The organism is Pseudomonas sp. X10 (genome assembly GCF_054889225.1).
The window spans coordinates 2795452-2853122 of the sequence record NZ_CM142677.1 but is presented as its reverse complement, the minus strand read 5'-3'; the positions used below and the strand labels follow the sequence as shown (position 1 = coordinate 2853122).

General features: G+C 59.6%; 35 protein-coding genes, 1 pseudogene and 1 riboswitch (1 of these 37 running past the window's edge). Of the genes and pseudogenes, 22 read left to right on the top strand and 14 right to left on the bottom strand.

The window, feature by feature from the left end:
* From ACYU03_RS13025 to ACYU03_RS12990, 8 genes are all read right to left on the bottom strand, one after another.
* Positions 1–283: the 5' portion of a DUF4150 domain-containing protein gene (locus ACYU03_RS13025; protein ID WP_461891330.1), read on the bottom strand. The gene continues 629 nt to the left of window position 1, outside the view; only the first 283 of its 912 coding nucleotides appear in the window; its start codon is at positions 281–283; the stop codon falls past the left edge of the window.
* Entirely contained in the window at positions 280–1344 is a 1065-nt protein-coding gene (locus tag ACYU03_RS13020) for a beta-ketoacyl synthase N-terminal-like domain-containing protein (RefSeq protein WP_461891328.1), read from the bottom strand. The genes ACYU03_RS13025 and ACYU03_RS13020 overlap by 4 nt, the downstream gene beginning before the upstream one ends.
* Positions 1341–2483 (bottom strand): DUF2169 family type VI secretion system accessory protein, encoded by a 1143-nt coding sequence (locus ACYU03_RS13015; protein WP_461891326.1) that lies wholly within the window; start codon positions 2481–2483, stop codon positions 1341–1343. Before ACYU03_RS13015 ends, ACYU03_RS13020 begins: the two co-directional genes overlap by 4 nt.
* Before the next feature lie 12 nt (positions 2484–2495).
* Complete coding sequence (locus ACYU03_RS13010) at positions 2496–2948, bottom strand: DUF6484 domain-containing protein (RefSeq protein WP_461891324.1); 453 nt, start codon at positions 2946–2948, stop codon at positions 2496–2498.
* A 16-nt stretch (positions 2949–2964) separates the two neighbouring features.
* Positions 2965–5166, bottom strand: coding sequence for a type VI secretion system Vgr family protein (locus ACYU03_RS13005; RefSeq protein WP_461891322.1), 2202 nt, complete (start codon positions 5164–5166; stop codon positions 2965–2967).
* A gap of 587 nt (positions 5167–5753) precedes the next feature.
* On the bottom strand, positions 5754–7154 hold the full coding sequence (locus ACYU03_RS13000; protein ID WP_019437132.1) for a hypothetical protein: 1401 nt from the start codon (positions 7152–7154) through the stop codon (positions 5754–5756).
* 448 nt (positions 7155–7602) lie between these two features.
* Entirely contained in the window at positions 7603–10569 is a 2967-nt protein-coding gene (locus ACYU03_RS12995; protein WP_247323648.1) for a DEAD/DEAH box helicase, read from the bottom strand.
* Positions 10570–10891: 322 nt separating this feature from the next.
* Positions 10892–14857, bottom strand: a complete 3966-nt coding sequence (locus ACYU03_RS12990; protein ID WP_461891319.1) for a DUF4365 domain-containing protein — start codon at positions 14855–14857, stop codon at positions 10892–10894.
* Positions 14858–15120: 263 nt separating this feature from the next.
* Here ACYU03_RS12990 and ACYU03_RS12985 point away from each other — a divergent pair, with 263 nt between their 5' ends.
* The gene (locus tag ACYU03_RS12985; RefSeq protein WP_461891317.1) at positions 15121–17997 is read left to right on the top strand and encodes an AAA family ATPase; all 2877 of its coding nucleotides are present in this window, start codon (positions 15121–15123) and stop codon (positions 17995–17997) included.
* An 856-nt stretch (positions 17998–18853) separates the two neighbouring features.
* Here ACYU03_RS12985 and ACYU03_RS12980 read toward each other — a convergent pair.
* The 4 genes from ACYU03_RS12980 to ACYU03_RS12965 all read right to left on the bottom strand — a co-directional run bounded on the left by ACYU03_RS12980 (position 18854) and on the right by ACYU03_RS12965 (position 25552).
* Positions 18854–20968, bottom strand: coding sequence for a hypothetical protein (locus ACYU03_RS12980; protein ID WP_186664800.1), 2115 nt, complete (start codon positions 20966–20968; stop codon positions 18854–18856).
* Positions 20955–22475, bottom strand: coding sequence for a site-specific integrase (locus ACYU03_RS12975; protein WP_186664803.1), 1521 nt, complete (start codon positions 22473–22475; stop codon positions 20955–20957). Before ACYU03_RS12975 ends, ACYU03_RS12980 begins: the two co-directional genes overlap by 14 nt.
* A gap of 11 nt (positions 22476–22486) precedes the next feature.
* The gene (locus ACYU03_RS12970; protein ID WP_186664806.1) at positions 22487–23740 is read right to left on the bottom strand and encodes a tyrosine-type recombinase/integrase; all 1254 of its coding nucleotides are present in this window, start codon (positions 23738–23740) and stop codon (positions 22487–22489) included.
* Between the two features lie 906 nt (positions 23741–24646).
* A complete protein-coding gene (locus ACYU03_RS12965) occupies positions 24647–25552 on the bottom strand; it encodes a LysR family transcriptional regulator (protein ID WP_461891314.1) in 906 nt (301 codons plus the stop codon).
* A gap of 141 nt (positions 25553–25693) precedes the next feature.
* Here ACYU03_RS12965 and ACYU03_RS12960 point away from each other — a divergent pair, with 141 nt between their 5' ends.
* Complete coding sequence (locus ACYU03_RS12960; protein ID WP_461891457.1) at positions 25694–27031, top strand: MFS transporter; 1338 nt, start codon at positions 25694–25696, stop codon at positions 27029–27031.
* 18 nt (positions 27032–27049) lie between these two features.
* Positions 27050–28324 (top strand): glucarate dehydratase family protein, encoded by a 1275-nt coding sequence (locus ACYU03_RS12955; protein ID WP_461891312.1) that lies wholly within the window; start codon positions 27050–27052, stop codon positions 28322–28324.
* Positions 28325–28387: 63 nt separating this feature from the next.
* Here the strand turns inward: ACYU03_RS12955 and ACYU03_RS12950 are convergent, their stop codons facing one another.
* Positions 28388–29590 carry a PAS domain-containing sensor histidine kinase gene (locus ACYU03_RS12950; protein ID WP_461891310.1) on the bottom strand — a complete coding sequence of 401 codons (1203 nt, stop codon included), beginning with the start codon at positions 29588–29590 and terminating at the stop codon, positions 28388–28390.
* 140 nt (positions 29591–29730) lie between these two features.
* Between ACYU03_RS12950 and ACYU03_RS12945 the strand changes: the two are divergent.
* Positions 29731–38396 (top strand): annotated as a pseudogene (locus tag ACYU03_RS12945) (GH36-type glycosyl hydrolase domain-containing protein).
* Between the two features lie 47 nt (positions 38397–38443).
* Here ACYU03_RS12945 and ACYU03_RS12940 read toward each other — a convergent pair.
* Entirely contained in the window at positions 38444–38683 is a 240-nt protein-coding gene (locus ACYU03_RS12940; protein ID WP_461891308.1) for a hypothetical protein, read from the bottom strand.
* A gap of 327 nt (positions 38684–39010) precedes the next feature.
* On the opposite strand from ACYU03_RS12940, the gene ACYU03_RS12935 reads away from it, so the two are divergent.
* The 18 genes from ACYU03_RS12935 (at position 39011) to ACYU03_RS12850 (ending at position 57434) form a co-directional block, all read left to right on the top strand.
* Entirely contained in the window at positions 39011–39760 is a 750-nt protein-coding gene (locus tag ACYU03_RS12935; protein WP_461891306.1) for a Crp/Fnr family transcriptional regulator, read from the top strand.
* Positions 39761–39823: 63 nt separating this feature from the next.
* Entirely contained in the window at positions 39824–40339 is a 516-nt protein-coding gene (locus tag ACYU03_RS12930) for a sigma-70 family RNA polymerase sigma factor (protein ID WP_461891304.1), read from the top strand.
* Positions 40339–41283 carry a DUF4880 domain-containing protein gene (locus ACYU03_RS12925; RefSeq protein WP_461891303.1) on the top strand — a complete coding sequence of 315 codons (945 nt, stop codon included), beginning with the start codon at positions 40339–40341 and terminating at the stop codon, positions 41281–41283. The genes ACYU03_RS12930 and ACYU03_RS12925 overlap by 1 nt, the downstream gene beginning before the upstream one ends.
* 126 nt (positions 41284–41409) lie before the next feature.
* A complete protein-coding gene (locus ACYU03_RS12920; protein WP_461891301.1) occupies positions 41410–43836 on the top strand; it encodes a TonB-dependent siderophore receptor in 2427 nt (808 codons plus the stop codon).
* 295 nt (positions 43837–44131) lie between these two features.
* Positions 44132–45364 carry an EAL domain-containing protein gene (locus tag ACYU03_RS12915; protein WP_461891300.1) on the top strand — a complete coding sequence of 411 codons (1233 nt, stop codon included), beginning with the start codon at positions 44132–44134 and terminating at the stop codon, positions 45362–45364.
* Between the two features lie 138 nt (positions 45365–45502).
* Positions 45503–46399 (top strand): helix-turn-helix domain-containing protein, encoded by an 897-nt coding sequence (locus ACYU03_RS12910; protein ID WP_461891298.1) that lies wholly within the window; start codon positions 45503–45505, stop codon positions 46397–46399.
* Between the two features lie 152 nt (positions 46400–46551).
* Positions 46552–47130 carry a Csu type fimbrial protein gene (locus ACYU03_RS12905; RefSeq protein WP_461891296.1) on the top strand — a complete coding sequence of 193 codons (579 nt, stop codon included), beginning with the start codon at positions 46552–46554 and terminating at the stop codon, positions 47128–47130.
* Between the two features lie 66 nt (positions 47131–47196).
* Complete coding sequence (locus tag ACYU03_RS12900) at positions 47197–47730, top strand: Csu type fimbrial protein (RefSeq protein WP_461891294.1); 534 nt, start codon at positions 47197–47199, stop codon at positions 47728–47730.
* A 71-nt stretch (positions 47731–47801) separates the two neighbouring features.
* Positions 47802–48356 carry a Csu type fimbrial protein gene (locus ACYU03_RS12895; RefSeq protein WP_461891292.1) on the top strand — a complete coding sequence of 185 codons (555 nt, stop codon included), beginning with the start codon at positions 47802–47804 and terminating at the stop codon, positions 48354–48356.
* Between the two features lie 18 nt (positions 48357–48374).
* On the top strand, positions 48375–48902 hold the full coding sequence (locus tag ACYU03_RS12890; protein WP_461891290.1) for a Csu type fimbrial protein: 528 nt from the start codon (positions 48375–48377) through the stop codon (positions 48900–48902).
* A gap of 17 nt (positions 48903–48919) precedes the next feature.
* Positions 48920–49705 (top strand): fimbrial biogenesis chaperone, encoded by a 786-nt coding sequence (locus tag ACYU03_RS12885; protein WP_461891288.1) that lies wholly within the window; start codon positions 48920–48922, stop codon positions 49703–49705.
* A 33-nt stretch (positions 49706–49738) separates the two neighbouring features.
* Positions 49739–52096 carry a fimbria/pilus outer membrane usher protein gene (locus ACYU03_RS12880; protein ID WP_461891286.1) on the top strand — a complete coding sequence of 786 codons (2358 nt, stop codon included), beginning with the start codon at positions 49739–49741 and terminating at the stop codon, positions 52094–52096.
* Positions 52097–52127: 31 nt separating this feature from the next.
* Positions 52128–53171 carry a Csu type fimbrial protein gene (locus ACYU03_RS12875; protein WP_461891284.1) on the top strand — a complete coding sequence of 348 codons (1044 nt, stop codon included), beginning with the start codon at positions 52128–52130 and terminating at the stop codon, positions 53169–53171.
* Between the two features lie 44 nt (positions 53172–53215).
* Positions 53216–53423, top strand: a riboswitch (cobalamin riboswitch).
* Between the two features lie 109 nt (positions 53424–53532).
* Positions 53533–54309 (top strand): ABC transporter ATP-binding protein, encoded by a 777-nt coding sequence (locus ACYU03_RS12870; protein ID WP_461891282.1) that lies wholly within the window; start codon positions 53533–53535, stop codon positions 54307–54309.
* Entirely contained in the window at positions 54306–55274 is a 969-nt protein-coding gene (locus ACYU03_RS12865) for an ABC transporter substrate-binding protein (RefSeq protein ID WP_461891280.1), read from the top strand. The genes ACYU03_RS12870 and ACYU03_RS12865 overlap by 4 nt, the downstream gene beginning before the upstream one ends.
* The gene (locus tag ACYU03_RS12860) at positions 55271–56296 is read left to right on the top strand and encodes a FecCD family ABC transporter permease (protein ID WP_461891279.1); all 1026 of its coding nucleotides are present in this window, start codon (positions 55271–55273) and stop codon (positions 56294–56296) included. Before ACYU03_RS12865 ends, ACYU03_RS12860 begins: the two co-directional genes overlap by 4 nt.
* A gap of 1 nt (position 56297) precedes the next feature.
* Complete coding sequence (locus ACYU03_RS12855; protein ID WP_461891278.1) at positions 56298–57026, top strand: (2Fe-2S) ferredoxin domain-containing protein; 729 nt, start codon at positions 56298–56300, stop codon at positions 57024–57026.
* 237 nt (positions 57027–57263) lie between these two features.
* Positions 57264–57434: a hypothetical protein gene (locus ACYU03_RS12850; RefSeq protein ID WP_461891276.1), complete on the top strand. Its 171-nt coding sequence runs from the start codon at positions 57264–57266 to the stop codon at positions 57432–57434.
* The last annotated feature ends 237 nt before the right edge of the window (positions 57435–57671 follow it).

Genomic DNA, 57671 nt, shown 5'->3' with positions numbered 1-57671 from the left:
TGATGACACCGGCGCCTTGGCTCCTGGTTGCCGCTTCATCCCCCAAAGGCGAGGTTTTATAAAATGAGCGATTCTTTAACATCACCTCCTTGTTTTTGATTTTTACTGTCTTGCTGCCTTTCTTCATGTCCTTGGAAAATGAGGTGTCGGGATAAGGTACCGGGATTGGACCTGCTGGCGGAGGTGGTGGCGTTAAACAGACGTCCGGGAAAGCGGCTATTACCTTGCCGGCGCCCGCTTTGCATGCAATTTCATCCCCATTTGCGTAGACCTCGCAACTCATATGATACCTCCGGAATTATTGAGGTCGCGCACGACTGCAACTGCTCGCGCGCCTCCCAAGGCGCTTGTTAAACAGATCGCGGTGCTTCCTGGCGCATAGCCTTTCCGGAAAGCCTGATCCGCGAGTATCAACTGGGCGATTCCGGCAATTGCCCCGGTGTCACCAATGGCTTCTGCCCAATGCCAAAGTGGTTGATCCTCTTTTCTCACTGTCCGCAAAAGCCGGGCTTCCATTAGCGGAATTTCCTTAAACCCGTATTGTTCTCCTGTTACATCGGACAGACGCAGATCAATCTCGTGGAAGCCCAGTTTTGACTCCGCAAGCGCCGTGCGAACGGCTGTTGTCAGTCCGCCTGCGCGCAGCGGCTTGCAAGATAAAAGGGGGGCATCCTCTTGGCCAAAGCCAAGGCCTGATATTTCCAGGCATGTGTCATGCTGCCGCTTTGCCCGAACCAGAACGGCTGCGGCCCCTTCGCCAGGAAATAGACCGTCGTGGCTGGTTGTGGTCTTCAACCGGCGCTGGCTATCCAGCCACTGAAGTGTCAACGCATTGAGTAGCGAGTCAACCCCACCCACCAGACAGGCGGGGACATGTTCTTCCCAGATTAATCGACGGGCTTCATGAAGGGCATGCATGCCTGCGACATGTCCGGCAGGGATGATCCTGGAGTGGGTTGGATGGAAGTGTATTCCCAGACGGGAAGAGGCCTCATTTATTATAGTCCGGGCTAACTCTTTGATATCGACTCCGGGGCGTTCTGGTTCAGCCAGGCACAAGAGAAAAGGAACTTCTTTCCAGTCTAATTTCTCTGCATCGTGCATTAGCTCGGCCAGTGCATGGATCATGAGACCAGTCAGGCGCAATGGTGCCGGGATAGCCAGGTCAATAGTGGGAACCGCCGCGCCTATGATGGGTTCGGAAGCATTGTCAAAAAATGGAAGTTCCTGAAGTGCTGAAAGTCCGGCTCGCTTGGCAGCGCATGCGCTAGGAGCGCATAGGCCAACGGGGCAAGTCATGCCCACTTTGGTAATGAACAGGGAATGACCATGCAGGGGCTTCATATCTCCTCCTCAGAGGAAGGGGACGCGCCTTTTGTCCACTTTATTAGTAGATCCAATGACGCGAAGTGTTGCTTTCCTTGCATGCGTTTTTCGCGAGCTTTGCTCTTTTCGAGCTGATCGGTTTTTTGTCCGACGATTACGCTGGCTACTTCCTTGATATTGCGCCCGAGAGGCGAAGAGGCCCGCCATGTTAGCATCATCCGATTAGCGTCAGGCTCAAGAACAACAGTGTCGACAACGGCTGCCGCTTCCCTTGTACTGTCATCGTGAAAGACAATGAGCACCGCTAATTGCAGGTTTGCCGGAAGCCTGAACGCCGACCTGCCTTTATCGTTGAGGTTGAGGAGCACGACCTCTTCACCACCTTGAGGGTAGTCGATCTGCTGATCGTCTGGCGCACACTGGAAGTAGCGCAAGTCAAAATCCTCTGGAAGAAATGGGAACTGATGATCAAGCCACGCCTGATCATAAGTGCCAGCCCAGCGGATACGCTGTCGCCATGCTCGGCCAATCGGGCCAAATGCCATCGGTCTGTAATTCCCGCTGGGCGTAGTGACGGGGCTGTCCAGCTCTTCGGTATTCGGCAGCGGTAAACAATTTATCTCTGTACTATTTGCACCAGGATGAAATCCGACCCCTACAGGGTTCCAGGGGTAACTCTTATGTTTTGTGACGTCTGTAGATGTCCGGTCCACACCTCCAAAAGCCTGTGCGTAGGTAACGGGTATTCTCGTGAACGGAATGGGTTTGCTTATCGAGCATGAAAAGGCGCCAGTCATATAGATCCTTGGTCCAACGACTTTGAATGCTTTTACAAGACTCCCTATCTTCAGCGCTACACTCACTTCTGTGGCGGGCTCTCCATTGGGTGCGTAGCAATGCCCATTGAGCAGAACGTCGCAGCGTGGCTTGTGGAGTGCAAATTCATTTTCGTATAACGCGGCTGATTCTCCAGGCTCACCAGGGAATACATCGGTCATGATCAGCGGTGCCTGCTGTTCGAGCAGCCGAGGTTCATGTCCAGGGTGATCAGGAATTCCGTAGGTTCCCTTCGCTACCACGACTAGCCACTCCCGGCCAGTCTTATCGGTTGAGGTCGTATAGCCACCGATGAGGCGGGTCTTGTTAATCAATTCCATGGCATTACTGCCTCAGTTGATCTGTACCGAACCACCTTTGATGCGATTCACTCCGGATGATCGACTCGATAGGTAGGCGCCTCGGACCAGCACCTTGCCTTCGCGCGTGAGGGTGATGCTGGCCTTGCCGCAGCGCAGGACGATTTCCCGCTCTGCGGTGAATGCCAAGCGCTCGCCGTCCAGGCTGGCAACGGTCGGCGTCGTGGTTTCGGGCAGGCGCTGGATGCGACCGATCACCAGTGGCCGGGTCGGATCGCCAGCTTCGAACATCAGAGCGACCTGGGCACCGATGTCCTCGCGGTTGAGCGGTGTAGTGGTGCGCGCGGCGAGGCCCGAGTCACCGGGGCAGCCGGGGAAGGCCACGATTGGGGCGTCCGCCTTGGGCACATCCAGCAGCACACCAATCACGACGCCCTCCACACGCGCTGGCGTGGAGGAGGGGGGACGGTGGTATTCGACGGTCATAGCGCACACTCCATGGCTAGTTCTGCAGAATCTTCTGACCTTTGACTACAACGTTCCTGTTGGCCTTGATGTTGATGGCACCGGAGCCATCGATGGTGATGTTCTTGCCACGAATCATGATTGTGCCGTCCTTCTTCATGGTGATACTGGCCGCGCCCGTGATCAGGCTGATGGAGTCGCCGGCGGAGAGGGAAAAGTTCTTGCCAACGTCCAGGCTGTCGTTCTGCTTGATGTCAGTGGTGCGGTTTCGGGCGACGTTGCGGGATTCGTTTTGGCCGATCTGGGTACTCTGGTTGCCGTTGATCTCAATACTCTGGTTACCGCTGATCTCGATACCCTCGTTGCCTTTGACCGTTTCGTTACGGTTGCCTGTGATACCGATGGTCTCGTTGCCACCAACATCTTCAGTGCGGTTACTGACGATGGTGATGTTTTCATTGGCGCCGACCTTTTCCGTACGGTCCGCACCTATGGTGATGGTCTCGTTGCTACGCACTTCTTCGGTACGATTGGCGCCGATGGTGATTTTCTCGTCGTTGCCAACGCTCTCGGTACGGTTCACGCCGATGGAGATGGTTTCGTTGTTGTCCACCGTTTCAGTGCGGTCGTGTTTGACGTGCACGGTTTCGTTGTTATCGATGGTCTTGCTACGGTCATGGCCGACCCAGTGGCTCTCGTCATTCTCGACCTCAATGTCCTGGTTCTTCTCGGCGTGGATAAACAGTTGTTCCTCGCCTTTCTTGTCCTCCATGCGGATCTCATTGAAGTTGGCCAGTGAGCCGTCCTTGCTTGAACGGCTTTTCACTCCGCTCTGGGTGGCATTGGCCGGCAGCTTGTAGGGCACGGTCTGTTCGGCGTTATAGACGCGGCCGGTGATGATCGGCCGATCCGGGTCGCCTTCGAGGAAGCTGACGATTACCTCCTGACCGATCCGGGGGATTTGTATCGCCCCCCAGTTCTTGCCGGCCCAGGCCTGGGACACGCGAATCCAACAGGAGCTGTTTTCGTTTGATTGGTCATGGCGATCCCAGTGGAAATGCACTTTGACCCGCCCATACTGGTCGGTCCAAATCTCCTCGCCACTGGGGCCAACCACCACGGCGGTCTGCGGCCCACGGACAATGGGCATGGGGGTCAAGGGGAGGGGACGGAAGGCTTGGCTGGCATCCATGCAGTCCAGCTCGCTGATGAACTGTTCGGTCTGGTCCAACTGCCCGCTTTCATAGGGTTCCTGGCGGATCTGATAGCGTGCGACCACCACTAGGTATTCGCGGTTCTGGTCCGCACGTTCGTAACCGGTCAGCTTGAACAAATGGCCGGAGCCCAGCCCGCGGGCGCAGCCGCACAACTGTACGCGTTCGAATTGGCTGTGAATGGCTTCGATGCGGGTACGCGCGTAGTGCTCGCCATCGTTGTACTGTGAGTATTCGCCAGGGTAGTCGTAGAGCGGATGGTCGCCGTTGCTGTGGTTGCGCAGCACACTGGAGCGCACCTCAAGACTGGTACGGGGGCGCTGGAAGTCATAGTCATTCAGCGCCAGAGAACCGGGCTGTACTTCCCGCGTCAGTTGCCACTCGTAGAAATGATCGCGCTCGCGCATTTGCCGATCGGGTGGATAGAAGGGTACCGAGGCGTAGTTTGCCACCGTGGAGTGGGCGCCATAGGCGTCGGCCAACACCAGTACATGACGCGCTTTTTCATGGCGGAAGTAGTAATAGATGCCTTCCTGCTCCATCAACCGGCTGATGAAGTCGAAGCTGGTTTCGCGGTACTGCACGCAATATTCCCACTCGCGGTAGCTACCGCTCAGGCTGTCTTCGAAATCGGAGAAACCGAGGTCGCGAAACACCTGCTTGATGATCTCCGGCACCGTAATATTCTGGAAAACCCGACAGTCCGAGGTGCGCGTGAGCAGCCAGAACCAGGGCCGCAGGCTGACGCGGTAACCTGCGAACTGGCCGTGGCCGGTCAGTTGCCGGCAACTGCAGGCAATACCGTGGAAGTACCGTTTACTGCCATCGTACAGTTCCAGGGCCAGGCCCATCGGCTTGCCCAGCAACTGGTCGAACTTGATCGCCGGGTCTTCGGAGGTGAGGTCCAATTCGTAGTGGAACAGCCGCCCCAGCTCTTCGCTGCCTTCCATGCTCTGCAGTAGCAGGACATCCTCGCCGAGGGGGCTGTCGACCTGCACCCAGCGGTTGTTTTGCGTGATTGCCATAAACGGCTTCCTCTGGCTCGTGTTCGGGCGTCAGTCGGCCGTCTTGAATACATAGTGCAGCTCGCTGTGAACGCCACTTCCATGGCACTTAGCAAGCGTGGACCCATATACCGAATATGTCGAATCAGAGGTTTAACGGTCGCTGTGACCAGCCCTTGAATCTCGATCTCAATGATCAATGCGATCAAGCAGGCTGTTGCGGCGGTGGTGAAGTGGGCGGCCATCTGAATTTACGTTATTTAACAAGTGGGCGATGTCAGATGTTCATAAGACGCTCTCCAGCGCACTGCACTTGGCTCAATAGCATCAAAACGAATGCGATTGTTCATAGATCCATGTTTATTGACGAGATTTTCCGCTCGTCTGGTCGATGCGAACTTTGGCAGCTCCTCAGCGGTGAGGACGCTGCGGTACCGGGCAGGGAGTTGCATTGGGGGCTTGCCATCACAAAATTCCTTTCCGTAGATGGCTGGGAACCCTACCGAATTTCAATTTTCGAAGGGCGTCGATTGGTTTCTTGGGGTTTCGTAAAGTCCCATTCGTTTCGTATGACGGATTAGCCCCTAAAATACGCAGGTGACTCTACTTCACATAGGCATCTGCCACCCAGACTTCACCCATCGGAACTTTGGCTCTTGAACCTTCGGCCCGCCGAAGTCTTCACCTTCAATCTTGAAGCACCTGGCCATCAGATCCCGCACCCCCCCCAAGCGCTCCATGGCAGTGAGTTCCTTGGTGATGTCCTTGACAACCGTTGTAAACGCCTTAGTCGATTCTGACTTCAAGAACTCGGGAGTGGAGAGAGCGAAATCCCGGTCGGGTAACGAAACCCCAAATAGACTAGTAACAGAGCTTGCCGCCTTGATTAGAAAGCTCCCCTGGATACCTTGGGCAGACCTGAGACCGTAGCTGCGTTTAAGGTCGCCGCAAATCTTGTCGACATCATCCATGAGCTTGGTGATGCGCTTGTTTCCACTCGCGAGCCCTTGCTCGTCGAAGGCAACTCGAATGGCCTTTAGGGTTTCACGCATCGTTACGAAATGGTCTTCGCTGCGGATCTGTCGAGCTGCCTCGATCGCACTGGAAACGCTTCCGGCGGATTGAGTCAGCCATGCCGAAAACAAGGGCAGGTCCAAAGCAACGGTCTGAGTTGCTCCGTGCGACCGGATTTCCGAAATGCTCGTGCTGGTTTTGTCCGAGAGGTTTGCCAGGAGGCGGGCGGTGAAGTCATGGCCGAAGGCGCCGGATTTCTTCATCCAGTGCACTTGATAGGCATGCCTGATGGGATGAATGAATGAGTCTGCTTTCAGGTGTTTGGCTGCAGTCGTGTAATAAATTGATTTGTACGCGAGCCAGTTCAGCGAGGCGACGAACATCTCGAGTTGCTTGGTGGGACCTCCGTAGGCACCAGGATACTCTCTAGTGAACTCTGACTTGCTGAATTCGTGGCCATCCGAACCCACTAGCTTGACATCTTTCGACCAACGTCCGCGCGTTTCACTGGCATCGCTTAACTCTGCGAAGATTGCTGCGCTTAGGGCACTGTATTTGCCATAGTCGTCGGACGCACGGTAGCCCAGCATCCTCATGGTTAGGTAATACACACTGGAGGCTTGATCCCAGGTGCAGACCATGTTCATTTTCAGTTGCTCCAAAAGGGCACTAAAGTCCTCATCCACGAACTCGCCGCCGCGAATTTCAGGACGAATCAGTGATGCTTCTTTTTGAGCGAGCGTATCAACCCCGTCCAGCCCGAACTCGGAAGGCGACAAGAACCTGAGGTAGGGGAATTGTTGCTTGCGGCTTTCTCTGTGATCTGCTTTGTAGTTGTCTATACAGAGGAGGTCGTCGTAAAAGAGGTTGCCTTGCAGGAAATTCTCTAACGCGCACAGGTCTCCATTGATCGTATCGCTGGTCTTGACCGCAACCGCGCCGGTGGCGCGCTGGACGGCAGTGAGGGTGGCGTTGTCTATCAGTGCGTAGGTCATGTATTCATTGCCCATCCTAGTGTGGCTGAGACTATAACCACTGAGATTGGATGGTGGCTATATTCGACGGGCAGTCTTCGCGAACCATGGAGCATAGTCTTGGCGCAGGTGAAGCGCCTTATTCGACTGCACGCTCATTGGCGCAGTTCATACGCGCTTGAGCGTGTAATCAAGTGGATGGGCTCGACTATGCTGGGCCATTCACGATCGGATTGACATCAGGTGCTGGAATACAAAAGAAATACGTCGAGCAACCAGCGATGAATCGGGGAGGGCAGCGATCCATTGAGTGCATTTGGATAATTCTCGAGGCATCTTGGTAACTGCTAGCCATTGCAATGCAATGGCTGGGCGCCGATCTGTGGTAGTGCCAACTAGAATTTAAGTTCACCCTCAGGCCGGGCGGTGCGAAACCTCGACACATCGCATCTTCCAGCACCCGCTACAGCTACTCACTCACTAGCCAGTAAGCTTTTGCCGCGCCCTGACGTGCGTAGCCTATGCAGAACGCCATCAAATCGCTCATGCGCTCATCAACCATGGTGCGCCGAATGCCAGGTTGAACGCCTACCACCGTGAAGGTAAGAGCTGTTGCAGGTGTTGACCGAAGCAACTCGTAGGTTTCATCCCAGTCCCCGCTGACAAAGTACGAAGGAGATGTGTGTCTGCGATGCATGCGATCTTCCATATGATGCAGCAAGGTCGCGACGTTGCAGAAGTGAGCTGACTTTACCAGCTGCCCCGCAACCTCATACACATCACCAACTCGCCCTCCATTAGCTGGCCCTCCTGCACCTTTACAGTGATAGAGGGTTACGTTCACTTCATGGGCTGCATTGACAGTAACGCAGATGTAGTCGGCGGCCTCGCCTGAGCGATGGTCGTAATACAAACACCGGAGATCTGGAAGCGTCAGAAGGTATTGCTCCAAGTGCTCCTGCACAGTTGCTTGGCCATTGAGCTCTGCACGTCGCGCCAGTGTGCGAGGCTCCTGATTGTTCGGCAGGAACTCCACCTCGATCGCGCAACCTGTCCAATCGATTGACTCCGCATCACCTGGAGCAAGTGCGAGGGATCTGAGAAGAGGGGCAGCGATTTTGTTTAGCCCTTCAAACGAAGACTTATCTGTTGCATAGAAAATAGGAGGGTACTCACTAAGCCAATCGGCCAATGGCATCCAGCCATCCTGGCTAGACTCGATCGTCATTGTGGCATCTGGTTCCAGGCAGCGAATCAGTTGGCCACCCTCAAGACTCAGGCGCATACGGATCTGCCCCTCAGCATGAACGATCGAAAAATCCAAGTGCCCGGCTTGTGGATCGCACTCAAAGTCCTGTATATCCCACTCCACAAGCCTAGAGGTTTGTAATTCTTGTTCTTGCGTAGTCCTGAAGTGAATACGAGGATTGCGAGTGAGGCCTTGCCGCGACCAGTTGGCTGCCATCACCGCTTCTGGTAGCTCCCGAAGAGTCGTAGTGGTTCTGACCAAGTCGAGGTGTGTTTGGCTAAACGCAGCATCTCCTACGATGCGCCCATGAAGCGTCTGCACCCAAGCAAAGAAGTCAGGAACGGATAGGCGCTGATTGCTCCAGATTCTGGAGCTGCTACTGGCTCCGATGGTTTCACGCACCTGGCCGTTCATGCCACTTCCGAAGTAGTGACCCTGAGCGTAAGCGCGGCTGTCACCGGCAGTGACCGCGCGCTCGGCTTGAGGGCCAGTTAGGGTTCGATAAGTTTCGACTTGCGAATTGAAGGTCGTGTTCTGCAAGCCAACAGCAAAAAACCTCATCTCCTCCAGTCCGGCCCTCGCTCGGCTCGTTTCTTCATAGCTCAACCCTCGGCTGCCGGCACGGCAAACGATATCCATGATGGTCAGGTACAGCTTCTCTGTCCTGAGGGTTGAGCCGATGAAGCAATAGCTCGATTCAGGAAAATACATCAGCAAGAAGGCCTCGTGCCGAATATCAGTGAGCGTGTTTGAGGTCGACCAGTTCGGAGGTGCTTCATCTGCTGTCAATACGAGAGACAGATTGCCATCTGGCGTTCCCCACTGCTTCACAATCCGAAGCACTCGACCGACCTTTTCTCCTAGCAAGTCGAAATCCGGCCTGCGACTGCAGTGAAACCCTCGGACGTGCGCGTACAAATTGAAGGACAACGCAGACACGGATTCATAGTCAGATTCAGTCATCCGACGCACCGGCAAGCTTTCGATGAATTCTTGGGCTTCAACTGCGCCCTGGATCTCAGTAAGCGCGACATCATCAATCATCTGAGCCAGATCGACTCCCTCTCTGAGCAGAGTCGCGGTCGCCTCACGCAATCTGAATGCCGGTGCAATGAGGGTTGGGCGACCCGTGGCGTTGTCGATCCTAGCGAATCTGCCGATGAACTGGATTGTGGGTACCAGTGATTTGTGGGGTGCGTGCAACGCGGCGACCTTCAGTTTTGGGAAGTCATAGCCCTCGCCAAACATGTCTACGCAGATGATGGCCTTCAATTCACCAGAAATGAGCTTTGCTTCAATTGAGTCCTGTTGTCGTTTGGTCAGTCGGCTGCTTATAGCGGCGACGGAAACGCCCAATTGCTCGTAGATCGGGACGAGCGCTTGCGCGGAAGATATGGTCGAGGCGCGTACGAAAAGCCTATGATCAAAACCGTTAGCAATATCTTCTTCGAGCTGTGCCACTGCAGTTTGGGCAATCACCCGATCAACATGCTCATCATCAAGCTCGTTATCTATTGGGGCCTCCCTAAAGACGATAGGGTCGAACGCCCCTTCAGATACGGCTCTCATCACAGGATATCGGTAGACTAGCTTGCCCGGAATAACGCGGTCATCGCGCCTGAAGGGTGTTGCTGTCAAGAATATAAATCGAGCGGTCGAGTAGTGATCAAGATACGCTGCCCAGGAGTCCGCCGGCGCATGGTGAGCTTCATCGAAAATTACTAGGTCAAAGAGGTCGGGCGCTGCGCCTGGGGCAATCATTGGCGAAGAACTACCGGGGGTTGAGATCACGACGTCGAACTCCCGCAACTGTTCCCAAGCCTCGGGTGTTATCGGCCGCCCCGAATGCAAGTGAGCGGAAGGTAGCGGCCCATCTTCAGGTAGCGCACCGATGCGCCTGAGTGTTGACAGGGTGGAAAAATGCGAGTGCACCTGTTTGCGCAGAGCACTTGATGGCTCGACGACGAGGATCCGGGTTGCTCCAAGCAGAAGCGGTAGCGACATCATCAATGATGTCTTTCCATAGCCAGTGGGCAGGCAGATGATCGCGGGATCGTCTTGCACAGAGAAATGGGCCAATGTTGCATGCATTGCGCCAAGCTGGCCCGGCCTGAAGCCGCTATTAGGCGCATCAGCTTGCTGAAGAAGGTTGAGTGATCCCGCCTGTTCTACGAAAAAGCCAGCCATTTCGACCATCCTTGGATATTTCTAACCAATCGTAATGTGCGACTGACTTTAAACAAGTGGTGAAGGTACAAATTTCTTTCAGCATCTCCTAGCTTCTGCTTGCTTCAGCAGGCATGGGGACTGAGGTTCCACCCGTGAATCGCCACTGGTTTCCAATAGACGCGACGCAATTCCAGGGCTGCAGCTCGCAAACCTCTACTGGGATCTTGTCCCTGGCCCACATCGTCAGAGCAGCTTCCGGACCAGTCTTTGTAGAGTAAGGGTGCCCCTCAGGCTCGACCACGCCAAAGCCGCGCACAGTCCAGCGCTTGCGGCGCCGCACTCATCCTCCGAATTTGGGTCTTTGCGCCGCTATTCGTGCTGTGGTGTAGGCGTTGGCGAACTCGGACTGGTCAATTGTGCCCCTCGTTAGGCTCTCATTGAGCTCGGTATAGATTCGCAACCCTTCGCTAACCGCTACGGATTCCAACTGAGCACATTTCGAACCCAGCAACCGGATAGCAACCCTCTCAAGACGCTCGTCCATCTGGTCACCATGATGAGATTCGACTAACAGCCTGTAAACCGCCCAGAGTCCTTTCGCGCTGGCCTTTGGCAAATGCCCCCTGAGTGCGGCGGCGATGATCAAAATGACAATGGTCTCAAGGGCCTGATCAGGGGCATCACTTTTCATGGCTGCTTTGACATGCCAGTGTCGCATCAGCGCTGCTAGCCCAATCTCAGGAAGCAAAGCCTGATCCACCAGAATACGTAGCACCGATGCGGCATGCTCCAACACTTTCTCAAAGGTCGCGCGGTAATCCCAGAGCGCCGAGATTACTGAGATGAACCTGGGTTCTGCGTCAAGGATTTCTACGGCTTGACGTACGGTTCGTGCAGTAAAGGCAGCCGGGGGAAGCAGCCGTACAATCTCGGACAGCTGCACGATTACCCTGACCTTCCATTCGCACAGCTGCGCAATTTTGCCGGCTTTTTCAATGGGGGAGAGCTGCCCAACCTCTGTCAGTGCGGCCAGGACATCAAGCGTGCAGAAACCATCGACCTCGGAACCTGCGGCACAAAATATTCGCAGCGACTCGTCATCAGAATAGAGCCGGTACCGTTCCGGCTCTTTGCCGAGTATCTCCACCATTTCACTGTTGCTGCGCCCAATGACCCTGGCGGGCGATGCTTCGCTTGCCTCCTCTGGAGGGGAGGGCTGGAGGATCGAGGCTAGATGGGGTTTCAAAGCGTTCTGTAGCTCCAAACATTTGCTTCGCTTTGGGCTTCCAAATACGGGGTTCGTGAACTCGGCAAGCTCCTCCATCGTGGCCCTGGAAACCGCAATTTGACCGAAGAAAGTAATGACGGCGTCGATCAGCCCCAAGTCGTTAAGGACTAACAGCGCTGTCCAATCCAGCAAAGGCACTCGCTTGCGCAGGGCATCGGCACCGATCGGTTGCCACCCCGTATCGTTGACCATCACCAAGTGATACTGGCGATCATCCCGGCTGGACACCTTGGCAACTTCCCACAGGTGTACAATATCGGAAATGTAAGACAGCACCAGCCGCGGGCGCCACGAGAAAGGGACGGTGTTTAATCCCTGCTGTAGGGATCGCTCCATCCGTTTCTGGAACGCTTCTCTGTCGGGCGTCATTCCAGTCAGTGCTTTCAGGCTTTCCACCAACTCCGTGCCAGAGGCGCCCTCTCGAATTTCGCCTCTCCAGAGCATCCGGGAATTCGGGAAATTCCTGAAAAATGCTTCAGCGCGTGTTCGGAACTGCTCTCTATCCCTGGCAAGTTCGATGTCACTGCGTCCCCCCAGAGTGCCGCTCAGGTGCATCATCAAGTAGGTGCCTTCCTGGCTCTCTACACTCTGATCTACCAATTCGCCTGCTCGTAGGGCTAGCTCCAGTAGCCGGTCGCTCGTTGGGTCGGAAAACTGGATGAGAAAGAACAGTAATTTCACGAACTCCAATTGTTCCCCTTTGGATCTCGCAGTTTCGAGCGCTCTTTCCGCTGCCTCCACGGCGTCATCGACGTATCCGCAACGTGTGGCAATCGTCGCATAGGTGTTCAGGGCCAGTGGGTCGTCAGATCCTGTGGCTACAATTTTCAACAACCGATCGCGGGCCTTTTCCGTTTCGCCCAAGTGATCGAGTGCCAACGCCTCGAAGGCCCCCATTCGATCACCAGGCTCAACTCGGACTCGATTGCTTTGACACAGCTCTACGAGGCCTTGCCAATCTTTCAAAGTCACCAAGGCTAAACCAAGCCGCGCAGCCACCGCAGGCGAGAGGACATAGTGCTCAGTGATCCTTTCGGAGAGTTGAACACACGCCTGCGCGCTTTGCGGATCGGTGGGGTCAAGCTCGTGGATGAGGGTGAGTGCAATACTGACGGGCCGATCCAGTTCCTCATACCTGGCCTGCAGCGTTCTCAACGCCTCATCCTTGGCCAACCTGCTGATTTCCAACTGGAGGTAAAACTGTGCGAGGGCGGCTTCGGGGGCCAGAGCAGGATCTGCTTCGAGCAGCCCCATCCACTGGTTCACAAGGCCGGTCTGAACTGATTTGTGAGCCGAAATTGAGGCTGCGGTGACAGCCGACCCAAACAGGGGATGGCTGCGATCCACGTTACCGACGTATGCGCCAAAGCCTTGATAGCATGCCCGAAATTTACGGGTTTCATAGAGCAAAAGCGTACTCCAGAGCTGCTTGTCAGGTGACTCGGGCAACTGATCATTTGCCGACAACGCGAGGGTGAAGTCTGCCAACTGACCCGCAATGCCGCGTAAGACCTCATGGATATGGGGCAAGTCCGGACGCTTCTGCGCAGCATCCTTCAGGTCTGGAAGTATCGACTCTGCCTTGCCAAGGGCCGATGCTGTGGCCCCCCAGATGTCGACGAGCTGCTCTATGTTGGAGCCCCAGCCAGATGCTTTTATGGACAGGACAGCATCGTTAATCGCAACCCAAGCTTCCTCGAGCTTTTGAAGGTCTACACCCGGAAGACCTGCGGGTGGGATAGATTCACGTCGCGGCGTAGTGGCGGTGGCCACTGCGAGGGAAAATTTGGCTCGGGCCCTAAGCAACAGCAACAGTTCACGAATGTCATCGGACGCGTCACAGGCTTCAAGGCCCGCCTCGCAGTCCGTCAGGGCATTCGCCGGTTCTTCAGACAGCCAATGTGCAAACGCTCTGGCGAAAGACCGTTGAGGTTCCGCAAGCAAATTCGCCTGCTCAACGGCCAACTCGTAATGCCCTTGCACGGCATGCAGCCGGGAGCGAATGGCAATGATGGCTGGATCTTCACCTTCCAGTAAATCATGTAGCTCTGCAAGTGAGTCGCTATCGTTCTCGAATCGGATGCGGATCTCCGCTTCCACCTGGGCTGCTTGGAACTTGGGGAGCGGCGTTACCTCGTACGCGTTCTGGTAGGAAGAGACTGCCGCTTTGTTATCTCCCGTTTGAACCTGCCAGTTGCCACGTAGGCGCCAATATTCTGCGCGCTCAAGGGTGGCCGACCCTTCGAGTTTTGGCTCTGCCTCATCGAGCTGGATCTTCGCTCGATCCAGCGCGGTGACCTGTAGATCTGCCTTGGCCTGAGTCAAGTTCCAGGCAAGCGTGCCGCGAGCTGGGTTGACCCAGTAGTCTTCCGTTGGGCCTGCCAAGGCGTTCATCAGTGCGGAGCCTCGTGCAGCCACGCCTTTTACCACGCCCTGAACCAGGGTTAAGCGATCATCTGCTTGCATCCCTGGGTGTGTTTGCTCTGTGCGCTCACTCAGGATATGCCCCATGCGAGACAGTTCGTTCTGGTGGCGAATGTCCTTTGAGAGATCCGTAGCTCTTTTTAGTACGTTCTTTGTGGGTGCACGAAGGGTGACGTATCTGCGTTCGGCGGACAGATCGTCGACCGAGATGCGACTCAGCTCATCCCTGAGCCAAACATAGAAGAGAGGGCAGTCGACAGGATCTTCGTTCACCGATAGGTCGCAGATCACCAAGAGCACCGGTTCTACGGCACGGGCGTAATAGCGGACAGTGGTGGCTTTCAGAGATACCGAAATGTATTCGCCATCCGCCGTCAGGCTCGGAGAGCGGGTGCCTTTAAGTTGGATACGGAAAATATCCGTCGCACGTTGATTCGGCGTGGTCTGCACTTGGAAGTCATAGCCATAGTCGTCAGTCCCTTCCAGGCTTTGCACTCGCCAATCTTTGGGATGTCGAGCCATCAGGCAACGTGTTGCATCGGCATTGATGTCGTGCTGATCACCCGTCCCAGGTAGAGGCCCGTCAACTGGCATGGTGCTTCCTCGGTATTATCAAAATGGGTGCTGGAGGCTCGAACTGCGTTCTGATGCAGCACTATTTGTCCTGAGTATACAGGCCCCCAAACCGCACTTGGGATCAATATCTCTGTATCTGGAGGTGTGAGTCAGGTTGGGTGCGTGCCTGTTTTGTACGAGACTGCCCAACGTTTTTCCGAGGCCCGGCTCATCCAAAGCGCTCGGTAATGGCTTATTGATGCCAGTCCGGTTACGCTGATGTGTAACAGGGAGGAGGCGCAATGAGTCAGTACCTTTTAAGTTTTGCCAAGCAGAACCTTGAGGGGCGTACTGATGCGTACCTGGTGCTTCTTTGGTGTATGTACCAGGCCAACCAAAGCAAGGGCCGCTATTCCGACCACATCAAGTCACACATCACCACGGCGTCGGATCAACTGCTGGGTCGCAACTACCAGCGGGTCGCTGCTCGTTTCAAGAAAGTGCTCGATAAAAGGCCTGAATTGGATCGGACACCCCCCTCGGGCTTGGGGGCGTTGGATTACCTGCGCGTCAGGAATTTCCGGGGCTTTGGCGAGTTTGGTGCCGACGACAAAGGCACGTTCATTCGATTCAGTAAGCTGAAAAATATTTTCTACGCACCCAATGGCGGCGGTAAATCATCGCTCTGTGAAGCCATCGAAATTTGCACCACTGGGGACATCAAGGAAGCCGCTAGGCGCAAGACCAAGCTCAAGCAGTACATTGCGCGAGGGGAAACCAAGCCCCAGCTCGCTCTCCTGGGAACGAATAAGCTCAAAATTGCGCCCAGTATCAGTTGGTCGAGCTGCTTTATTGATCGCAATCGCCTTCAAGAGTTTTCGCTCTTGGGCTCCAAAGACACAGGCAGTGGCGAAAGTGATGTGTTGGCGACCTTGTTCGGCCTGGAAGAGCTTCAGGAAGTCATTTCTCGTTTCGTTCGCCCTGACAGCTTTACGCTCAAGGCATTCATGCGTGCCGACCAGGCCGAGGCCCTGACGAACCTTGAACGCGCTAGAACAGAACTTGGCCAACTGCGTAGCAAGCACAGGACAGATCTGTACGCTGCGATTTCGCAGACCTGCCAACTCTTGGGGTTGAGGGCCGATCAAGATTACGAAATTCGTCCAAAGGTGCAGCGGCTGCGCAAGACGATAGACATGCACATCCGTGGGGCCGAGCGACTGCGAGCAGCCAAAGCACCGGTGGTCATTCCCATCAAGCATGTTGCACGTACATCTGCCATCGCCAGGCGGTTGCTCAGCCGCAAGAAGCAGGTCGAAACACTGTTTCTGCAAATGGCCAGTGACGTTAACTATCGCGCTGTTTTTGAAGCCTTGGAAGCGTTGGAAGCCGCCGAACAGCCGTCTGAGCAGACCTGTCCCGCCTGTTTGACCCCACTTGACCAAGTCACAGTGAACCCGTTTGAAAGGGCTCGTGATCAGATCAAGGCGCTCGAAGCTCTGGAGGCCCTGAAGCAATCCAAACTGAAAAATGACGCTCAGGTTGTCCTCTGGGCTTCAAGGATCGCGACTGGGGTCAATTCCGTGAAGGCCAATGCCTATGCCGATGTACCCTGTCCACTGGCGATGGACGCATTGGAAGCGGTGCTCATCGAGTTCCATACGGCGACTGACCGCACGACAGTGGCGGGGTCTGTCCTTAATGCTTTCATCGCGCTCTGCGCTGACAGTACAGTCCAGATCGAGGCCTATCTGCGTGCCTGCGAGCGCAAGCAACGGGAGGTTGATCAGGCGGAGGTTCAAGCGGCTCGTCTGGATGCGCTCATCGAACACCTCAAGCAGGTCGATGAGTCGCTGAAACGACAGTTTGACCTAAAAACCCAGGCGCTAACCGGGTTCACGGACGCCAATAACAGGATGCTTGCGCTGATAGGGCAGAGAACGGCTTTGCTCAATGACTCGGTGGATAACAGCCATTTCAACCAGTTGCTCAAGGATCTTGAGGCTGAATACCGAACGCTCTACAGCGACCTGTTGGACTACAAGCTGGAGCTTGAAAAGGCGCGCATTACAGGGATCGAAGCCAAGGCTGCCGAGTACTACCGAGCGATCAATAACCACGACGATGACCATGAGCAGATAGAGACGCTGGCCTTTGAAAAGCTTACGGAGAGCTACCGGATCAAGATCACCAACGTGGACGGATCCCTGCTGGATGCGTTTGCTGTGCTCAGCGAAGGGCATCTGAGGGCGCTGGGCTTGTCGATTCTCTTGGCGATGGCTGAGAAAAACAATTTTCCGCTCATCGTTTTTGATGACGTCGTCAACGCGATCGATACGGATCACCGATCCAATATCATCGACTTGTTTTTCAATGATGACTACCTGCGCCGGATCCAGATGGTGGTGACGACCCACGATCGCCTCTTCTGGGAGCGCTTCTGCATCATCGCTGATCGCCATCCTCAATCCGACCAGCATGCACACCATGTGCTCAGCTATACGAACAAAGGCATCGTGGTCATTGATCATGCAGGCGGTTTTCAGAGAAAGGTGCACGTGGCGCTGTCGGTCTATGACGTTAGGCAAGCATTGCTGTATTGCCGGATCTGGTTCGAGTCCATGGTGCTAGAGTTCTGCATTGAAAACGGCGTTCAGGTGACCGCGAATTTCAACAAATCGCAGCTAAAGAAGAGTATGTACCTGCAGGTGAGCCTGGAGCACACCTTCAAGCTGGTGGAGCCCTTCATTGACTACGACCTTTCGCATTTCAATTTCATCAAGAATGACTTGGTGAACTGGAGTGGCCAAAACCAGGAGCACCACGCCTTTGATGAAGGAAGCCTGAACTTTGTGCACTCCAAGACAAGTGGTGAGGTCCTTAAAATCTACGATGCCATCCGCTTTCTGGAATGCCAGCTCTTCATGGACAAAAAGAGAGAGTCAGGAGAAAGGTACCTTGCAGAGGTGAATGAAAAAATTGAGAAGGGCCGCAGGAAATTGGTAGGACTCGCCAGGGCTCCGGAAGAGGTGAAGCAAGAACATCAAGCCGGATTAAAAGCGCTGGAAAAGCGCGCCATTGAGCTCACCCAAGAGCTCCAGTTCATTGAGCGCTGCGTAGTGAGCGTTGCTGACCGCGAGCGAGCCAGGGATCTGCCAGCTGAGTTGCCGCCTACCTAGCCGTGTTGCAAGCCACCGTCTGGATGGTTGTTCGAATGATCAGTTTGAATCGCCCTGCGTTTTGTAGATACCTCGTTGCCCTAAAACTGAGACCGAGTACGAAGAGCCCTGAGCAATCCGCGTCTGGCTGAAAACACAACAGCGATAAAAGGGTGAATACGAGGGAACGTCTTACGAGAGTTCAGTGCAATACAGCAGAAAGGCAAAAGCCCGGTCGTTACCGGGCTTTGCAGATCCCTCAAGGGGAGATAAAGCTCAAGTGCCTCAAGGGCTACCAGACAGACTCTACGAGCGGTAGGCGCACATGTCAACGTTTTGCGTCTGGAACGAAGTAGTCAGGATACGTGTACCGTAATGTGTAGTCGTCAGATCTGACGCAGTCCTGTCTAGCACTGTGGGCGGGTTACCATGCCGTAATCTGTAGTCGATACGAAGACTACTAATCTGATTTATTGGGTGTTTCTCAACGGTGCCATTACTGACTCTACGTCCAAACCGTTCATAAGGCAGTTGTGTGCTATTACTGACAGAGCCTCGAAAAGCTTGTCTCGCTGTCTTGCCAACGCAGCGTTCTCCGCTTGAAGACTTGCAATACGCTCCTCGAGACTTCTGCGTCGGCGGGCACCATCCGGATCCCTCCCGCTTTCTCTCATTTGAACAATACGGGCGGCCTCAATTCTGTCTCCACGCTCACCTCCTAGCGTAGCTCGGCTTGTCAGGCCCAGTCGGCGCTGAACCTCCGGTCGGGAAATGGGAGCGAGCTCCACTCCTGAGCTAATCATCTGGGCGAGGAGAGCGTCTATTGCTTCGTCAAGAGTGCTGCCCCTCAATGTCTGTCGTCGTGCCATAGTTGCCCCTAGTCATCTGATACCGAACTGTGTCGTTTGTCCGAGTCCGCAACCGTGATTGGACGCCCATTTGGAAACACGCGTTGCACACCTCCACTGGTATCGCGTGCAAGGACAGATTTTAAATTGTTAAGCTTGTCTTCCTGGTCTGCTAGCCATACATCGCTGCCTGCCTCTCCGGTCCCTGCGTCTCGCATGATGGATATTGCCTTCGTCAGATTCTTAGCTTGTTCTTCAAGGTTGACCCGCTCCGATGGAGTGCCCATCAGATGTAGATGCGAGCAGCCATTCCAGCACTGAAGATGCTTAGGGCAGGGTGCTTGGGAGAAATCGTGGATACAACCTCCGAAAGGGGTCACATGCAGCGCCGTGGCGTGTACGGTGAGGAATGCTTCTGCAGTTGTTGTACCTTTATCTGATAGCAAAGCATGATAACTGTCGGTCAAAGCGCCATGAATGCGCTTATCTCTTATGCCTGCATGTAGAAAGTCGAGGCGCTCGCGATAGCTATTGAACGCCAGGAACTCATGATGGGCAGCGGTGTTTTCTTCAATGCTCGTGTGTTGGTAATAAACATTTTGGTCGAGGCGTTTGCGCCCCAGGGCCAACGCTTGCTGAACATCGCTCATTCCGGTCAAGTGATAAATGGTGTTCCGCCAGTGTCTAGGCTGATGGCTTGTGAGGCGAATCGGAGTCCCATCGGATTCGGTTAATGAACGGCGCGAAAAAATGGACGTGTATTTTTCATCGTCACCTAATGCGTGATTGATATCCACGATGGTGACCCGACGCGGGACCGCACGAAACACATTCGCCTCACGTCCACCGAAACGAAATTGCCCGTCGAAAGCGATGGCAAGCGTTTCGCTGGTTCTAAGTACAATACGAACCTGTCCCCCGACATTTTCTGTCAGCACCGCGTGCCCACGGAGCTTCGGGACGATCAATCGCTCAATCTCCCCAGCGACGTAGCGCCGCTTTAACGACCTTCTTCGCTTATCGTCCGGTTCATTGTCAAACGGATGGACACCGTTGCGTGTGAGGAAAAGGTATAGATTTCTGCTTGCGCTTCTTGCTTCGCTAAAACCTAGCCAGTCCAAGACTTTTGCATCGGAGATCACTGACTGAGGGGGGTAACTCCAAATACGTCCTGGGTTGAGCTCTTGCCAGGCGGCAATTTTTCGTTGTTCCGTGGTTAGCGTTTTTAATCGCTCTACTGCGCGCCTGGCTAGAGGAATATCGCTTTCAGCCAGCCAGTGAACCCGTGATTGAAATTGCTTTTCTGCAAAGTATCTAATCCCGCATTCGACCAGAGGCTTGCCATGGGCATCGACAACTACTTCTCCTGTCGCCCCTTTGATCGGCCTTTCGACCCAACAATCATAGGGTATTACTGTTACTTCGTTACCTCGTTGCCCAGTCGCTATCAATAAGTCGATAACTCGCAGCAAAATTTCTTCGCCGTCACTAAGTGGATTGTTCGAACATATAGCATATGCCTCCATCGCCTCACGAGAAGGTAATTTATCATCAGATTTACGCTGTTTTACCGCTCGATCAGGATCGTGCAGTGAAATGTAATCGTGCCGGCGTTTTTCCGGTTTCGCATCATGCTCAAAGTGGATGGCGATCTCGGTTAATTGCAGATTATCAATCGTATCCGCTATTACTTGGAGGTGAGAGATCGCATCATAGAGATTCTTGTAGCCACTCTCACGGAGAAATCCCACGACGCGATCAAAGTCGCCACGTGTCAATTGTGTGGGGTCGGATACTCCGCGCTCAAACAAGGGGTTATATAGCCGCCGGACGGCAATATTGTATGCAGCCACCATTGAAAACTTCAGGCTCCGGGTGCGTTGTAAATACACAATCAGGGCCTTGTTAAAATCTTGGAACACGAGAGGGAGTGGGCCCTTCGCCGGAGTAGGATAGCCCGTTTTTTCGAGTGCTTGCCGGTGCGTCTCGAAGGTGAGCGTATTTTGCTTTCCCCGTTGTGGTAACCAACCTCCGACGCCCCATAACGATGACGCCCACGGTGTTGAAATCGGTAGCGAATGGAAAATCGCTTGTTCCTGTGTAACAAAACCTTCGAGGCGTTGACTTGCTCTAGACAGCGTCATCTGCAGCATCCTCATTTTGTTGCCGGCAGCGCTCGATCGTAGCGCTTACCGCTAGGATGGTTGTCTGATGCTGGGCGAGGGGCCGGTTGTGTATGAGGTCACCGGCTAGTTCTGCCATATCAATGAACCGTTGGGCCTCCCGCTGGAGCGCATCCTTTACCTGCTCATGGCGGCCGTCAGCAAAGGGGTGGAACTTCTTGCAGGTGTAGCACGCGTATATAGGGTTGTAGGGACAGTGGGTATGAACGGGCAGGGCGCAGGCACCAATATCGCCTATGTATTGCGTATCAATGACACCGCGGACGGCTCTTTCAGGAGCCGCATCGCGGCGTTGGACGATTTCCCCAGTTAATAAGCTGCGCATGATGCGTTGATAGGCCGGGCTTTTACCTAGTGCTTTCTCTTTGACCCGGGCAATGTTGGGGGTGGCCGTTACGTAAGCACGCGCTGCAACCGTGCTGTTGTGGCCGAGCAGTTCGGCAATCATGTCTGCCGGAGTTCCCTGATCCGCCAAGCCTTGCCCGAGGTGATGACGCAACAACATGGTTACCTGATTCGGCCTATCTATCCCAGCTTCCCCCAGCTCGTGTTTGAGGCCTGAACCGATTTCAATAACCGAGAGACGCCGTCCACAAGGATTGACGAATAATGGTCCACAGTCGCTACCAAAACGGCGTTGAATTTCTAAAACGTGGCGTGAGATTTTCTCACCGAGGCGGGTGGTTATTTTGCGGGGGCGCCGCTCAGGTCTGCGCTGGCCGACCTTTTTAGCCATGGGTAGCCATAGGGTGTAGTACTTCTCATGATCAGCGCTTTCAATGAACTCAAAATCCGTAACGTCTAGTGAATGAAATTGGATCGACCTCGGCGCGAGCTCGAATCCTAAGTGAAGAATTATATTTAGCTGGAATTCCTCCCAAGAATCAGATGAAAGGTCTCGTTCAATGCGCTTAAGGAGTCGAATCTCTTCATTAAGGGCTAGGCCGGACTGGGATAAGAATATCCGCTCATAAGGATCAACGCGGTTCGTCTTTATCTCTTTAAGTGCGAGATATGTTTCTTTGTCGAAGCCCAATATTCCTCGACCAAGCGCCCATCGATAGAAGGTTCTAAAAAAGATGATGCTTTCGCGAGATTTTTTCCATGCACTTACTATCGTGACCACTTCTTGCCTTGTCCAAGGAAATTTGCGTGAGATCTCGCTTTCAGCTAGCCGTCCAAACACTCCGGATGCTTTAAATGCCGTTACCGGTGCGTATTTTTCGAGTGCATATGCAACGAACGCTTTGGCAATTTGCATGATGTCAGGATTGAGATGGAGCTCAGCCCAATCGATTGTCATTGCGAGCCCACCGTCGTACCAGGTCCATATCGGCAAACGGGTATCGACGTACTTTCGCTGATCAGTGGTGCGAGTTCGAATCGCAACCAGAGCCGGGCCCTCGAACACGTAGGCCGGAGGAAAGGAGGAGGGTGATGCCTGTTCGCGATCGGCTGATTTAGTCACGACGAACCTTCTTAACTGTCAAGTCGGCCCCAAGCTGCCGAGGCACGCTGGGCGTTATGGCGGTTCGCAGACTCGGCTAGATAACGACTTGCATAACGACGTGGCATCGCCGAAGTCTCAGCCCACCCGCAGACTCGTCGGAGTTCGTCCGTAGCGCGGTCTAGGTCGTACCTACGTTGCTCGACCAGGTAAGCCAAGAAACGATCGGCGAAGGTGTGACGAAAGTCATGTGCAGAGAGAGTAGGCAACAACCCTGGATGCGCCAGTTCAATGTTCAGAAACAGCCGATCGAGGACGTTAGACAATGCGCGAACCGACAACGGGCGGCCTCGATCCGAGATGAACAAATAGCGGTACGGCAATTTAATCGGTTTACCGTCACGCCAAGGGCGCCGCTCGCTCTGGATATAGTGCTCGTAGACCTCATACAACTGTGTAGAAATACCTACGGTTCGTCCGTGCGTTTTTAGCGCAGGCTCTTCAGCACGGGGGTCGCCCGGGTCATTTTCGCGATCATTGATGCTGACGTAGGCGTGCTGAGAACCCTTATTAATATCCGTGGTGTAGAGCTTCAGAAGCTCTCCGCGACGGATGCCGGTCTCCAAGAGCAATTCAATCATTAGCCAATTACGCAGTTGCAAACGCTCCGGGAACGGATTCTCCGCAGCGCCAGGGCGAATCACTGTCCGAACGATCTGTAGTTGCGTATCTGTCAGGCTGCGGTAACGAGTGCGGTCGGGACGAGCATTGATGATATGGCTCTCAAATCGCCGCTCAATGACGTCGGCGACATCGGCAAATACCACGTCGATGTCAGCGTGTGTGGCTGAGTTCTGACGGGCGCGCGGGAGGTAACGGGTAACACACCAAGACAGGTATTTCTTCAACAAGCGCAGGTACTGGTCCCGTGTTCGTGAACCGATCTGCTGAAAAAATACAGTGTCAGCTTTGCCAATTCGGGCCACCAGGTTGTCGGCTTGGCGGCGACTTTGGAGCCAGATGGCGTAACCGTCCAGTAACGCAAGAATCGCCTCGAAGTGGCAGGCCAAGATGGCTTCATCAATATTGAGGTCACGGCTTTTGGCATAGGTGTAAAAAGCCTGGATCGCGCGCAGGTGCGCTGCGGCGGTACTGTATGCACGATGCTTGAGTTTGAGCTGGACGTAAATGAAAGGGACAAGCATGGGCAGCGGCGCTGCGTCACCAGCTTGCACGAGCAGCGGTAGTCGTTGACCAGAAGAGAAACGGCACTGAATCAGTTTCATGGGCAGCAACCTCACTCGAGGACTCTTCATGAACACTATGGACATGGCCCGTTGCAAGACTAGTCGTCCAAACCGCATTCGTCGAATCAGTGGCTTAGGCAGCTCATGAACATTTCTGACATAGCATCTGGTTTAACATAATATACATTATAGGAAGGCCAATATAGAGACCAGAGGCCCGGTGGTGGACAGATTTGAAACCTGGGACACCCCTTGATTCGCTCCGCAACAACATGCTCCACGTGTTCCCACAACGAAACCTGTGATGAACAGGCTCGTCGAGCCACGTTCCCAGTAATACTCCACGTAGAGTCCTCATCAACATCGATTCATAGAACGTCGAACTCTCGGCTCCATACGGACAACGGCTTGCTGCGAACACCGATCGTTCCTGATTATGCGGCCAGAGATAGCGCCTGGTTGTCTCTGGCCAAGCCATGGCCCGCTGACGGATCCTGCTTTGTCAGGATGCTTGCGACCTGTTTCCCCAATGCCTTGCAGGTGCCGATGCGCAGCAGTAATCGCACCGAACCACGCTCGCGGGTTTCACCAATCGTACCGATCTTGCCGTTCAGGACTGATCGACAAGACTTCCAATCCGATCACAACGTGTACCTGGGAGTCCTGAACAATGCCTGCGCGTAGACCATGCTGTGTTGAAAACAGGCTCGAAATGCTCATTTACAACCAGTAAGCTCGGACGCGATCTCAGTTGTTTCTCGACTGATCTCATCTTGCCTGATCGCCGTTCGGCGACGCCCTAAGGTTGACCACCGCAAGCCGCACCCGACAAAAGATTTTCACGGCCGAGAAGTCGCAATGCAGGAGTTGTTCAGCACCCTCCTACGCTTTTAATAACAAAAACCTATAACTACACTAAATAGTTATTTAGTGTAGTTATAATTATTAACCTAAACCCGGCCCCGCCTGCACGGCTCCGCGAATACCTTCCAGCAGCATACGAAACGCCGGGTTGTCGTTGTCTGCCCGCCAGATCAAGTGCAGTTCGCTCTTTACACCTTCCCCCAAGTCAATTTCGCGAAACACTACATCTTTGAACACTACGTTGGTGGCGCAACGGGGAACTAGGGCCATGCCCAGCCCGGCATTTACCAGTGCCAGGATGGTCAGCGAAGAACCCAGCCACTGTACGTATTCCGGCGCTACTTGGGCGGAGCGGAACATGCCGGTGAGTAGTTCGTTGAACGGCGGATAGGCGGCGTGGGAATACATCAGGAACGGCTCCCCATCCAGGTCCCCTACTCCCACTTGAGCGGCGCTGGCCAGGCGATGGTGCCTCGGCATGGCCAGCACGAATGGCTCGCGTACCAGGCACTCGGTGGCAAAGCCCGGTTGTTGCAAGGGTGCGCGGGCGATCCCCAGGTCGATGCGGCGCGCGCGCAGGGCTTCGTGTTGTTGGTAGGTGTTCATTTCGCTCAGGGACACCTTCACATGAGGTTGGTTGACCTGGGCTTCAGCGATCACTTTGGGCAGAAACTCGTACACCGCGCTGCCGACGAAGCTGATGCTTACCGTGCCGATATCTCCTTCGGCGAAGCGCTTGGCCAGCACCGACGCTTGCTCGGCCCTCTCCAGCAAGGCCTGGGCCTCGATGAAGAACGCCCGCCCGGCAGCGGTCAGCTCGACGCTGCGGGTAGTACGGGTGAACAGGTCCACGCCCAGATGATGTTCCAACAGCTGGATCTGACGGCTGAGTGGCGGCTGGGTCATGTTGAGTTTTTCCGCCGCGCGGCGGAAGTTGAGTTCAGTCGCCACGGTCGTGAAGCAGCGCAGTTGAGCAAGCTCGAACATTGATCTAATCCTGGTATCAATCCTATGCCAACTTAGATTAGACGGGAACAATAGCAAGGTCCATCATCGGCTCAACCCCCACAAAAACAATCATCGGGAGTCGCCCCCTTGAACAATGTCCTGAGTTCGACGGACCCGGCCGTGCTCGCCCGAGCGGCCGCTAAAGTGAAGCGGCACGTGCTGCCACTGTTCGTCGTCATGTTCATCGTCAACTACATCGATCGGGTCAATATCGGCTTCGTGCGTACCCATCTGGAAACCGACCTGGGCATCGGCGCTGCGGCGTACGGCTTGGGTGCAGGGCTTTTCTTCATTGGTTACGCGTTATTCGAAGTCCCTTCCAACATGCTGCTGCAACGCTTTGGCGCCCGCGCTTGGCTCACGCGCATCATGTTTACCTGGGGTTCGGCAGCCATGGCCATGGCGTTCGTCCGCGGCGAAACCAGCTTCTACGTGCTGCGTTTTATCCTCGGCGCCGCCGAAGCAGGCTTTTTCCCCGGCATCATCTACTACTTCACCCAATGGTTACCGGCGGCCGAGCGCGGTAAAGCCATGGCGCTGTTTCTCAGCGGTTCGGCGATTGCGTCGGTCATTTCCGGCCCGGTCTCCGGTGGCTTGCTTGGCATCAGTGGCTTTAACCTCCACGGCTGGCAATGGATGTTCCTGATCGAAGGCTTTGCCTCGGTCGTGCTGTGCGGTTTCGTCTGGTTCTGGCTGCAGTCCCACCCACGTGAGGCCAAGTGGCTCAGCGAAGAAGAAAAAACCGCGCTGATCAATGCCATCGCCGAGGAACAAAGGGCCCGTGAAGCCGTGCAGGTCATCAAACCGTCGATCTTCAAGCTGCTCGCCGACAAGCAGATCGCGTTGTTCTGTTTCATCTACTTTTCCATTGCCCTGACCATCTACGGCGCAACCTTCTGGCTGCCCAGCATGATCAAGAAAATGGGCAGCCTCAGTGACTTCGAAGTGGGCTTGTTCAACTCGGTGCCATGGATCATTTCCATCGTGGCCATGTACGGTTTCGCCGCCCTGGCCAGCAAGTGGAAGCACCAACAAGCGTGGGTCGCCGTGACCCTGGTGATCGCCGCCTTTGGCATGTTCATGTCCACCACCGGTGGGCCGGTGTTCGCATTCATCGCGATCTGCTTCGCAGCTATCGGTTTCAAAGCCGCCTCGGCGCTCTTCTGGCCTATCCCGCAGGGTTACCTGGACGCTCGCATCGCGGCGGCGGTGATCGCGCTGATCAACTCCATCGGTAACCTCGGCGGCTTCGTCGCGCCCACCACCTTCGGCATCCTGGAGCAAACCACTGGCTCCATCGAAGGAGGCCTGTACGGCCTGGCGACCACCTCGTTGATTGCTGCAGTGGTGGTCTTCTTTGCTCGCACTATGCCGCGTGGAGACCAAGGCCTGGTCCCAAAGGATAAACCTGCGCAGGCCCACGCAGCCCTGCGCCCATCGACCAACCTCAAACCCTGAATTGCCGGGAGAATAGAGTTGAAGATCAAACGTGTGACCGTGACCCCCATCGCCTTTCGCGACCCGCCGCTGCTCAACGCCAGTGGCATCCACGAGCCCTTCGCGCTGCGCTCGATCATCGAGATCGAAAGCGACAACGGCTACATCGGGCTTGGCGAGAGCTATGGCGATGCCCCGGCCCTGGCGATCCAGGAGCAGCTCAAAGACCAATTGATCGGCCTGGACCCGTTCAACCTCAATCACCTGCGCCAAGTCGTGCAAGCCACGGTCGCGGCACACAAGCCGGCCAGCCTGGCGGGTGCAGAGTTGGCGCCTGGCTCTCACGCCAGCAAGGCGGTCAGCAACGCGTATTCAGCGTTCGAGGTAGCCTTTCTCGACTTACAGGCGCGCTCGCTGAACGTGCCGCTGGTAGACCTGCTGGGTGGCGCAGTGCGCGACCGTGTGCCCTTCAGCGCCTATCTGTTCTTCAAGTACGCCCAACATGTCGACTCCCCCTACGCGCCCGACAACTGGGGCGAAGCCCTGAGTGAGGAGCAGATCGTTGCCCAGGCCCGGCGCATGATCGAGGCATACGGTTTCAAGAGCATCAAGCTCAAGGCCGGTACCCTGCCGCCCGAACACGAGGTGGCCTGCATCAAGGCCTTGAAGAAAGCCTTTCCGGGTTACCCGCTGCGCATCGACCCGAACGGCAACTGGTCGCTGGAGACCGCCATCCGTATGGCCGAGCTGCTGGGCGATGACCTGCAGTACTACGAGGACCCTACCCCAGGCCTGGATGGCATGGCCCACTTGCATAAGCGCACAGGCCTGGCGTTGGCGACCAACATGGTAGTGACGGACTTTGACGAGTTCCGCCGCAGCGTGGCGCAGAACAGCGTGCAAATCGTCCTCGCCGACCATCACTACTGGGGCGGTCTGCGCGATACCCAGGCGCTGGCCAAGATGTGCGAAACCTTTGGCCTCGGGGTGTCGATGCATTCCAACTCGCACTTGGGCATCAGCCTGATGGCCATGACCCATGTGGCGGCCTCGGTGCCGAACCTGGACTACGCCTGTGACACCCACTACCCCTGGCAAGAGCCGGACGAAGAAGTGATCAAGGGCGGCAAGTTGCCCATCGTCGATGGCTGCGTGCAGATCACCGATCAGCCTGGCCTGGGCCTGGAGCTGGATTACGATCAGTTGGGCAAGCTGAACGATCAGTACCTGAGCTGCGGCATCCGTCAGCGCGATGATGTTAAGCAAATGCAGAAGTACAAGGCCGATTGGAAGGCCGTCAAACCGCGATTCTAATCCGTGGTTTTTGCCAGCAGAGCCCCCATGTCACACGTGGGGGCTTTGTTCAGGGCGTGAAGCCTAGACCCGTGGAAACATCACAATGAAGCTCGTCCCTTCACTCTCCGAGGAAACCACCCTCACCTCCCCGCCGTGGGCCTTCGCTATTTCACGCACGATAAACAAGCCAAGCCCTACGCTTCTCAACTCCGCGTTTTCGTTGTGACCCCGGATCATCGGCTCGAAGAGGTTGTGCGAAAGCCCGGCAGGAATCGGCGGGCCCTGATTGTGTATCGCGAAGGTGACCGTCTCGGCATCCACACAGGATGTGACCGTTACCGGAAACTTCGAATCACCATAAGCCATGGCGTTTGCCACCAGGTTGCCGAGCATTTGACAGAGGCGATCACTGTCGACGACAAGGACACCCTCTCCGATAGCCTTGTGCAGCACCTCATACTCGGGAAACGCCAGACGCAACTCATCCAGGCAACTGGCGACAGCTTCATGAGGGTTCAACGGCGTCGGATTGATGGCAATGCCCCGCCCTACCCGGATCTGGGTGAAGTCCAGGAGGTCTGCGACCAGGCGCTGCGCCCGTTCGGTCGAGCGCGTGATGTGGCCAAGCAACTGGGTTGTCTTTGCGTCCTGTTCCCGACGGCAGAGAATCTCCGCCGCCATCTTGATAGCCGACAGCGGATTGCGCAGGTCGTGAGTGACAATACCAAGCATCTGTTCGGCGAACGCCGCCCGGTCTTCGGCCGCCGCATAGACGGTGTATAGCTCGCCTTGGGCGATGTCCTTGGCGCGCTGTACTTTGAGGTTGTTGGCCAGATGCCGTTCAGCCAGCAACCGGGCGTTTACCAGTTCCCGCTCGTACTTCGGCCAGTCCTCGGCCTTGAACAAGGTGAGTTCATGAAAGATGCCACTGGAGTGCGCACAGCTGATTGCACTCAGCATCATAGGGACTGAGTAGCCGATGTGATGCACAAGCTCGAACTTGACGCTGGCCACGGCACCTTGGAGTCGCATGAGCGGCCTCCAGTAGGCTTGATGGAACGTCCTCGCTTCCAGGCTCATCAAGTCCTGGATCCTCAGCCGGAGCAAGTCCTCCCGTGTGTAGCCAATCCAGCGGCAGAACGTGAGGTTGGCGCTTTCGATGCGCCCATCTTCCGCAGTCAGCAGCAACCCTCGGTCCAGATCGTCAAAAAGGACATCGGCCGAGTGGTTCGCCGCTTCAAGGCGTCCAGACGCTTCAAGGGTGGTGATAATCGGCGGTTTCATGCGGGAGCCGGCCATCAATGAGTGACAAAGCCAGGTTAAGCGAAATGCCCAGGTGGGTCTGTTCGCTACCGAACAGACCGTGCTGCGCCGCCCCGGCAGACTGACTCCTTACTGGTCGGACTTCGTTCAGCAAGGACACTATGGATAACCCTTGGCCTCGCGCCCTCTCCTTCCTCAAGCGCCTGCCAGACACGTTGAGCCGTTGGCGTCCAACGCCGCCGCGTGCGTTTGAGTACGAAAGCCTGTTACGCGCGGAGCTATTCGGCGCCGAACAGATGGCTGGCCATGGCACATTCCTGGCCAGCCAGCATCAGCTCAGCGCCCTCTGCGCTGCCGACGCCCTGCTCGGCCGCCTGGCAGACAATGAAGCCACCCTGTCCACCTGTTGTGCCGCGTTCGCCAAGGCGCTGCCTACCTCGCGCCGGGTGACGCCGGCGGCAGAATGGCTGCTGGACAATTTCTACCTGGTCGAAGCGCACATCCGCATCGCCAAGACCCATTTGCCGCCCGGCTACAGCCGGGAGCTGCCGCGCCTGGCCAATGGCCCGTCAAAGGGCTTGCCGCGTGCCTATGACATCGCCCTGGAGACCATCTCCCATGGCGATGGCCGTGTCGATGCGCAAAGCCTCAGCCGTTTTGTCGAGTCCTATCAAAGCATCAACGCGCTGACCCTGGGCGAGCTGTGGGCAATTCCCATCATGCTGCGCCTGGCCTTGATCGAGAACCTGCGCCGGGTTGCCGCACGGGTCATGGCCAACTGGGCCGATCGCAACCTGGCCAACGATTGGGCCGACCGCCTCATCGAAGTCGCCGAACGCGACGTCAAGAGCGTGGTTCTGGTGATCGCGGAGATGGCCCACTCGGCACCGTCGATGAGCGAGGCTTTCGTTGCCGAGCTGGCCAGGCGGCTGCAAGGACAGAGTGCGCCGCTGACCCAGCCGCTGGCCTGGGTCGAACAGGTACTTGCCGAGTCCGGGCTCAGCATCGAACGACAGGTCCAGGTCGACGCTCAGCAACAGGCGGTTGACCAGGTCTCCATCAGCAATTGCATCGGTAGCCTGCGGCTGCTGTCGACCCATGACTGGCGTGAGTTCGTCGAACGCATGAGCCATGTCGAGCGCACCCTGGGCAAGGACCCCGCCCAGGTGTACCCAGCCATGGACTTCGCCAGCCGCGATCATTACCGCCATGTGATCGAGCGTTTGGCGCGCCATTGCGCGTATAGCGAAGACGCGGTCGCGGGGTTGGCCATTGAACTGTCGAACACCCCTGCCCCCGCACTTGGTGAGCAGGCAGGGCACGTAGGGTTCTATCTGATCGGCCCAGGCCTGTCGCTCCTGGAACAAAGGCTCGGTGCCCGTGTGCCCTACGCTGAGCGTTGGCAGCGCTTGCTGCACCGGGCTCCCCTGACCTTCTACCTGGGGCCCGTAGGGCTGCTCTCGTTTCTCTTCGCCTGGGTCTTCCTCCAGGCCATCTACCATGACGGCTGGTCCGTCGCAGTGCTGGCAATCCTGGCCTTACCCATCTTGTTGATGACCAGCCGCCTGGCCATCGGTCTGGTCAACTGGCTGGTCACCCTGAGCGTTAAGCCCTCCTTCCTGCCCCGCCTGGATTACAAGGACGGGATACCCGCCAATGCCCGGACCTTGGTCGTAGTCCCTACCCTGATGGCCAATGCCGGCGATGTCGAGGAGCTGGTCGAGGGGCTTGAAGTGCGCTTTTTGGCCAACCGCGATGAGCACCTGCACTTCGCGCTGCTCAGTGATTTCATGGATGCCCCGCAGCAGACCCTGCCCGAGGATGCCGGCCTGTTGTTGTTGGCTGCCCAGCGTGTCGAAGCGCTGAATCGCAAGTACCCGGCGGCCGGTGGCGAGCGATTCTTCCTGTTGCATCGGCCAAGAGGCTGGAACGCCGCCGAGCAGGTGTGGATGGGGCACGAGCGCAAACGGGGCAAGCTCGCCGAGCTCAATGCCTTGTTGCGCGGCCGGGGCCGTGAGCGCTTCATGCTGATCGTAGGCGACATAGCGAAACTCGATAACGTGCGCTACGTCATCACCCTGGACACCGACACCCAGTTGCCGAGGGACACGGCGCGCCAGTTTATCGGTGCCATGCAGCATCCATTGAACCGCCCCCGCCCCGACCCGCAAACGGGTCGCATCAGTTCCGGCTACGCCATCCTGCAACCCAGGGTCGGCATCAGCCTGCCCAGTGCGTCGCGCTCGGCCTATGCCCGGCTCTTCGGCAGCGATGCTGGGGTCGACCCTTATACTCGGGCGGTTTCGGACGTCTATCAGGACCTGTTCCTGCACGGCTCTTTCATCGGTAAGGGTATTTACGCCGTAGACGCCTTCGAGCAGGCACTGGATGGCTGCTTTGCCGACAACTGCATCCTCAGCCACGACCTGATCGAAGGCTGCTATGCGCGCTCCGGCCTGCTCAGCGATGTGCAACTGTTCGAAGAATATCCAGCGCGCTACAGCGCTGACGTCAAGCGGCACCACCGCTGGATACGGGGAGACTGGCAACTGCTGCCATGGCTCATGCCTTGGACAGCGAAACCTGCCGATGGGGCAACGCGTAACCGCCTCAGCGCGCTCTCACGCTGGAAGATCTTTGACAACCTGCGGCGCAGCCTGGAACCCGCAGCGTTCCTGACAGTGTTGCTCTGGAGTTGGCTGGTGTCCTCGTCCCCGGCCCTGTGGACGCTCGCCGTGCTGGTGTTGTTGTTGACCCAGCCGCTGTTGAACACCCTCCTGGAGTTGCTGCGCAAGGTTGCTGCGCAAGACCGCCGATGTACCGTTTGGCGAACACCTGTCAGCTGCGTTGCGGGCCTCGGGCCTGCACTTTGTCCGCACCGGCCTGTCACTGGCCTGGTTGCCTTTCGAGGCCTATTACAGCCTGGATGCCATCGCCCGTACCCTATGGCGCATGTTCGTCAGCAAACGCCGGTTGCTGCAATGGAGTCCCTCGCGGGAGGTGGAACGCACCAGCGTCAACACCCTCTACGGCCTCTATCGGAGCTTGTGGGTCGCGCCTGTCATTGCCCTGCTGCTGGCAGGTGCCCTGGTCCTTCAGCCCGTCGTTCTCGCCCTTGCCTCGCCGATTCTGGTCCTGTGGCTGCTCAGCCCGGCACTGGCCTGGTGGCTAAGTCGCGCCAGCGCTGGCACTGCCTTCGATCCTTCGCCTGACGACCTGCGCTTCCTGCGTCGTCTGGCCCGCAGCAACTGGGCCTTCTTCGACCGCTATGTCGGCCCTGAGGACAACTGGCTGCCCCCCGACAATATCCAGGAGCCGCCCTATGCAAACGTCGCCCACCGGACCTCGCCGACCAACATGGGCATGGCGCTGCTCTCGCACCTGGCCGCGCACGATTTTGGCTACCTGGGCGCTGGGCGTCTGTTCCAGCGCTTGACCTCGATGCTTGACAGCATGAGTGGCCTGGAGCGCTACAAGGGGCACTTTTACAACTGGTACGACACCCAAGCCCTCACGCCACTGTCGCCGTTGTATGTCTCGACTGTGGACAGCGGCAACCTGGCCGGCTTGCTCCTGACCCTGAGACCCGGCCTGCTGGCAATGGCCGATGCGCCCTTGTTGGACCAGCGCTTGACCCAAGGCCTGCTGGACACCCTGGACGTACTGCTGCAAGCCCTGAAAAGCAATGGCCGCGCTTATGGCGAGGTACAGGCGATACGCGACGAGACACTGCAGGTGCATGGGCGCCTGCTGATATCGCCAGCAGCCCCGGCGTCACATCTGCCCGAACTGTTGCAACGGCTCATCGCACAGTCGTCTTCTGCGCCCCTCGCGCCTGAAGACGTGAACGCCGACGACTGTGCCTTCTGGTGGCAAACGCTGCGGGAGCAATGCCTGGACCTGCAAGCAGAGTGGCTGCGTTTTCAGCTGCCGCCTGGCAACGATCCGCAGTGGCAGGCGCCGTTGAGTTGGAGGGCGTTGGCACAGCTCGCCCCCGCCGACTGGCCGCTGGCCGAACAGGCCGCCGCCGCCGCCGTCCAGGCCCTGGCAATCGAGCGCATTGGCGTCTCCACGCGCCTGGCAACCCGGATTGCAGGCCTGGCGAAGATGGACTTCAGCTTCCTTTATGACCCCCAACGGGATCTTTTCGTAATCGGCTACAACGCCGACGAGCATCGCCTCGACGCCGCCTTTTATGACCTGCTCGCCTCGGAGATGCGCCTGACCAACTTCGTGGTCATCGCCCAGGGCCAGGTGCCCCAGGACAGCTGGTTCGCCCTCGGCCGCTTGCTTACCAGCAACGCCGGTGTGCCGGTGCTGCTGTCCTGGTCCGGTTCGATGTTCGAGTACTTGATGCCCATGCTGGTCATGCCCAGCTACGAAGGTACCTTGCTCCACCAGACCTGCCAGGCCGCCGTCACCCGACAGATCGATCACGGCAACCAGTCGGGCATCCCATGGGGCGTGTCCGAGTCGGCCTACAACGCCCTCGACATGCATTTCAACTATCAATACCGCGCCTTTGGCGTGCCAGGCCTGGGCCTCAAGCGTGGCTTGGGCGAAGAGCGCGTGGTGGCCCCCTATGCCAGCGCCTTGGCCCTGATGGTGGCGCCGGCTGCCGCCTGCCGTAACCTGCAGCGCCTGGCCGAACAGGGGCTTGCCGGACGCTTCGGGCTGTATGAGGCCGTGGACTACAGCGAAGCACGCCTGCCGCCGGGACAAAGCGCAGTGGTTATCCGTTCGTTCATGGCCCATCACCAGGGCATGGGGTTCCTTGCCCTGACCTCGGTCCTGCTGGACAAGCCGATGCAACGGCGCTTCGGCTCAGACCCACAGTTCCAGGCCTGCATGCTGTTGCTGCAGGAGCGGGTGCCGAAAACCGCCGCACAATACCTGCATGCGTCCCAGGCTCCGGCGCTGGATGAAACGGTCCAGGCCAACGAAACGAAGTTGCGGGTGTTCAGCGACCCCGACCGCCGACGCCCTGCTGTGCAATTGCTCTCCAATGGCCGCTACCATGTCATGGTCAACAACACCGGCGGCGGCTACAGCCGCTGCAATGAGCTGGCCGTGACCCGCTGGCATGAGGACATCGCCAACGACAGCCTGGGAAGCTTTTGCTACCTGCGTGACGTCGACAGTGGCACCTACTGGTCCACTACCCATCAACCGACCCTGCACAAGCCGAAAAGCCAAGAGGCGATCTTCAGTGATGGCCGGGCTGAGTTTCGCGTGCGCGAGCTGGATTTCGACTGCCACACCGAAATGGCCGTCTCGCCCGAAGACGATATCGAACTGCGCCGGCTGCATTTGACCAATCATGGACAGGGGCGCCGCACCCTGGAACTGACCAGTTACGCCGAGGTGGTCCTGGCACCTGCAGTCAGCGATGCGCTGCACCCTGCCTTCAGCAAGCTGTTTGTCCAGACCGAGCTAGTACGACCACTGCAGGCCATCGTTTGCACCCGGCGGCCACGTTCACAACAGGAAGCGGTGCCCTGGATGTGCCATGTACTGGCAGCTCACGGCGTAGATATCGACGCCATTTCCTATGAAACCGACCGGGCCCGCTTCATTGGCCGGGGCCGCACCCTGAAGGCCCCGGCAGCATTGGAACCCGGTGCCGGGCAACTCTCCGGCAGCGCTGGAGCAGTCCTCGACCCGATCGTCGCGATTCGTTGCCGCTTCACCCTAGAGCCAGGGCAAACGGCGACCATCGACCTGGTCACTGGCGTGGCCGCCAGCCGCGAAGCCTGCTTGCAGCAGATAACCAAGTACCGAGACCGCCATCTGGCCGACCGGGTCTTCGACCTGGCCTGGACCCACAGCCAGGTGCTGTTGCGCCAGCTCAACGGGTCGCTGGCCGATGCCCGCCTGTTCGAGCAGATGGCCGCTTCGGTGATCTATGCCAACGCGTCCTTACGCGGCAGCAGCGCACAGCTGGCCAGTAACCGGCGCAACCAGTCCGGCCTGTGGGGGCAGGCGATCTCTGGAGACCTGCCAATCGTACTGGTGCAGATCAGCGACCCCGCCAACATCGAGCTGATCAGGCAGATGGTCCATGCCCATGCCTATTGGCGACAGAAAGGCCTGGCGCTGGACCTGGTGATCTGGAACGAAGACCAGGTCGGCTATCGCCAGCAGTTGCAGGATCTGATCATGGGCGTGGTGGCCTCCGGCAGCGAAGCCGCGCTGCTCGACCGGCCCGGTGGGATATTCATCCGCCCGGCACAGCAGCTCTCCGACGAGGACCGGACCCTGATGCTCTCGGTAGCGCGGCTGGTGCTCAGCGACAGCCACGGTAGCCTCGCCGAACAACTGCACCGCCGGCGCGTCGTGCCCTCACTGCCGCCTTTCGAGCCGAGCCTGGCGGACGTCCACCCACCCGGCAAGAAGCCAACTGTATCGGGGGCTCCGACTCTGCTACTCGACAACCCTTATGGAGGCTTCAGTGCCGATGGCCGCGAGTACATTATTCCTCTGCTGGCCGACAAGCCGACCCCGGCGCCATGGGTCAACGTCCTGGCCAATCCGCACTTTGGCAGCGTCATCTCTGAGGTTGGCAGCGCCTACACCTGGAGCGAGAACGCCCATGAATTCCGCTTGACGCCCTGGCACAACGACCCCGTCAGCGATCCCAGCGGCGAAGCTCTCTATGTGCGTGACGAGGACAGCGGGCGTTTCTGGTCGCCCACCGCGCAGCCCAGCCCCGGCCCAGGCACGTACCGTACCCGCCACGGTTTTGGCTATAGCGTGTTCGAGTACGTCGAAGAGGGCCTGCGCAGTGAGCTCTGGGTCTATGTCGCGCTGGATGCCCCGGTCAAGTTCTCCCGGCTCAAGGTGTACAACACCTGCGGCCGGCCACGCCGACTGTCTGTCACCTGCTTCGTGGAATGGGTGCTGGGGGACCTGCGGAGCAAGTCGGCCATGCATGTGGCCAGCGAGGCCGACCCGTTCAGCGGCGCGCTGTTTGCCCGCAACGCCTACTCCATCGAGTTCTCCGGGCGGGTGGCGTTCCTCGACAGCGACTTGCCCTACCAGGGTGTCACCTGTGACCGCAGCGAGTTTCTCGGCCGCAACGGCACTTACCAAGCGCCTGCCGCTATGGGCCGTGCGCGGTTGTCCGGACGCACCGGCGCAGGCCTTGACCCTTGTGCGGCATTGCAGGTCAGCCTGGCGCTGGCGGATGGTGAAAGCCGTGAAGTGGTGTTCCGCCTTGGCGCCGAGCAGGACGCCACGGCCGCCACCCGGCGCGTGCAGCAGTACCGAGGGCTCAGGGCGGCAGCGGTCGAGCTGGAAAGCGTGCAAAACTACTGGCGCCAGACGCTAGACAGCGTTCGGATCGAAACCCCGGAGCCAGCGCTCGATGTCCTGGCCAATGGCTGGTTGATGTACCAAGTGATCGCCTGCCGCTTCTGGGCGCGCAGCGGTTTCTACCAGTCAGGCGGCGCCATCGGCTTCCGCGACCAGTTGCAAGACAGCATGGCCATGATCCATGCGGACCCTGCGGCAGCGCGCCAGCATCTGCTAACCTGCGCTGCCCGGCAATATGCCGAAGGCGACGTGCAGCACTGGTGGCACCCGCCACTGCAGCGCGGCGTGCGCACCCGTTGCTCCGACGACCTACTCTGGCTGCCGCTGGCCACCAGCCGCTATGTGGAGGTGACGGGGGACATCAGCGTCTTGGACGAGCAGGTCGGTTACATCGAAGGCCGCGCACTGAACGCCGGTGAAGAGTCCTACTACGACCTACCCTCCCGTTCAGCCTTGGTGGAGAGTCTGTACCAGCATTGCCAGCGGGCCATTGGCCATGGCCTGAAATGCGGTTGTCACGGATTGCCGCTGATGGGCAGCGGCGACTGGAACGATGGCATGAACCGTGTCGGTGAACAGGGGCTGGGCGAAAGCGTCTGGTTGGGGTTCTTCGGCCATGAAGTGTTGCAGGAATTCGGCCACACTGCCCAACGCCGAGGCGACAGCAGCTTCGCCTTGCATTGCAGCCAGCAGGCGGCGGCGTTGCGCGACAACCTTGAAACCCATGCCTGGGATGGCGGGTGGTACCGGCGCGCATGGTTCGATGACGGCCAGGTGCTGGGTTCGGCAAGCAATCAGGAGTGCCGTATCGACTCCCTCGCCCAGAGCTGGGCCGTGCTGTCCCAGGTCGCCTCGCCCGAACGGGCCCGCACAGCCATGAGCGCCCTGAACCGCCACCTGGTACGCCGTGACATCGGCATTGTGCAACTGCTCGACCCGCCCTTCGACAAAGGTACGCTGGACCCTGGGTACAAAAGGTTATGTGCCGGGCGTCCGTGAGAACGGCGGGCAATACAGCCATGCCGCCGTCTGGGCCAGCATGGCGTTCGCCCACCTGGGCGATAACGCCAAGGCCTGGGAGCTCTTGCGCCTGATCAACCCGGTTCGCCAGGGCTGTGCGGAATTGATCGATACCTATAAGGTCGAGCCCTATGTGATGGCCGCCGATGTCTATGCCATGCCACCCCATGCCGGCCGAGGCGGTTGGAGCTGGTACACCGGCTCGGCGGGCTGGATGTACCGCCTGATCGTAGAGAGCCTGCTGGGCGTGCAGCGCAGTGGCGACAAGCTGCGCATACAGCCGCGGCTGCCGGCCGACTGGCCCGGCTACGTCCTGCACTACCGCTTCGGCAGTACCCACTATCGCATCGAAGTCTGTCATAGCGATGACGGCGAGTTGATGCTCAGCCTTGACGGCCGGGCACTCGCCGATGGGGTTTTGAGGCTTAAGGACGATGGTGGCGTGCATCAGGTGATTGCCCAATGCCAGCCATCCTCCCTACCGGTACGCTAGGGGCTGTCGAGGTTCGCTCACGGCCCTGCTTTGCCGCGAGCTAAGCCCTAGGTCTGTAGCTCGCTGTTGGCAAAGTCATCCAGCACGGTGGAGGCATGCACGAGGTTTTGCCCGGACTGATAGAAGTCAGCGTAGCGGTCCCGCTGCGCGACAGAGGCGTTGCGATGGATCAACGTGCGGGTGTTTGCCGGTCGGCTATCGCGACGAATCACCCGGATCACATTGCCGGTGTCCCGTGCGATGACGAAATAGAACGGGTTGAAGACCGTGTCCCAGTCGTTGCTCATGGCCGTGGCCGTTCGCGTCGAGGTGGTTCGTTCCGGCTTTGGGGCGGCAGCGGCGCCTCATTGCCTGACTGCCCCTGCTCATGGGGGATCGTCGGGGACTGTGGGTGCCGGCTGACGGGTTTGCCGGGGCCTTGCACAAGGTTCGGATCATGGGGTCTGTTCATGGGGTGATCTCCGACGTTCGGCGCAGCAGTTGCTACGCACCCTCTGGATCATCGCAGATCATCGCCGCCGGGTCGGTGCGCTGGGCCGCTTACAGGGGCTGTTTGTGCGGCACGATTGGACTAATCTGAGCACTCGATCCATTGATCCTTCAACGGTGCGCAGATGCCCGCTACACCCGAGCCAAAGCAGAACCACCTGCTCGCGGCGTTGCCCGCCGAAGCGTTCGAGCGGCTGCTACCAGACCTCAAACTGACCACCCTGCCCCTTGGCAAAGTCCTCTACGAGTCTGGCGACGCTCTTTGTCATGTCTACTTTCCCACCGACGCCATCGTGTCGCTGCTGTACGTCATGGAGAACGGCGCTTCAGCCGAGATTTCCGTGGTCGGCAACGAAGGCTTGATCGGTGTCGCGGTGTTCATGGGAGGCGAAAGCACGCCGAGCCGGGCCATTGTCCAGAGTGCCGGGCATGCGTACCGTTTGCCGGGGCAACGGCTCAAGGACGAGTTCAACCGCCATGGCGAACTGCTGCAACTGATGTTGCGCTACACCCAGGCATTGATTATCCAGATGGCCCAGACGGCCGTGTGCAACCGCCACCACTCCATTGACCAGCAACTGTGTCGCTGGCTGCTGCTCTCGCTGGATCGCCTGCAAGGCGATGAACTGTGCATGACCCAGGAACTGATCGCCAACATGCTTGGGGTGCGCCGCGAAGGCGTGACTGACGCTGCAGGCAAGTTGCAGCGTCAAGGGGTCATCGAGTACAGCCGTGGCCGCATCAAGGTTCTGGACAGGGTTCGTCTCGAACAGCTCACCTGTGAATGTTATGCCGTGGTCAGGAAGGAAACCGAACGCCTGCTGCCCTACCTGCCACAGCATCCCCCCCTCGCGGGGCCTTCCGACGACGGCTGAGGTTGTGTGGCACATGGGAATAAATAATAATACTTCTCATTAGTCATTCTCTCCCGTGCCTCCATGTCGTCTTCGGATACCCCCGCCCTGCGCCACCAGTTGCTGCATCGCCTGTTCGGCGAGCATCACGGCTGGCTGGTCGGCCGCCTACAGGCCCGCCTGGGCTGCCGTCATGACGCAGCCGACATGGCGGCCGAGACGTTCGTCCAGGTGGTTGCCCACCCTGCCCCACAGAGCATCCGCGAACCCCGGGCACTCCTGACGACCATCGCCAAGCGCTTGATCTATGCCAGCTGGCGTCGCCGCGACCTGGAGCGGGCTTACCTCGAAGCCCTGGCCCTGGAGCCGGAAGCGCTGGAACCCTCTGCGGAAGAGCGCGCGCTGGCCATGGAGACCCTGCTGGCGATCGATGCTCTGCTCGATGGCTTGTCGCCCAGGGCCCGGGCAGCGTTTTTCTATAGCCAGCTCGATGGCATGAAGTACGCCGACATCGCGGTGCTGCTGGGCGTGTCCACCATCCGCGTGCGGCAGTACGTGGCCAAGGGCCTGAAACTCTGCTGCCAGGAACTGCTGCGCTGATGAGCACGCCTATCGAACAGGCCATCGAATGGACCGCTTGCTTGCGCTCCGGCGAAGTCACCCCTGGCGAACAGCGGGCCTTCGAGGACTGGCTCGCTGCCGATCCAGCCCATGCCCAGGCCTGGCAGCGGGTTCAAGGCCACCTGACCCGCACCCTTGTGCCGCTGGTTACGGCAGACCCGGCGCTGCGCCGAACATTGCAAACCCCGGCCGTCAACCGCCGTCATCTGTTGCGCGGCGCGCTGGCCATCGCCGGCGTCGGCCTGGGCGTACATTTGTTGGGCCGTCCAGGCATGCCCTTGGAGCTGGGCGCCGACCTGCGCAGTGGCACTGGCGAGCGGCTCGCCGAGACCCTGCCCGACGGCAGTCAACTGCTGCTCGACGCCTGCAGCGCCGTCGACTTGCGTTTCGATGCCTACAGCCGAGAGCTGCTGTTGCGCCGTGGCAAGCTCCTGGTCCAGGCCGCCCAGGGGTCGTTGCCGTTCATCGTGCGTACCCCGGCGGGCAGCGTGCAGACGCCAGGCGCACGCTTCATGGTCGCCCTGCAAGACCAGGCCAGCCGTGTCTGGGTGCAGGAAGCCAGTGTGCGCATCGACACCTTGAACGGTGCCCAGGCCACGGTCGACGCAGGCCAGGGCGCACGTTTCGATGCCAGCAGCATCCAGCCCCTGGCCGCTAACCGGTTCGGCGAAAGCAGTTGGGTGGACGGTTGGTTGAGTGTCGACGACTGGAGCCTGGGCGAACTGGTCGAAACGCTGCGCGCCTATCGCCACGGCGTACTGCGAATCACCCCGGATGCCGCTCGGCTGCGTGTCTCAGGCCTGTTTCCCCTGGACGACAGCGATGGCGTCCTGAGGGCCCTGGAGCAGACCTTGCCGCTGCGCATCGAGCATACCCTGGGCTGGTGGACCCGGATCGAGTTGCGCCCGTCAACCCTGGGCTAGCTGCCGGATGCCAGCAACGCTGCAATTTTTTTTCATGCGCCTATATCGCTTTTCCGCGCTCGTCGCACATAGGCCTTGGAACCGCTTGAGAAAAAGCGGACCTGCCAAGATCTATGGAGCCTATTCATGTACCCACGCCACCCCCTTCTGTTGGCCCCGCTGTTCCTGGCGCTCGCCTTCTCCCTGCCGGCCATGGCCCAGGGCGAATCGGCCCGGGTCGATGCCAGGCAGTCCGTGCAGTCGTTCGACCTGCCCGCCGCCCCCATGGCCGTTACCCTTGACCAGATCGCCCGGCAAAGCGGTCGCACCATCGTCTATGCGCCGGCGCTGGTACGCGGCCTGTCGGCACCGCCAATCAAAGGCGACCTGAGCCCGGAACACGCCATTACCCGGGCGCTGGCCGGCACGGGCCTGGTGCTCCAGGTAACCTCCGGCGGTACGTTCACTCTGGAGCGCCAGGCAAGCGATGCCATCAGCCTGGGCGAAGTGCTGATCGATGCCCAGACCGGGGAAAACGCCTGGGGTCCGGTTGAAGGCTACGTGGCCAAGCGCAGCGCCACCGGCTCGAAGACCGACAGCGCGCTGATCGAGATCCCGCAGACCATCAACGTGGTGACCCATGACCAGGTGCAGGCGCAAGGCGCGCAGAACATCACCGAGGCGGTCCGCTATACCCCTGGGGTCGTTGCCTCCTTCGGCGACAGCGACAGCCGTAACGATGTCCTGCAAAGCCGTGGCTTCTTCCTGCGCTATAACCTCAACGGCTCGCGCCTGCCCTATGGGGCCTATAGCGCGGCGATGATGCGCATCGAGCCCTATGGCCTGGAGCGCATCGAAATCCTCAAGGGGCCGGCATCGGTCCTCTATGGGCAGAACACGCCTGGCGGGCTGGCCAACCTGGTCAGCAAGCGGCCGACCTTCGAGCCCTTGCACGAAATCCAACTGCAGACTGGCAGCAATGACCGCGCCCAAGGCGCCTTGGACCTCAGTGGCCCCCTGAACGAGGAAGGCACCCTGGCATACCGTTTGACCGGCCTGCTCCGGGACACCCAGGGCGAAGTCGACCATGGCTACGACAAGCGCACCTTCATCGCCCCCGCCCTGACCTGGCAGCCGAGCGAAGACACTCGGCTCACCTTGCTCAGCCTGTACCAGAAGGACAAGAACATCTCCGACTACGTCGCGCTGCCGGCCGATGCCAGCCTGCACTCCGGGGCTAATGGCCGCCTGCCTCGCAGCCGTTATCTCGGTGAGCCGGATTTCGACGGTTACCAGCGCGAGCAGTTCTCCCTCGGCTACCTGCTCGAGCACCGCCTCAACGACGTCTGGAGCCTGCAGCAGAACCTGCAGGTCAACAGTGCCAGGATCGACACCACCGCCAGCCCCGGCTACCTGCTCAGCGACGACGGTCGCCAACTCAGCCGCGTGGCCACCCACGGCGAAGGCGAAGCGCGCAGCGTGACCGTCGACACCTTCGGCCAGGCTGACTTCAGCACTGGGCGCCTCGACCACAAGCTCCTGATCGGCGTGGACTACCTGTCCCTGAACGACGAATACCAGTTCGCCTCCGGCCTCTACTCGGGCCCCTTGGACATTTTCGCGCCGCGCTACGGCCAGGCGGTGCCGGACCTTATTCCCCGCATCGACTACCACCAGCAGCGCGAACAGACCGGCCTCTACCTGCAAGACCAGATCCGCCTGGACAACTGGGTGCTGACCCTCGGCCTGCGCCAGGACTGGGTATCGACCCGCACCGAAAGCGGGCTGAATGGCGAGAACAGGAGCAAGCAGCGCGAAGACAAACCGACTGGCCGCATCGGTCTGGCCTACCTGTTCGACAACGGCCTGGCCCCCTACCTGAGCTATTCGACCTCATTCGAGCCAGTGGATGGCACTGACTTCTCCGGCCGCCCGTTCAAGCCGATGACCGGCGAGCAATACGAAGTCGGCGTGAAATACCAGCCGCCAGGCAGCAACAGCTTCATCACCCTCTCGGCCTTCCAGTTGGACCAGGAGAACATCACCACCCCGGATCCGGACCCGACCCACGTCGGCTTCAGCGTGCAGAGCGGCGAAGCTCGGGTGCGTGGCCTGGAGTTGGATGCCAAAGCCAGCCTGAGTGAAGGCCTCGACCTGCTGGCCTCCTACGCCTACATGGACTCGGAAGTCACCAAGGCCAATGCGGCGGCGGATGGTTCCAGCCTGGAAGGCAACGAGCTGGTCCAGGTGCCGGCCCACCAAGCGTCCTTGTGGCTCGACTACACCCTGGGCGAGGGTCCGTTGCAAGGCGCTGGCGCCGGCTTCGGCGCGCGCTACATGAGCAAAGCCTACGGCGATGCGGCCAATACCCTGGAAATGCCTGGCCGCACCCTGTTCGATGCCAGCCTGCACTACGACCTCGGCAAGGCGGACAGGCGCATGGACGGCGCCGAACTGCGCCTGAGTGCCAACAATCTGCTGGACAAGCGCTACGTCGGCTTCTGCCAGAATGCGTTGCAGTGCTATTACGGCCAGAGCCGTACCTTGCTGGCCACCCTGACCTACCGCTGGTAACCCGCACCGTCACGGGGCAAAGCATCTTGGGAGGCATTTCGGGACTCGCACCAGGCGGGAGTCCTCGCCGAAGTGCTCCCAAGGCCTACGGATTTAACCGTTTTTCAAAAAGGCGAAGGAATTTTCAAGACGAGTCGTCAGTTCGCGCAAAAGAATGATGGCAAATCAGCATCTGACTCGACTGACCCATGACTTTTCCTTTTACCCACGCAGCCCCAACGCCTCCTGATCACACTTTCCTTGTCCCGATACGGAGGTATCGGGCAAAAGCTGGCCGTCGGCAGGAGGCGTGCCGATGAGCGCCTGCACCAAGTCCGTTTGCCTGTCCCGCGAGTGCCTCGTAGGCGCATCCTGCCCCCGTCAGGCCACGCATATCTTTGTTGTGCTGCAGAACTACCAGCATTTGTACTGTGCCTATGGCGGAGCTTTGGCCGAAACGGTGCGACAGGAACTCTGCTGGCGACTAAGGGCCTGGGGGGAGCCGACGGCCGTGGCCGGCCAGGGGTTTCTGCTGGCCCTTGAGCAGAACACCACCCCGTCGGCCCTAATGCTGGAAAACCTGCTACTGGCATGTACCACCAGGCCTGTTGAATACCAGGAGGTCGAGGTATTGCCAGTGATTTCGGCCGGTTTTGCCAACGTCGATCCTGTCGCTGACACATTCACCCGCATCGAACGCTGTGGGCCTGGGGGCATCGGCTCGCTGGCGCCGGTCCAGTACAGCTTCGCCTGGCGTCTAGGTTATCGGTGCGACATGGCCAGGGCCCTGAAGTTCGTCCAACACCTGCAGCGGGGGCAGATGTTCTTGGTCTTCCAGCCGATCAGGCGTGTTGCCGGCAGAAGCGCTGAACTCTATCAGGAGTCCTTGCTGCGGATCGTCACACCATCGCAAAACCAGGGACAAGAGGTGGCCGATCTGATTGGTGCGTTGGAGCGCTTGGGCCTGGCGCGCCTGCTCGATCACAGCGTAGTGCGCAGGGTGATCGAATTGCTCGAAGCGGACCCCAGCCTGCGCCTGGGCTGCAATGTTTCGGTGCAGAGCGCGGTAAGCGACGCCTGGTGGGTAAGTGCCTTCTGCTTGTTGCGCCGCGACAAGCAGGTGGCGGCACGCCTGACCGTCGAGTTGACGGAAAGCGCCTCGCCCGGCACAGGGGAAGATCTGCTCGAGTTCGTCAGCCGCCTGAACGCACTGGGCTGCCGCTTGGCGGCGGATGATTTCGGCGTTGGCTTCAGCGGCCTGGGACTACTGCTGGCGGCACAGTTCGACGTCGTCAAGCTGGACCGGCGCTTTCTTCAGGCCGCTCGCCTAGGGCCGTCTGGAGCGGACCTGTTCAACAGCACATTGCGGCTGTGTCGTCAGCTCGCGCTGCAGGTAGTGGTCGAGGGCGTGGAGCGTCCTGAAGACCTGGAACGCCTGATGGGGCTTGAGACGCCCCTGTGGGGGCAAGGCTTTCTCTTGGGGACACCGGGACAGAGCGCCCGTTTGGGCCTGCCTGGGCCCGGAAAGGCTTTGCGCCGGGATCGCTGACTTGACCCTGGTAAGCGCCGGTTCGACGCACAGGGCATAGCCGTGCGTCCGGCCGGATCTCCAGGCCTGCCATGACACCAGCCGGTCCAGCCTCCCCTCGCTTTCAGACATGCCGACAGCGGACGTTCGATAGCCATCATGTGCAAAAACCCGGAAAAGCCGGAGTATCGCCTCAGCGATACGCCTTTCTGTGTCGACAGCGAAGTGACTTTTCTCAAGACGAGCGAGGGCTTGGGCTGGAGTGACGTCTATGCCCAGGTCACCCATGAAGGGCCTAAGGAAGTCACTTGTCCGGGCGGACGGGATATCTGGTTCGTGGTGCCATTGCAGCCGCTGAAGCTGTGGCGGCGTACTGGCTTGCGGCAGCAGCATGGCCTGCTGGGGCCGGATAGCATCGTGCTGACAGGCTCCGGCGATTCCTCGCACACTCTGCTACGCAACAGCGCGCGAGCCCTTCATGTGTTCATCCGCGCGGAGGTATTCGAAGAGGCTGCCCGCGAAATGTCCAGCGCCCTGGGAGCCCCGTCAGCCTCGATCGCCTCTGCTTTCGACCTGCGCGACCGAGGCCTGAGCCTGATGCTTCGTGGCATCAAGCAGGCGCTGGATGATCCTGCGGACATCGCCAGGATGAAAGTTGAATACCTGGCGCGCGCCATCGCTATCCATACCCTCGGGCATAACGGTACCTGGGGCACGCAGGACAGGCATTGCCTGGACAACCAGCGTTTCAAAGCGCTTGTCGAGTATCTGCAGGAAAACCTGGCCAGTGAGCTGCGCCTCGACGAGTTGGCCGCGGCCGCCAACCTTGGGCGCACCACCTTCATCCGCCAGTTCAAGGCCCGTACCGGGCAGACACCCCACCAGTACGTGATGCTCGCACGGGTACGCAAGGCCTGCGACCTGCTCGAAAGGACCCGCCTCCCCCTCAGCGAGATTGCCTACGCCTGCGGCTACTCCGACCAGGCACACATGAGCAGCAGTTTCAGACGTGTCATAGGACTCACGCCGTCCTGCTATCGCAGCGAGCATCTCTGATCCGCGCAGCGACGGCACATGCCCCCATGTGCCTTACCCGGCGAGTCAGGCGCGATTTAGTGGAACGTTTCTGCAAGCCGTGGAGTTTCTTCCAAGACCGGTTGAGCGGCCAATAGCGAAAATAGCGCCAAGCAAAGGAGCTAGGTCGCTATATGGACATTCTCGGTATTCACTCGCCCCGCCCTTGGCAGGGCTTGCTTCTGCTGGCCTGTGGCCTGGCGCCGTTGGCGTTGGCGATGGAACCCGTTGCTACCGGACATGGCGCACAGGGCATCGTGCGGGTCAGCCTCGATGTCGATCGCGGCTGTTTGTTCAGCAGCGGCGGGATGCCGGGCGGGCTGTTGCGCCCGGGGCAGCTCGACTTCGGCCACTACCCTCGACTGGACCCGCCCGGCACGGCGTTGTCGGCGCAATTGATCGACGACGAGGGCTTGCCGGTGGCAAGCGTGCAATGCAACCCCGAGGTCGAATACCAGTTGCAGGTGGATGCCGGCCAGCATGCGGGCGTCGGCGATACCCGCTACCTGCGTCTGGTGAGCGGTGAAGCTGAAATTCCCTACCGACTGTTCCTCGACGCCGCTCGCCAGCAACCGCTGGACACCGAACGGTTTTCTCGGCGCGCGGCCTCGGGACAGGTGGACCTGTCCCTGTATGCCAGCGTCATTCCCCAGGCATCTGCCCCCAGGGCAGGTCGCTACCAGGATCTGCTGCGCATGACGCTGACCTGGTAGTTCATCGCCGGGCAGGAAGCCCCGGCCTGCAATACGTCTATCACCCACCTGAAAGGACCCTGAAACATGGTACTGAAAAAGCTTTATATCTCCCTCCTCGCCGCTGGCGCCGTCAGCATGTTGCCGCTGAGCCAGAGCCAGGCCGCGATCTCCGGCCAGGTCCAGGCCAAGCTGAACATTGCCAGCGGCTGCGAAGTCAACAGCGTTGTCTCGGGTAACGCCAACGACTTCGGCACCTTGGACTTCGGCAACACCAGCCCGACCTGGACCAACGTCCTCACCGCTGAGCTGGCAACCAGCGGTGGCGGCAGCCTGGAAGTGACCTGCGACAGTGGTGTCGGCGCCTTCAACGTGAGCATCGACGGCGGCCTGCAAGGTGGGCGCGAGCTCACCACCAGCGCTGGTAGCGATACCGTCGAGTACAAGGTGTTCCAGGATGCCGGTCGCACCCAGGAGTTCGTCGTCAATACGCCGGTGAGCTATGCCGTCACCTCCGGCAACCCGGTCTCGGTACCGGTCTACGGCGCCATCTCACCTAACGGCACCGCCAAGACCGCCGGCCTCTACACCGACACCCTGACCATGACCGTAGACTTCTGATCCACCGCCACCCTGGCGGCAGTGCCGAGTCGATCTCGGCGCTGCCGCCAGGGCCTGTGTGAGCCCCTGCCATGAGCTACCGCCTTTCGCCTTTACTCGGCGCGACGTCCGCGCTTGCCCTCCTGATGCTGGCCAGCACGGCCTGCTTCGCCCAGAACACCAGAGGCTTCATCGAGGCCAGTCTGGCCCTGACACCCGCTTGCCTGGTGAACAACGGCGCTGTGACCAGCAATGGCAGCGGCGATTTCGGGAGTTTCGATTTTGGCGAGGCGCCCATGTCGTTCGGCCAGCGCGACGCTGCGCTGTTGAGCAGTGCTGGCGAGGGCATTGCGGTGCGCTGCTCGATGGGTACTCAGGCCTCGCTAAGGGTGCTCGGCGGCAGCAATGACGCGAATGCCAGCTCGACCCAGCACGCCTTGGCGAACACCTCGGCGGGAGCGCATTACATCCCCTACGAGCTGTATCTGGACAGCGGACGCACCCAGGTCCTGCACAACGGCACCGCCATCGTCGTGACCGGCGACGGTAGCAGCCAGAAGATCGCGCTCTACGCGCGGGCCTTCAGCACCACGGGGATCGCCGCAGGCCTCTACAGCGACCTCCTTACCTTGCAATTGGATTTCTGACCCGCCATGCATTCCTTGATGCGTCTTCAGCAACCCACGCTACGTGCCTGGGTCTGGCTGTTCACCGCGAGTGCCTGTGCCTGGCCGACAGCGCAGGCCGCAGAGACTTCCATACTGCGCGTATCGGCCAGCATCGCCTCGGGCTGTCGCATAAACGGCGTCGTCGCTGCCCAGGCCGGCAAACTGGGCAGCCTGGACTTCGGTAGCCATCCGGCGATCAGCAGCGACCGCCTGAGCACCAGCTTCGCCGCCAACAGCGCCGTCACCCTGTCCTGCACGCCAGGCGTTGCGCTGAGCATGAGCCTCGATGGCGGCGCGCACTTTGCCAATGGCCAGCGCAACCTCGACGGGGCTGGCGAGCGCATTCCCTACCAGTTGTACCGCGACGTCGGACTGAGCCAGGCGATTCCCGTCGACCAGGCGCTCGCCGTCAGCTACGCCAACCCCGAAGACATCCGCCTGCCGATCTACGCGGCACTGCGCTTGCCGGGCAACAACCCCCCCGGCACCTACATAGATGTCCTCACCGTGACGCTGTCATGGTGACAACAGAAGGCCCCTCCATGCGTATCACTTTTGCCTCTTTCGTTCGCGTCTTGGCGATCTCGCTGTGCGCCATTGCCTGCACCCAGGTCAGCCAGGCCAGCGCCGCCAGTTCGGTGCTGATCTGGCCGATCGATCCGGTCCTGGAAAGCGACCAGCGCGCCAGCGCCCTGTGGCTGGAGAACCGCGGCGCCAAGCCGGTCCTGCTGCAGATGCGGATTTTCGCCTGGCGTCAGGACGGCACGCAGGAACACTACGCCGAACAGCGCGATGTGATCGGCAGCCCTCCGATGATCAACATTCCAGCAGGTGGCCGGCAGCTTCTGCGCCTGACCCGACTGGCGCAGCAGCCGGCCGGAACTGAGCAGGCCTACCGCATCGTCATCGATGAGATTCCCACCCCGCAGACGGAGGACGACGACAAGGACGCCGGCAAGGCCATCCGCTTCCAGATGCGCTACTCGGTGCCGCTGTTTCTCTATGGCGAGAACCTCTGGCTCAAGCCTGTACCGGACAAGAAACGCAGCAACGATGCCGGGGTTCCGCAACTGGGCTGGCGCATCGAGCGCGATGGCGGCAAGCCCTACCTGGTCATTCGCAACGACGGCCCGGTGCACGCGCGCTTGACCCAGGTCGCCTTCGAGCAGGGTGGGCGCTCGATCGAAGTATCCGACGGTCTGCTCGGCTACGTGCTGGCGCACAGCAGCTATCGCTGGCCGCTACCGGCGGCGGCAGGCCAAGGCGCGCAGCTGAAGGCAACGGTCAATGGCGGTAATCCGGCACGGACGATCCAGCCTCTGCAGTGAGGCCGCACTGAAGTATTTGTCATGGAGAAGACGATGACCTCCTGTTTCCTGTCTAACCGTCGGCGCCGTGGCTTCGGACATGCGGCGCTGCTGGTCGCAGCCCTGCCGGCGCTGGATGCCAGCGCGGCGCCGCTGCCGCCACCGCCACGCGTCGGCGCAGCAGCAGTGCTGGCAGACATCACGCTGTACCTGGAGCTGGTGGTGAACCAAGCCGGCAGCGGCAAGGTGGTGCCGGTGCGGGTGCGCGACGGCCATTACCTGGTCGGCGCCGCCGATCTGCGTCAGGTCGGCCTGCAACTCGCCGCCGATGACAACGGCCTGGTGGACGTCAGCGCGGTTACTGACATGCACACCGAGTACGATGGCAACAACCTGCGCCTGCTGCTCGAGGTGCCGGCGCAATGGCTGCCCGAGCAGCATCTGGGACGTTCGCGAATCTTCGAGCGCAGCCCGGCACGCAGCAGCTTCGGCGGCCTGCTCAACTACCAGGCCTACACCAGCGAACCGGAGCATGGGTCCGGCTACACCTCCGTGTGGAACGAGCTGCGCCTATTCGGCGGCTACGGCGTGCTGAGCAACAGCGGCGTCTACCAACACCCGTATGGCGACACCGAGGGGCTGTCCCGGCGTTACCTGCGCTACGACACCCACTGGCGCTATTCCGACGAGGAACGCATCCTCACCTACGAGTTGGGTGACCTGGTCAACAATCCCCTGAGTTGGAGCACGCCAGTGCGCATGGCCGGCCTGCAGGTGTCGCGCGACTTCTCGCTGCGCCCGGACGTGGTCACCTATCCCTTGCCGCAGTTCTCTGGCGAGGCCGCGGTGCCGACCACGGTGGACCTGTTTATCAACGGCTACAAGAACAGCTCGGAGAACGTCAACCCAGGGCCGTTCAGCATCACCAACGTGCCCTTCATCAATGGCGCAGGGGAAGCCGTGGTGGTCACTACCGACGCCCTCGGCCGACAGGTCAGCACCACCATGCCGTTCTACGTCTCCAGCTCGCTGCTACGTCCCGGCCTGTCGGATTTCTCGTTCGCTACCGGCAGCCTGAGACGTGACTACGGCCTGAAGAACTTTTCCTATGGCACCAGCGTAGCCAATGGCTCGTACCGCTATGGCGTCAGCGACTACTTTACCCTGGAAAACCATGCCGAGGCCGCCAGCCGTTTCGGTCTCGGCGGTCTGGGCGGGGTATTGCGCCTAGGCAACCTGGGCACACTGAACGCCGCCTATAGCGGCAGTCTGCAAGACGGCGACAAGGGCAGCCAGCTCGCCGCCGGCTATCAGTACACTCAGCGCCGCTTCAACGTCGGTGTGCAACATACCCGCCGCAGCGGCGGCTACGGCGACCTCTCTACCTACGCAGGCGACTACCAGTTCAGCCGCAGCAGCACCCAGGTGAACGCCAGCTTTTCTCCGGGAGAGCTGGGCAGCTTCGGTGTCGGCTACTTCGACGTCAAAGCGCACGACGACAGCCGTACGCGCCTGCTCAACCTGAGCTGGAGCAAATCGCTGTGGGCCGACAGCAACCTGATGTTTTCCGCCAACCGCGAGATAGGCGGCGACGGCTGGGCCTTGGCTGCTCAGTTGATGATTCCCTTCGGTGGTAGCAGCTCAGTCACCACCAGCTTCGAGCGCAGCACCGACAAGCTGCAGACCCGACGCATAGACTACCGCCGCGCAGTACCTAGCGAAGGCGGCTTCGGCTGGGACCTGGCCTATACCGACAGTGATGACACCGAGGCCTATCGTCAGGCGGGGCTGAGCTGGCGTGGCGATCACCTGCAGATCCAAGGCGGCGTCTACGGCAGCAGCGGCCAATACAACCGCTGGGCAGAAGCCAGTGGTTCGCTGGTGTTCATGAACAATTCCATCCAAGCGGCCAACCAGATCGGCGACGCCTTCGTCCTGGTCAGTACCGACGGCAAAGAAGGCATTCCGGTTCGCTACGAAAACCGCCTGGTCGGCGAAACCGACAACAACGGCCATCTGCTCGTACCCTGGACCACCTCCCACTACAACGCCAAGTACGAGATCGACCCACTCAACCTGTCCTCCAGCTTCGATACCCCCGAGGTCGAGCAACGGGTCTCGGTCATGTCTGGCAGCGGCTATCTGCTGCGCTTCCCGGTGACCCGCGTGGCCGCAGCCACCGTCGTCCTCCACGACGCCACCGGCAAGGCTCTGCCAGTGGGCGCCGCGGTCCAGGGTGACAATGGCCAGAGCGGTTACGTCGGCTGGGATGGACTGCTCTACCTGGAGCGTCTGCGCACGCACAACCAGCTGCGCGTGGAGTTGCCCGAGGGCGGCACCTGTCGCGCCGCCTTCGACTTCGACAGCCAGGCCGACGAAATCGCCTGGATCGGCCCGGTGATCTGCCGCTGAGCCGGACGGATAGCCCCATCAGGAGTACCCCATGACCCTACGTACACTCCCCTTGCCGTTCATGGCATTGCTGTTCTGCTTGTTGTTGCAAGTACCTGGCGCGGAGGCCGGGAAGCGCTGCGGACCCTATGCCGGTGGGCTGTTGGTTTCCCTCGGCAGCGCGGGTGCTCTCGACGCCACGGCCAGTCCCATTGGGGTGGAAGCCCCGGGTGGGTTGTATTGCAACAGGGATGGGTTCTCGCTCTACGGCAAGGACTGGGTACGGGTACAACTGGAGAACGACGGTGGCGGCCGGTTGGTCAACTCTGCCACCGGCGACAGCATCCCCTTCACCATCTTTTCCTCTAACGACGGGCAACCGCTGACGGTAGGCCAGCCTTACGAACTGACCCAGTTCCGCTGGATTGGTAGCAACGCCGAGGCGCTCGACTTCCCGCTGTACTTCCGTACCGTACCGCCACTGAGCAGCCTGCCGGCAGGTACCTACACCGCCAATGTGCAGACGCGCTGGTTCTGGCAGATCTGCCCTGGCCTGCAGACCCTGCAAGCCTGCCTGGCCTGGGGCGGCTGGGATCGCAGCAAAGGATTGATAGGCCTTTGCCTCACCGGTTGCTCGGGGGTTATCAACTGGGGAAGCGGCGAGGTTGCCACGCTGGTGCTCCGGCTGATAGTGACCAAACAGTGCGAAATGGTGACGCCAGACCTGAACTTCGGCACTGCCGCCTTGGCCAGTGCCTTTTCCCCGGCGCTCGGCCTGGTGCAGGTTCGCTGCAGTAAGAACGCCAGCTACAGCGTCGGCATGAGCATGGGTAGCAATTCCGATGCAGGGGTACGACGCATGCGCAACGGCAATCGGTACCTGGCCTACGAGCTGTACAAGAAGCGTACAGGCAACGAGCGCTGGGGCGCACAAGGCAGCGAGCGCCGCGCCAGCAGCGACGCGGACTTCAATGCCAACCTCCTGGACGGCACGACGCCGCAGATATTCACCTATCGCGCCGAGGTACTGCAGGGGCAGCCGACTCCGCCCGCCGGGACCTATACCGACGCTGTCCAGGTCGACGTCAAGTTCTAACCACCGGGCAGGCCCGCGATTGACTCCCCCCCGCATAAATGCTCAGATGCGCCCCTGTTTCAGGTGTCCCCTGCCGCCGCGCAGGGGATTAAACGGGAAGCCGGTGCGTCGCCTCATGCGACCAGTCCGGCGCTGCCCCCGCAACGGTAAGCGAGCGATGCATTCGACAGACCACTGTGCCTGAGGGCACGGGAAGGTGGATGCCTCACGACCCTCGCAAGCCCGGAGACCGGCCTGGCACACCAGTTGGCAACACCCGCGGTGGGCGGGCGCGGGCCGGTCTTCGTGGCAGCGCCCTGCCCGCGATTCCTCCATGCGCCGTTCCATCGAGGTTCATTCAATCCGGAATGGTCGCAAACCCATGCTTGATCCCACCTTGCGCATCCAGGGCCTGAACTGGGCGCCGCGCCAGGGCCAGCCCTTGTTGCTCGATGGCATAGAGCTGCAGGTCGATCCCGGCGAATTCGTCGGCCTGATCGGTCCCAACGGCAGCGGCAAGACCAGCCTGCTGCGCTGCGCCTACCGCTTCAGCCAGCCGGACAGCGGTTCGGTGCTGCTTGAGGGTCAGGACATTTGGCGGCAGACACCGCGCTGGGTCGCCCAGCGCATCGCAGTGATGCTCCAGGAGTTTCCCCAGGACTTCGGCCTGACCGTCACCGATGTGGTCGCCATGGGCCGCACGCCGCACCTGGGCTGGTTCGAGGGCGACCGTGAGCAGGCATTGACCGACACCACCCTGCAGCAACTGGGCCTGGCCAGTCTCGCCCAGCACACCTTCGCCACCTTGTCCGGGGGCGAGAAGCAACGGGTGTTGCTGGCCCGGGCATTGGTGCAGCAACCGCGCCTGCTGATTCTCGACGAACCCACCAACCACCTTGACCCGCGCTACCAGCTGTCACTGCTGGAGCACTTGCGCGGCGCCGGGTTGAGCATCCTGGCCAGCTTCCACGACCTCAACCTGGCGGCGGCCTTCTGTGACCGCCTGTACGTGATCGAAGGCGGGCGGATCATCGCCAGCGGCACGCCGGCGCAGGTCTTGACCGAACAACGCCTGGCGCAGGTCTTCGGAATCCACGCCCTGGTCGACCGCCATCCACTGGCCCACCATCCACGCATTACCTGGATCAGCCCCACATGAAGCCTTACCTGGCCTGCCTGGCCCTGTTGGCCGCGCTGCCCTGCAGCGCGGCCGGCAATGACTTTCCGTTGACGGTGAGCAGTTGCGAACGCAGCGTCACCTTCGACCACCCGCCCCAACGCGCAGTCAGCCATGACGTCAACATGACCGGCATGTTGCTTGCCTTGGGCCTGCGCGAACGCATGGTCGGCTACACCGGCATCAGCGGCTGGAAGAGCCTCGACCCGGCCATGCGCCAAGCCCTCGCCGGCCTGCCTGAACTGGCATCGCGCTACCCTTCGCTGGAGAACCTGCTGGACGTCGATGCCGACTTCTTCTTCGCCGGCTGGAGCTACGGCATGCGCATCGGCGGCCCGGTCACCCCGCAGACCCTGGCGCCCTTCGGTATTCCCGTGTACGAGCTGAGCGAGTCCTGTTCGCGGATCATGGCCCAGCGTGAGGCGAGTCTCGAAGACCTGTATAAGGATCTCGACAGCCTCGGGCGGATCTTCGATGTGCGCGACCGCTCCACAGCCCTCGTCAGCCAGATGCGGGAGCGCATCGCCAAGGTCACAGACCGGACCGCCGCCCTCGCCGAGCATCCCAGCGTGTTCCTCTACGACAGCGGCGAAGACCGTCCCACCACCTCCGGCAGGCTGGGCATGCCGCAGGCGCTGATCGAGGCGGCGGGTGGCCGCAATATCATGGACGACGTCGTGGCCAGTTGGACCGAGGTCAACTGGGAAAGCGTGGTGGAACGCAACCCCCAGGTCATCGTGATCGTCGACTACGGCCCGACGACCTGGCAGCACAAACGCGACTTCCTCCTGCAGCACCCGGCCCTAGGCAGTATCGATGCTATTCGCCAGCAGCGCTTCGTGGTGCTCTCCTACCTCGCGGTCACGCCTTCGCTCGATAACGCCGCAGCCATCGAGACACTCGCCGCCGCGTTGCACCCACGGCTGTTCGCCGAGGCCGGCCGGTGACGCCGGTCCGCAGCCTCGGCGGCTATCGCGCCCTGCTCGGGGCATTGCTTGGCCTGCTGTTGCTCTCGTGCTTGCTGTCCCTGGGCTTTGGCGCGGCGCAGGTGCCCTTGGCCAAGGTAATGGGGATCGTCTTGCAGCAGTTCGACTTGACTGGCGCAGGCGACTGGAGCCGGGGCCAGGCACAGATCGTCTGGCAGATCCGCGCCCCCCGTGTCCTGCTCGGAGCCCTGGTGGGGGCTGGCCTGGCGCTGGTCGGCGGCGCCTTGCAGGCGGTGACGCGCAACCCACTGGCTGACCCACACCTGCTCGGCGTCAGCTCCGGCGCGGTGCTGGGCGCCGTGGTGGTTGTGCTGTTCCTGGGGGAATTCGCGGGTGTCTTCAGCCTGCCCGCCGCCGCCTTCATCGGTGCCCTGGGCAGCATGCTGCTGGTGCTCGGCATCGCCAGCCGACACGGCAGGCTGGAAAGCGAGCGGTTGCTGCTGGCGGGTGTGGCGGTCTCCTTCGTTATCATGGCCCTGGCCAACCTGCTGCTCTACACCGGCGATCAGCACGCGGTGAACGCCGTGATGTTCTGGATGCTCGGTGGCCTGGGATTGGCGCAATGGCGGCTGCTCTGGCTACCCGCCATTTGTGTGTTGGTGGGGTTCGTCGTGCTGATGAGCCTGGCCCGCGCCCTCAATGCCCTGATGAGCGGCGAGCAGACCGCTGTCAGCCTGGGGTTCAACACCCGCCATGTGCGCTGGCAGGTGTTCGTCAGCACCTCCCTGCTGACCGGCGTATTGGTCTCGCTGTCTGGCGCGATTGGCTTCGTCGGCCTGATGCTGCCGCACATGGCGCGCCGCCTGGTAGGTGCCGAGCACCGGCGACTGTTGCCGGTGAGCGCGCTGCTCGGTGCGTTGTTCATGGTCTGGGTGGATGTGGCGGCGCGCACCTTGATCGCCCCCCAAGACCTGCCCATCGGCATCGCCACCGCCGCCATCGGCGGCCTGTTCTTCATTCTGCTGCTGCGCCGGAGGCCTTGAAATGACCTACAGCCGCGTACTCTTCGTTGGTCCTGACCTTGCCGAGGGCTCGTCCGCCCAGGCCTTCCGCCTGCACCTGCAAACCCTGCGCGGCCCGCAGGTGCTTGCCGACCTGATTGACACGGCCACGGGCTTCGACGGGCTCTGGACAACCGTCAGGGTGTTCCTCTCGAAACAGCAAGGAACCCTGCTGCTGGTCGACCTGGACCCCGGCGCCGACAGCGCCTACCTGGATTGGCTACGCAGCGAGCTGCAAACGCTGGCACAGGCATCCGGCGGCCTGGGCCGGCTGTTCGTCAGCAGTGCCCTGCTCGGCCGCCACGAATTGTCGGCGGCCAAGGCTTGCGCCTTGATCGACCAGCACAGCGAACACCTACCTTGCGAAGGCACCGCGAGTATCCCGGCAAAACCGAACTGGTCGCAGATCCCGCCTCACCGTCACCAACTGTTTCTCTGCATCGGCGCCCGCTGCGTGCGACGTGGCGCCCTGCCCTTGTGGAAACGCCTGCGCCAACGACTGGCGGCGGCCAAGGCCATCGAAACCGAAGACGGCGTGCTGATCACCCGTACCTACTGCCAATATCCGTGCAACCGTGGCCCGATCGCCACGGTCCATCCGGCCGGGCATTGGTACCGGATTGCCTGCGAAGCGGATGTGGATCGCCTGGTGGATGAGCAGTTACTCAACCATCGCGTAGCGGCTGGGGTATTGATTGCCCGGGAACCGTGAGTGCAGGCCCCTGTAGGCCTCGATTCCAGCGGCGCCGCGAAAGGTAGGAGCCAGCTTGTAAAGCCTTGCCACAAGCACCGCTAGTCGGCCCACCGCGGCATCAAAAGGACCACCAGGCATCACAGCCACTCTCATGCAGTGAGGGGGAGCAACATCGTTTACCTCTCACGCCTGTTTCGGTCCGCCCTGAGGTGGGCCTTTTTCCTGTGTCTATGCAGCAATAGAGAGGTGCCTGTCATGACCTACACACAGCATCTAGGTGGCGGAAATGTCGCTGACGATTGGCCAGAGCTGGACCCAGACCGGCGCAACGACAAGGCCGATGACCCTGACACCGATCCCAGCGTCGGCGATGAAGAGGAGAACCGTCCCGGCGTCCCGCCTAGCGATCCGGAATCCGGGGCCTGATTCACTTGGAGATAAGGGCGATTGGCTGAGGCTGCTGGGTGCGTGCCTTAGGTCTTTTGGCGTTCTTGTTTTGGTGCTCTTGAGCCCACGCGGCGCATTGCCCTTGCATGCCGGCAGTTCTTCGGGTCCTGAAGACCGCGCGGCACATCGCTGTGCATGTCGAGAGTTTTGTGGCGCCCTCAAGATCCCGCGCCGCCCACGCGGCGCATCGCGGCACAAGGCCGCTCCCACATTGAT

Bases quoted from the DNA above. Each gene is read 5' to 3' on its own strand.
- ACYU03_RS12890 (WP_461891290.1), top strand. From the start codon at position 48,375: ATGCGTCTTCAGCAACCCACGCTACGTGCCTGGGTCTGGCTGTTCACC.
- ACYU03_RS13000 (WP_019437132.1), bottom strand. From the start codon at position 7,154: ATGACCTACGCACTGATAGACAACGCCACCCTCACTGCCGTCCAGCGC.
- ACYU03_RS12950 (WP_461891310.1), bottom strand. From the start codon at position 29,590: ATGAAACCGCCGATTATCACCACCCTTGAAGCGTCTGGACGCCTTGAA.
- ACYU03_RS13005 (WP_461891322.1), bottom strand. From the start codon at position 5,166: ATGGCAATCACGCAAAACAACCGCTGGGTGCAGGTCGACAGCCCCCTC.
- ACYU03_RS13010 (WP_461891324.1), bottom strand. From the start codon at position 2,948: ATGACCGTCGAATACCACCGTCCCCCCTCCTCCACGCCAGCGCGTGTG.
- ACYU03_RS12855 (WP_461891278.1), top strand. From the start codon at position 56,298: ATGACCTACAGCCGCGTACTCTTCGTTGGTCCTGACCTTGCCGAGGGC.
- ACYU03_RS12965 (WP_461891314.1), bottom strand. From the start codon at position 25,552: ATGTTCGAGCTTGCTCAACTGCGCTGCTTCACGACCGTGGCGACTGAA.
- ACYU03_RS12990 (WP_461891319.1), bottom strand. From the start codon at position 14,857: ATGCCAGTTGACGGGCCTCTACCTGGGACGGGTGATCAGCACGACATC.
- ACYU03_RS12895 (WP_461891292.1), top strand. From the start codon at position 47,802: ATGAGCTACCGCCTTTCGCCTTTACTCGGCGCGACGTCCGCGCTTGCC.
- ACYU03_RS12925 (WP_461891303.1), top strand. From the start codon at position 40,339: ATGAGCACGCCTATCGAACAGGCCATCGAATGGACCGCTTGCTTGCGC.
- ACYU03_RS12970 (WP_186664806.1), bottom strand. From the start codon at position 23,740: ATGAAACTGATTCAGTGCCGTTTCTCTTCTGGTCAACGACTACCGCTG.
- ACYU03_RS12880 (WP_461891286.1), top strand. From the start codon at position 49,739: ATGACCTCCTGTTTCCTGTCTAACCGTCGGCGCCGTGGCTTCGGACAT.
- ACYU03_RS12910 (WP_461891298.1), top strand. From the start codon at position 45,503: ATGTGCAAAAACCCGGAAAAGCCGGAGTATCGCCTCAGCGATACGCCT.
- ACYU03_RS12905 (WP_461891296.1), top strand. From the start codon at position 46,552: ATGGACATTCTCGGTATTCACTCGCCCCGCCCTTGGCAGGGCTTGCTT.
- ACYU03_RS12920 (WP_461891301.1), top strand. From the start codon at position 41,410: ATGTACCCACGCCACCCCCTTCTGTTGGCCCCGCTGTTCCTGGCGCTC.
- ACYU03_RS12900 (WP_461891294.1), top strand. From the start codon at position 47,197: ATGGTACTGAAAAAGCTTTATATCTCCCTCCTCGCCGCTGGCGCCGTC.
- ACYU03_RS12940 (WP_461891308.1), bottom strand. From the start codon at position 38,683: ATGAGCAACGACTGGGACACGGTCTTCAACCCGTTCTATTTCGTCATC.
- ACYU03_RS12850 (WP_461891276.1), top strand. From the start codon at position 57,264: ATGACCTACACACAGCATCTAGGTGGCGGAAATGTCGCTGACGATTGG.
- ACYU03_RS12980 (WP_186664800.1), bottom strand. From the start codon at position 20,968: ATGACGCTGTCTAGAGCAAGTCAACGCCTCGAAGGTTTTGTTACACAG.
- ACYU03_RS13015 (WP_461891326.1), bottom strand. From the start codon at position 2,483: ATGGAATTGATTAACAAGACCCGCCTCATCGGTGGCTATACGACCTCA.
- ACYU03_RS12935 (WP_461891306.1), top strand. From the start codon at position 39,011: ATGCCCGCTACACCCGAGCCAAAGCAGAACCACCTGCTCGCGGCGTTG.
- ACYU03_RS12865 (WP_461891280.1), top strand. From the start codon at position 54,306: ATGAAGCCTTACCTGGCCTGCCTGGCCCTGTTGGCCGCGCTGCCCTGC.
- ACYU03_RS12985 (WP_461891317.1), top strand. From the start codon at position 15,121: ATGAGTCAGTACCTTTTAAGTTTTGCCAAGCAGAACCTTGAGGGGCGT.
- ACYU03_RS12930 (WP_461891304.1), top strand. From the start codon at position 39,824: ATGTCGTCTTCGGATACCCCCGCCCTGCGCCACCAGTTGCTGCATCGC.
- ACYU03_RS12915 (WP_461891300.1), top strand. From the start codon at position 44,132: ATGAGCGCCTGCACCAAGTCCGTTTGCCTGTCCCGCGAGTGCCTCGTA.
- ACYU03_RS12995 (WP_247323648.1), bottom strand. From the start codon at position 10,569: ATGGCTGGCTTTTTCGTAGAACAGGCGGGATCACTCAACCTTCTTCAG.
- ACYU03_RS13020 (WP_461891328.1), bottom strand. From the start codon at position 1,344: ATGAAGCCCCTGCATGGTCATTCCCTGTTCATTACCAAAGTGGGCATG.
- ACYU03_RS12875 (WP_461891284.1), top strand. From the start codon at position 52,128: ATGACCCTACGTACACTCCCCTTGCCGTTCATGGCATTGCTGTTCTGC.
- ACYU03_RS12870 (WP_461891282.1), top strand. From the start codon at position 53,533: ATGCTTGATCCCACCTTGCGCATCCAGGGCCTGAACTGGGCGCCGCGC.
- ACYU03_RS12885 (WP_461891288.1), top strand. From the start codon at position 48,920: ATGCGTATCACTTTTGCCTCTTTCGTTCGCGTCTTGGCGATCTCGCTG.